The organism is Pseudochrobactrum asaccharolyticum, from assembly GCF_003314995.1.
Lineage (GTDB): Bacteria > Pseudomonadota > Alphaproteobacteria > Rhizobiales > Rhizobiaceae > Pseudochrobactrum > Pseudochrobactrum asaccharolyticum.
The window spans coordinates 114999-172669 of record NZ_QNRH01000003.1; the positions used below are offsets into that span (position 1 = coordinate 114999).

Annotated in this window: 50 protein-coding genes (2 of these 50 cut by a window edge); 29 read left to right on the forward strand and 21 right to left on the reverse strand. The window is 51.3% G+C overall.

Translation table 11 applies throughout. The features are described from left to right. Together DFR47_RS09060 and DFR47_RS09065 are read right to left on the reverse strand one after the other, a co-directional pair. On the reverse strand, positions 1-453 hold the 5' portion of the coding sequence (locus tag DFR47_RS09060; protein WP_210207287.1) for a GNAT family N-acetyltransferase. 219 nt of this gene lie to the left of the window's left edge; only the first 453 of its 672 coding nucleotides appear in the window; it begins with the start codon at positions 451-453; the stop codon falls past the left edge of the window. A gap of 2 nt (positions 454-455) precedes the next feature. Continuing rightward, a complete protein-coding gene (locus tag DFR47_RS09065; RefSeq protein ID WP_113944099.1) occupies positions 456-1187 on the reverse strand; it encodes a SapC family protein in 732 nt (243 codons plus the stop codon). Between the two features lie 287 nt (positions 1188-1474). On the opposite strand from DFR47_RS09065, the gene DFR47_RS09070 reads away from it, so the two are divergent. The 10 genes from DFR47_RS09070 to DFR47_RS09115 all read left to right on the forward strand — a co-directional run bounded on the left by DFR47_RS09070 (position 1475) and on the right by DFR47_RS09115 (position 13068). Next, positions 1475-2290 (forward strand): hypothetical protein, encoded by an 816-nt coding sequence (locus DFR47_RS09070; RefSeq protein WP_113944100.1) that lies wholly within the window; start codon positions 1475-1477, stop codon positions 2288-2290. A gap of 35 nt (positions 2291-2325) precedes the next feature. Further along, the gene (locus DFR47_RS09075) at positions 2326-4725 is read left to right on the forward strand and encodes an autotransporter family protein (protein WP_113944101.1); all 2400 of its coding nucleotides are present in this window, start codon (positions 2326-2328) and stop codon (positions 4723-4725) included. Positions 4726-4937: 212 nt separating this feature from the next. Then, positions 4938-6089: an extracellular solute-binding protein gene (locus DFR47_RS09080; RefSeq protein WP_210207288.1), complete on the forward strand. Its 1152-nt coding sequence runs from the start codon at positions 4938-4940 to the stop codon at positions 6087-6089. A 113-nt stretch (positions 6090-6202) separates the two neighbouring features. After that, complete coding sequence (locus DFR47_RS09085) at positions 6203-7282, forward strand: ABC transporter ATP-binding protein (protein ID WP_113944102.1); 1080 nt, start codon at positions 6203-6205, stop codon at positions 7280-7282. Then, the gene (locus tag DFR47_RS09090) at positions 7275-8156 is read left to right on the forward strand and encodes an ABC transporter permease (RefSeq protein WP_113944103.1); all 882 of its coding nucleotides are present in this window, start codon (positions 7275-7277) and stop codon (positions 8154-8156) included. The genes DFR47_RS09085 and DFR47_RS09090 overlap by 8 nt, the downstream gene beginning before the upstream one ends. Then, a complete protein-coding gene (locus DFR47_RS09095) occupies positions 8153-9028 on the forward strand; it encodes an ABC transporter permease (protein WP_113944104.1) in 876 nt (291 codons plus the stop codon). The genes DFR47_RS09090 and DFR47_RS09095 overlap by 4 nt, the downstream gene beginning before the upstream one ends. A gap of 224 nt (positions 9029-9252) precedes the next feature. After that, on the forward strand, positions 9253-10074 hold the full coding sequence (sseA, locus tag DFR47_RS09100) for a 3-mercaptopyruvate sulfurtransferase (RefSeq protein WP_113944105.1): 822 nt from the start codon (positions 9253-9255) through the stop codon (positions 10072-10074). A 190-nt stretch (positions 10075-10264) separates the two neighbouring features. Continuing rightward, a complete protein-coding gene (locus DFR47_RS09105) occupies positions 10265-11605 on the forward strand; it encodes a c-type cytochrome (RefSeq protein WP_113944106.1) in 1341 nt (446 codons plus the stop codon). Further along, the gene (locus DFR47_RS09110) at positions 11605-12522 is read left to right on the forward strand and encodes a c-type cytochrome (RefSeq protein WP_113944107.1); all 918 of its coding nucleotides are present in this window, start codon (positions 11605-11607) and stop codon (positions 12520-12522) included. Before DFR47_RS09105 ends, DFR47_RS09110 begins: the two co-directional genes overlap by 1 nt. Before the next feature lie 297 nt (positions 12523-12819). Then, the gene (locus tag DFR47_RS09115) at positions 12820-13068 is read left to right on the forward strand and encodes a hypothetical protein (RefSeq protein ID WP_113944108.1); all 249 of its coding nucleotides are present in this window, start codon (positions 12820-12822) and stop codon (positions 13066-13068) included. A 70-nt stretch (positions 13069-13138) separates the two neighbouring features. On the opposite strand, the gene DFR47_RS09120 is transcribed toward DFR47_RS09115, so the two are convergent. The 5 genes from DFR47_RS09120 to DFR47_RS09140 all read right to left on the reverse strand — a co-directional run bounded on the left by DFR47_RS09120 (position 13139) and on the right by DFR47_RS09140 (position 18160). Then, positions 13139-13957 carry an ABC transporter permease gene (locus tag DFR47_RS09120; protein WP_113944109.1) on the reverse strand — a complete coding sequence of 273 codons (819 nt, stop codon included), beginning with the start codon at positions 13955-13957 and terminating at the stop codon, positions 13139-13141. After that, the gene (locus DFR47_RS09125; RefSeq protein WP_113944110.1) at positions 13954-14718 is read right to left on the reverse strand and encodes an ABC transporter ATP-binding protein; all 765 of its coding nucleotides are present in this window, start codon (positions 14716-14718) and stop codon (positions 13954-13956) included. The genes DFR47_RS09120 and DFR47_RS09125 overlap by 4 nt, the downstream gene beginning before the upstream one ends. 207 nt (positions 14719-14925) lie before the next feature. After that, positions 14926-15975: an ABC transporter substrate-binding protein gene (locus DFR47_RS09130; RefSeq protein WP_113944111.1), complete on the reverse strand. Its 1050-nt coding sequence runs from the start codon at positions 15973-15975 to the stop codon at positions 14926-14928. Positions 15976-16251: 276 nt separating this feature from the next. After that, positions 16252-17172 carry a DMT family transporter gene (locus DFR47_RS09135; protein ID WP_113944112.1) on the reverse strand — a complete coding sequence of 307 codons (921 nt, stop codon included), beginning with the start codon at positions 17170-17172 and terminating at the stop codon, positions 16252-16254. 88 nt (positions 17173-17260) lie between these two features. Continuing rightward, positions 17261-18160: a LysR family transcriptional regulator gene (locus tag DFR47_RS09140; protein ID WP_113944113.1), complete on the reverse strand. Its 900-nt coding sequence runs from the start codon at positions 18158-18160 to the stop codon at positions 17261-17263. A 213-nt stretch (positions 18161-18373) separates the two neighbouring features. On the opposite strand from DFR47_RS09140, the gene asnB reads away from it, so the two are divergent. The 4 genes from asnB to nadE all read left to right on the forward strand — a co-directional run bounded on the left by asnB (position 18374) and on the right by nadE (position 23262). Continuing rightward, positions 18374-20296 (forward strand): asparagine synthase (glutamine-hydrolyzing), encoded by a 1923-nt coding sequence (gene asnB / locus DFR47_RS09145; protein WP_113944491.1) that lies wholly within the window; start codon positions 18374-18376, stop codon positions 20294-20296. A gap of 148 nt (positions 20297-20444) precedes the next feature. Continuing rightward, positions 20445-20699 carry an acyl carrier protein gene (locus tag DFR47_RS09150; RefSeq protein WP_113944114.1) on the forward strand — a complete coding sequence of 85 codons (255 nt, stop codon included), beginning with the start codon at positions 20445-20447 and terminating at the stop codon, positions 20697-20699. A 15-nt stretch (positions 20700-20714) separates the two neighbouring features. Next, positions 20715-22277, forward strand: a complete 1563-nt coding sequence (locus DFR47_RS09155) for a class I adenylate-forming enzyme family protein (RefSeq protein ID WP_113944115.1) — start codon at positions 20715-20717, stop codon at positions 22275-22277. A 1-nt stretch (position 22278) separates the two neighbouring features. Beyond that, positions 22279-23262: an NAD(+) synthase gene (gene nadE / locus DFR47_RS09160; RefSeq protein WP_245416516.1), complete on the forward strand. Its 984-nt coding sequence runs from the start codon at positions 22279-22281 to the stop codon at positions 23260-23262. A 243-nt stretch (positions 23263-23505) separates the two neighbouring features. Here nadE and DFR47_RS09165 read toward each other — a convergent pair whose 3' ends face one another. Beyond that, positions 23506-24615 carry a GNAT family N-acetyltransferase gene (locus DFR47_RS09165; RefSeq protein ID WP_113944117.1) on the reverse strand — a complete coding sequence of 370 codons (1110 nt, stop codon included), beginning with the start codon at positions 24613-24615 and terminating at the stop codon, positions 23506-23508. A 366-nt stretch (positions 24616-24981) separates the two neighbouring features. On the opposite strand from DFR47_RS09165, the gene DFR47_RS09170 reads away from it, so the two are divergent. The 4 genes from DFR47_RS09170 to DFR47_RS09185 all read left to right on the forward strand — a co-directional run bounded on the left by DFR47_RS09170 (position 24982) and on the right by DFR47_RS09185 (position 30503). Beyond that, positions 24982-27168, forward strand: a complete 2187-nt coding sequence (locus tag DFR47_RS09170) for a TonB-dependent receptor domain-containing protein (protein ID WP_170137470.1) — start codon at positions 24982-24984, stop codon at positions 27166-27168. A 245-nt stretch (positions 27169-27413) separates the two neighbouring features. Then, positions 27414-29042 (forward strand): MFS transporter, encoded by a 1629-nt coding sequence (locus DFR47_RS09175; protein WP_113944492.1) that lies wholly within the window; start codon positions 27414-27416, stop codon positions 29040-29042. A gap of 230 nt (positions 29043-29272) precedes the next feature. Then, a complete protein-coding gene (locus tag DFR47_RS09180) occupies positions 29273-29668 on the forward strand; it encodes a hypothetical protein (protein WP_113944119.1) in 396 nt (131 codons plus the stop codon). 10 nt (positions 29669-29678) lie between these two features. Further along, on the forward strand, positions 29679-30503 hold the full coding sequence (locus DFR47_RS09185; RefSeq protein ID WP_113944120.1) for an AraC family transcriptional regulator: 825 nt from the start codon (positions 29679-29681) through the stop codon (positions 30501-30503). Positions 30504-30557: 54 nt separating this feature from the next. Here DFR47_RS09185 and DFR47_RS09190 read toward each other — a convergent pair whose 3' ends face one another. From DFR47_RS09190 to DFR47_RS09205, 4 genes are all read right to left on the reverse strand, one after another. After that, entirely contained in the window at positions 30558-31490 is a 933-nt protein-coding gene (locus DFR47_RS09190) for a phosphatidate cytidylyltransferase (RefSeq protein WP_170137471.1), read from the reverse strand. Position 31491: 1 nt separating this feature from the next. Then, a complete protein-coding gene (locus DFR47_RS09195; RefSeq protein ID WP_113944121.1) occupies positions 31492-32145 on the reverse strand; it encodes a lysophospholipid acyltransferase family protein in 654 nt (217 codons plus the stop codon). 102 nt (positions 32146-32247) lie between these two features. After that, positions 32248-33540: a phosphatase PAP2/dual specificity phosphatase family protein gene (locus DFR47_RS09200; RefSeq protein ID WP_113944122.1), complete on the reverse strand. Its 1293-nt coding sequence runs from the start codon at positions 33538-33540 to the stop codon at positions 32248-32250. Continuing rightward, complete coding sequence (locus tag DFR47_RS09205; protein WP_113944123.1) at positions 33540-35315, reverse strand: bifunctional alpha/beta hydrolase/class I SAM-dependent methyltransferase; 1776 nt, start codon at positions 35313-35315, stop codon at positions 33540-33542. The genes DFR47_RS09200 and DFR47_RS09205 overlap by 1 nt, the downstream gene beginning before the upstream one ends. A 110-nt stretch (positions 35316-35425) precedes the next feature. Between DFR47_RS09205 and DFR47_RS09210 the strand changes: the two genes are divergently transcribed. Next, positions 35426-36031: a CDP-alcohol phosphatidyltransferase family protein gene (locus DFR47_RS09210; protein ID WP_113944494.1), complete on the forward strand. Its 606-nt coding sequence runs from the start codon at positions 35426-35428 to the stop codon at positions 36029-36031. A gap of 3 nt (positions 36032-36034) precedes the next feature. Here the strand turns inward: DFR47_RS09210 and DFR47_RS09215 are convergent, their stop codons facing one another. Next, a complete protein-coding gene (locus DFR47_RS09215) occupies positions 36035-37195 on the reverse strand; it encodes an aminotransferase (RefSeq protein WP_113944124.1) in 1161 nt (386 codons plus the stop codon). 197 nt (positions 37196-37392) lie between these two features. Beyond that, a complete protein-coding gene (locus DFR47_RS09220) occupies positions 37393-38316 on the reverse strand; it encodes a LysR substrate-binding domain-containing protein (protein WP_113944125.1) in 924 nt (307 codons plus the stop codon). Between the two features lie 154 nt (positions 38317-38470). On the opposite strand from DFR47_RS09220, the gene lysA reads away from it, so the two are divergent. From lysA to DFR47_RS09250, 6 genes are all read left to right on the forward strand, one after another. Next, entirely contained in the window at positions 38471-39763 is a 1293-nt protein-coding gene (gene lysA / locus DFR47_RS09225; protein ID WP_245416517.1) for a diaminopimelate decarboxylase, read from the forward strand. 117 nt (positions 39764-39880) lie between these two features. Continuing rightward, the gene (gene dapF, locus DFR47_RS09230; protein WP_113944127.1) at positions 39881-40768 is read left to right on the forward strand and encodes a diaminopimelate epimerase; all 888 of its coding nucleotides are present in this window, start codon (positions 39881-39883) and stop codon (positions 40766-40768) included. A gap of 241 nt (positions 40769-41009) precedes the next feature. Beyond that, entirely contained in the window at positions 41010-41756 is a 747-nt protein-coding gene (locus tag DFR47_RS09235; RefSeq protein WP_113944128.1) for an amino acid ABC transporter ATP-binding protein, read from the forward strand. Between the two features lie 93 nt (positions 41757-41849). After that, a complete protein-coding gene (locus tag DFR47_RS09240; protein WP_113944129.1) occupies positions 41850-42659 on the forward strand; it encodes an ABC transporter substrate-binding protein in 810 nt (269 codons plus the stop codon). Between the two features lie 141 nt (positions 42660-42800). Beyond that, positions 42801-43499, forward strand: a complete 699-nt coding sequence (locus DFR47_RS09245) for an amino acid ABC transporter permease (RefSeq protein WP_113944130.1) — start codon at positions 42801-42803, stop codon at positions 43497-43499. 1 nt (position 43500) lies between these two features. Next, a complete protein-coding gene (locus DFR47_RS09250; protein ID WP_245416518.1) occupies positions 43501-44190 on the forward strand; it encodes an amino acid ABC transporter permease in 690 nt (229 codons plus the stop codon). A gap of 143 nt (positions 44191-44333) precedes the next feature. Here the strand turns inward: DFR47_RS09250 and DFR47_RS09255 are convergent, their stop codons facing one another. Beyond that, positions 44334-44588 carry a YjhX family toxin gene (locus tag DFR47_RS09255; protein ID WP_113944496.1) on the reverse strand — a complete coding sequence of 85 codons (255 nt, stop codon included), beginning with the start codon at positions 44586-44588 and terminating at the stop codon, positions 44334-44336. A gap of 380 nt (positions 44589-44968) precedes the next feature. Here DFR47_RS09255 and DFR47_RS09260 point away from each other — a divergent pair, with 380 nt between their 5' ends. Beyond that, a complete protein-coding gene (locus DFR47_RS09260) occupies positions 44969-45727 on the forward strand; it encodes a gamma-glutamyl-gamma-aminobutyrate hydrolase family protein (RefSeq protein WP_113944131.1) in 759 nt (252 codons plus the stop codon). A gap of 158 nt (positions 45728-45885) precedes the next feature. Here DFR47_RS09260 and DFR47_RS09265 read toward each other — a convergent pair whose 3' ends face one another. The 6 genes from DFR47_RS09265 to DFR47_RS09290 all read right to left on the reverse strand — a co-directional run bounded on the left by DFR47_RS09265 (position 45886) and on the right by DFR47_RS09290 (position 52570). Continuing rightward, positions 45886-46788: a carbohydrate kinase family protein gene (locus DFR47_RS09265; protein WP_113944132.1), complete on the reverse strand. Its 903-nt coding sequence runs from the start codon at positions 46786-46788 to the stop codon at positions 45886-45888. Beyond that, entirely contained in the window at positions 46785-47831 is a 1047-nt protein-coding gene (locus tag DFR47_RS09270) for an ABC transporter ATP-binding protein (RefSeq protein WP_113944133.1), read from the reverse strand. The genes DFR47_RS09265 and DFR47_RS09270 overlap by 4 nt, the downstream gene beginning before the upstream one ends. After that, entirely contained in the window at positions 47831-49345 is a 1515-nt protein-coding gene (argH, locus tag DFR47_RS09275; protein WP_113944134.1) for an argininosuccinate lyase, read from the reverse strand. Before argH ends, DFR47_RS09270 begins: the two co-directional genes overlap by 1 nt. A gap of 10 nt (positions 49346-49355) precedes the next feature. Beyond that, positions 49356-50207 carry a carbohydrate ABC transporter permease gene (locus tag DFR47_RS09280; protein WP_113944135.1) on the reverse strand — a complete coding sequence of 284 codons (852 nt, stop codon included), beginning with the start codon at positions 50205-50207 and terminating at the stop codon, positions 49356-49358. Continuing rightward, entirely contained in the window at positions 50204-51127 is a 924-nt protein-coding gene (locus DFR47_RS09285) for a carbohydrate ABC transporter permease (protein ID WP_245416519.1), read from the reverse strand. Before DFR47_RS09285 ends, DFR47_RS09280 begins: the two co-directional genes overlap by 4 nt. A 195-nt stretch (positions 51128-51322) precedes the next feature. Continuing rightward, positions 51323-52570, reverse strand: a complete 1248-nt coding sequence (locus DFR47_RS09290; protein WP_113944136.1) for a sugar ABC transporter substrate-binding protein — start codon at positions 52568-52570, stop codon at positions 51323-51325. A gap of 295 nt (positions 52571-52865) precedes the next feature. Between DFR47_RS09290 and DFR47_RS09295 the strand changes: the two genes are divergently transcribed. From DFR47_RS09295 to DFR47_RS09305, 3 genes are all read left to right on the forward strand, one after another. Next, positions 52866-54080, forward strand: a complete 1215-nt coding sequence (locus DFR47_RS09295; RefSeq protein ID WP_113944137.1) for an ROK family protein — start codon at positions 52866-52868, stop codon at positions 54078-54080. A 29-nt stretch (positions 54081-54109) separates the two neighbouring features. Beyond that, on the forward strand, positions 54110-56521 hold the full coding sequence (locus tag DFR47_RS09300; protein WP_113944138.1) for a PIG-L family deacetylase: 2412 nt from the start codon (positions 54110-54112) through the stop codon (positions 56519-56521). A 132-nt stretch (positions 56522-56653) separates the two neighbouring features. Continuing rightward, positions 56654-57671: the 5' portion of an LLM class flavin-dependent oxidoreductase gene (locus DFR47_RS09305; protein ID WP_113944139.1), read on the forward strand. 110 nt of this gene lie beyond the right edge of the window; 1018 of the gene's 1128 nt are visible here — the first part of the coding sequence; it begins with the start codon at positions 56654-56656; its stop codon lies beyond the right edge, outside the window.

The window sequence follows — 57671 nt, forward strand, 5'->3', positions numbered from 1 at the left end:
AATGTCACGTTCGGCGTAAAAATGATCAAGAATAGCGTCTATTGTCGACCATAATGTTCGTTTTCCGCGTTCTGAGGTGTCGCCTATACCGGTTGTCAGGCTGCCGGTTTTGTGCGTGCGATTAACATCAATCGTGTAAAATCCAACCAGTCTGTCGTCAGCACTGTCAAAAATTCCGAGAATGTAATGATAGTAATTATCAAATCCGGCAATGAAACTGCTTAGTTGAGCCAGATCAAAATCTACTTTACTGAGATTAAGACCACGTAGCATATCAGCACGATTCAACCAGGATAACAGTTCTTCGCTTGCATCTGCGGCAATCAAATTGCGAACAATATAAACGCCGCTTTTAATATAAACGCTATGATATGCTGAAGTGACGGTTGTGTCTTCTTGCTGGGCAGGAAGCGACACCATAACCGGTCGTTTAGCAAGTGAAATGACGGACATTTTTATACCTGTTCCGCAAATTGTGCGGCTTTTAAATGCCGATACCAATGTAGATGTGAAAGAATGATCAGACCGGCAGCATCGAGCCAGCCTCTCTGATGCCAGTTATGCACAATATGAGCTGGCAGGCGACGATAAGCTTGCTCATCAATCATGTAAAAACGGTAGATTTTTTGTACGCCGTCTTCCACCACTTTAAATTCAAGCTGGCTTGGTGTGAGTATGGCAGCATTTTTCAGAACCATAGCCAGCTTTTTTGCCTGCATATGGCCGGTATAAAACTGCGCGGCAGCAGTGCCTATCTGCTGTAATATATCGGTAGGATTCCCGTGCGTATCAAACAGAGCCAGAGCGCCGCTATCATTGACAGACGGTATGACTTGTTTGCTGTTTTCATCAAATAGCAGTACGCCTGCTGCCTGATCAGGTAGTTTGTGTAAAGCGAACGGATAGAGCTGCCTGAGTGCCGGCTGATAAAGAGCGACAGGCGCATCGGATTGGGGGGGGGGAGGTGGCTGAATACCGGTAATCGCAACAGGAAAAATGTCATCCTCACCCATAAAAAAGATCGGATAATGGCTCGCTACCTGGATGAATTCAAATAAAGCGATCGGAGTATATAGATTTTTTAAAGAGGATAACTGGTTTTTCTTTTGGATCAAACCGTAATTTTTATGATTTTCAGCACATAGAGAGACAGGAGATTGCAGTATCGAGGAATAAGAAATCTGCATTATTCATAATTCCTATTTCAGGCAGTGCACTATTACATAAAAGATAAATCATAAATAAAAACAATGATGATCATATTCATGTCGCTAAGTGAATCGTAAACATCATTCAATAAAAATAAAGAATTTCATAGATGTTTTATGTGTTAAATTATTAAATAATAAAATTACCACCAAATTTTATCAAAAAAGATGAGTTGCAAAGATTCCAATTCTGATTCTATCCGGTATTTTTTTGATTCTGTAAGTAACTACTGAATTATGAACCGCGATGGACGCAGGGGGCAGTTATGGCAATATCGGTGACACGCCATCAGGGTGCAACACGATACACCTTGATTAGAGGTAAAGTGCGACTGCATCTGCTTACATCAGCTGCTATTGCGATAATCGTTGTCAGTTCACCATCCGTCGCCATGGCGAATGAGTGGCTGGGGTCGGTTGATAATGACTTTTTTAAAAAAGAGAACTGGGATGATCTCCGCGGACCGCTGGGAGCAGGCTCTTCCGTCAATAACGGGCATGCTGTTGGCGTTATGGATTTAACAGTACGCCCGAGATCTTCTATTGCTGAGGAGATCGGTACTGTTGCGAACGAGAATGCGAGTCTGAAACTGCAAATTTTGACCGATCCTGATGATATTATGAACGATGTCGGGCTGGATTTTGGGGAGAATTTGCGTGTCGGAGCGAATGGCGGGCAAGGATTGCTTCAAATTGCATTAGATGGCCCTGCAATAGTTGATATGAGCCCGAGGAGTGTTGAGGTTGGCACCGGCGCAGGCAGTGTTGGTACTCTTAATTTGATAGGAACCGGAAAAGATACGAGCAGTGGTCCTGGTACAGCCTTTAAAATCAGGAATGAATATCGGGATAAAACAATTGAAGAATTGCTTGCCATGCCCAGCAATGGCCAGGAATGCTTGGTGTGTTCCTCAGTTTATCATTTTAATAATGATGAAGGTATTTTTATTGGCAAAGATCAGGGAAGTGGTACGCTCAATATTGATAAAAGTGCGTTCACTATAGGCCAGCGCAGTAATTTTATTATTGGTGTGGTGCGGGCAGTCAGGGGGTCGTTAATGTTCTCGCAGGCGGGAAACTGAATGATTTCGGTTATGGACATTATAGTCAGAATAGTATGCGTATCGGCAATGCAGGCGGGCAGGGTATTCTGAATGTAGGCGCGGGAGCAGCAAGTAGCTCTGGCTCTGCACCGGTGGCAATTTTTTCGACAGGACTGGATATTGGGAATGGAGCCGGCAGCCGCGGTGAGGTCAATATTCTGGCCGGCGGCAAAGCGCACAGTTTCCTTAACAAAGGTGTTGCAAACGGTGCGCTTGACCCTGATGCCTCAGCAGAAGAATACGCTGATTACCGAACACGTATTGGTGTGGATTCCGGCATAGGTGCAGTGACAGTGTCGGGACAAAACTCTGTATGGTATCAGTCTGGTTTCCTTGATGACTCCCTGATGAAATGGACAGCGAATATCACAACGACAGCAGGGTATCTCTATGTTGGTGAGAGTGGCGAAGGGACGCTGACTATTGCAGATGGCGGGGTTGTGCGGGCTGGAACTGCACACTGGACTTATGATGAGGATAGTTATTATACTTATCGTAAACTGACCGACCACGTGGCTGACGGAACTGTTTTTGTTGGAGAAAAAGCCGGAGGTAGCGGAACCATCAATATTGGTGGGAAAGTCGGTGAAGCACCGACCGCAGCTGGCAGGCTCATGGCAAAAACGCTCGAATTCGGTGAAGGTTCAGGCCTCGTTCGGTTTAATCATACCTCTTCGGATTATGTTTTTGACGAATTTGATGCCAAGTATCGTGATGGGCCATCGCGGCCTAGCAAGCTTGAGATTAAAGGCAAGGGCATACTTGAAGCTGCTGCCGGACGCACTATTCTGCAGAATGATCAGCTCGGCTTTAATGGTGTTCTTCGGTCTGCTGGCGGCATTTTGCAGGTGAACAGCGATATTTCAGCTGCGGAAGCACAGGTTCAGCTTGACGGTGTTTTGGAAGGCATTGGCTTCGTCGGGAATACAAAAAACGCGGGTATTATTGCTCCGGGAAAAACGCCGGACGGCGCACAGGGGTATTTGAGTTCAATCGGGACATTGACGGTCAAAGGTAATTATACCGGGGATAATGGTGTGCTGTCTCTGGATACTGTGCTGGGCGGCGACAATTCCAATACAGACCGGTTGGTTGTAACCGGCGATACTTCGGGGCAAACAAAAGTTATTGTCAAGAATATCGGCGGTGAAGGCGCCCAGACAATCAACGGTATTGAAGTGATCAATGTCGGTGGCAAATCCGAAGGTGAATTTACCTTACTGGGCAATTATAATTTCAACGGCAAGCAGGCGGTTGTCGGCGGTGCTTATGCCTATCAGTTGTATCAGGGTGGTGTCGCAAATCCTGCTGATGGTAATTGGTATCTGCGCTCTGAGCCTATCCCGGAAAAACCTCTGTATCAGGCGGGTGTGCCGGTTTATGAAGTTTATCCGCAATTCCTGCTGGGCTTAAACGGGTTGCCGACATTGCAGCGGCGTGTTGGCCGTCGTTATTGGAATAATGATGGTAACCGTGTAGTGACTGAAGGTGCAGACAGTATCGGATCACCTTATGCTGAAGCGGGAGAAGCCGGTAGTGTTATCGATCATAACGGTGTTTGGGGGCGTATAGAGGGCTCTTACAGTAAAGTTAAACCGCAGACTTCTACTTCGAATGCAGATAATACATTTGATAGTTTCCGCATGCAGGCCGGTATTGACGGTATGCTGACCGAGACAGAAGCAGGGAAACTGATCAGCGGGATTACAGCGCATTATGTGCATGGCTCGGCAAGAATCCGTGCGACCTATGAAGGTAGTAATATTTCGGAGACATATGGCGGCGGCGATATTTCAACGGATGGTTATGGTTTTGGCGGAGCACTGAGCTGGTATGGCGAAAATGGCTTCTATGCTGACGGACAGGCACAAGCGACCTGGTATAACAGCGATTTGAGCTCAAAGCTGGCGGGTACCAGTCTTACGCATGGTAATAAAGGTTTTGGCTATGCCTTGTCACTCGAAGGCGGCCGGCGTTTTGCTTTGGATCAGAACTGGACGATTACACCGCAGGGTCAGTTAATTTACTCGCACGTGTCTTTTGACAGCTTTGATGATGTTTTTGGTGCGCATGTACGTCTTGATCGGGCCGCAAGCCTGCAGGGGCGCATGGGTCTTGCCGTTGAGCGACAAAATTCATGGCAAGGAGCTGATGGTATGATTGCCCGCAGTAATATTTACGGTGTTGGCAACCTCTATTACGAGTTTTTGAATGGTACGAAAGTGGAAACTGCCGATGTTATGTTTGCTAACCGTACTGAAAGACTATGGGGCGGAATAGGCCTTGGCGGCAGTTATAACTGGAGTGGCGATAAATACGCTATTTACGGTGAGAATTCAGTGAATACCAGCCTGAGCAATTTCGGAGACAGTTATGCTTATAAAGGGAATGTCGGCTTCCGGATGAAGTGGTAAAAAGGGGCAGAGATTGGTCTTTATATAATAAAGCTGTGATGTTCTGTTTCATCTGAAGCCGGCGGGAGTACGGCGAGGTCATGAAACATAAAATGTTCAAATAGTTTTAAAAAAATCACAAGAAACCGTCACTGAACTGTTATCTGCTGCTGTTAGGTGCCTGCTCAAAGAACTTGATGAAATCAGTTTCATCTTGAACAGGAGAGCACCTGATGGCCTTTGATCATAAGACATCCACCCGCCCTGCATTTCCGCTCAGCCGCCGCACATTTCTGCGTGGTGCAGCCGCCACTGCGCTTAGTATGCCGCTTGTTATGCGTGCCGGTGATGCTTTATCTTCTTCCGGTAACCTGCGCATTGCTGCCTGGGCCGGTTATGTTTCACCGGAAATGCTCGCGGCTTTTGAAAAAGCCACCGGCATCAAAGCAACTTACACTGCATATGGCACCAATGATGAAATCCTCAATCTGATGAAAGTTAATCAGGGGCAGGGTTTTGACGTTATCTGGCCAGCGCTCGACCGTGTACCAAATTATGTTGAAGCCTCACTCATCGCACCGATTGATGAGAGCAAGGTTGAATGGGATCGTTGCATCGACAGTGCTTTGAAGAGCTCTGAAAAACTCGGCGCGGTTGTTGATGGCAAGCGTTATCAGGTACCGACAGACTGGGGCACGGAAGCAATTGCTTTCAACACGGAAAAATCGCCGCTTGTTTATGCTGATGCATCTTATAGCGACCTGTGGAAGCCGGAAATGGCGGGTAAAGCCACTGTTCGTGGCCATTCGGCGCTTGTTGGCCTAGGCCTGTGGCTGGAAGCGGAAGGTAAATTGCCTCGTCCGCTGCTGGAAAGCTTTGCCAGCGAAGAAGCGATGCGCGTCAATTATGATGTGATACTTAAAGAAGCGATTGCCCGCAAAGGTAATATTGCTCAGTTCTGGGCGAACCAGAATGAAGCGCAAGGCGCTTTTCTCACCAATGGGTGCATTATCGGCCAGACATGGGATTCAACGGCTGCCGGTTTGAAAGAACAGGGCCAGCCGATCAGCTATATCTCACCGAAAGAAGGCGCACTGGCATGGATGGAAGGTGTGTCACTTCCGGTTGGTGCCGAAAATATTGATCAGGCCTATGCCTTTATGAACTGGATGCTCACACCGGAAGCCGGTGCGATGTATGCAAGCCATGCCAAGGTCAATACCACCGCTAAGGGTGCCGAAGCGCTGCTGCCGGAAGCTGACAAAGTCTTCTTTGCTGCTGCTTATCCTAAGGATGCACTGGACAAACTGTGGTGGTGGCCAATTCAGGAAAGCTGGTTTGTTGAACTGCGATCTGAATATCAGGATCAATTCCTCGGCGCATGAACCGGATAACAGATACGTTTGCCTGTATCTGTGAAAAACTCCCCGCCTTTCTGCCAAACGCCGGTTTGCACATAAAACTGCAAACCGGCGTCATTTAAAAATGAGAATTCCCTATGACAAACGCAGTCAGTCTTCAGAGTGTTGAGATGCGATTTGGCGCAACAACAGCCGTAAAATCGATGTCTCTGGATGTTCGCTCCGGCGAATTTTTCTCCATTCTGGGGCCTTCCGGCTGCGGAAAAACGACTCTGCTGCGTATGGTTTCGGGGTTTTTACAGCCGAGTTCCGGAAAAATCCTGATTAATGGTCAGGATATGACCCATGTTCCGGCCAATCGTCGCCCGACTGCGATGATTTTTCAGTCTTTGGCGCTGTTTCCGCTGATGCCGGTATGGGAGAATATTGCATTTGGTCTTGAAGTGCGCGGCGTCAGCAAAGCACAGCGCCGTCGTGAGGCAGACCGATTGCTGGAACTCATTGCCCTGCCGGGCTACGGCGATCGCATGCCCCATGAATTATCGGGCGGGCAGCGCCAGCGTGTTGCTATTGCCCGAGCCTTAGCCATTGAACCGCAGGTTTTGCTGCTGGATGAGCCGTTGTCGGCGCTTGATCTGAAACTGCGCCAGCATATGCGTGCCGAGCTTCGTGAATTACAAAAACGTACCGGCGTGACTTTCATTTATATCACCCATGATCAGTCTGAAGCCCTCGCCATGTCCGACCGCATTGCGGTGATGAATGCCGGTCGCTTGCAGCAAGTCGGCGCGCCAATTGACCTTTACACCAAGCCTGCGACTTCATTCGTTGCTGAATTTGTCGGTGAGAATAATATTGTCTCCGGTACGGTCGTTGATACTTTTGACGATTATGTTGTGCTGGAGGGCATCCACGGTCGTTTTATTGGTCGTCGTGGCGCAGTCTTACAGCGTAACCAGAAAGCGCGTCTCTATGTGCGCCCTGAAGCACTGACACTGGATGCAGAAGGTGAAGACAACAAGCTTACGGTTGTCTCAAAACGCTTTGATTTTGAAGGCTCTTTTGCCACTGCCCATACGGTTCTGCATCATGAACAATCCCCGTTGAATATGCAGGTCACCATACCGCATAAGAAACTGCATCAGGTACCTGAAATCGGTAGCAGCTTTACAACCGGCTTCTCCAAACAGGATGCGGTGGTGCTGGCACATGACTGAGATCTATCAACGCTTCGGCAAAATACTCGGTACAATTTTCATCGCCATTGTCACCTTCTGGCTGCTGTGTCTGGTGCTGATCCCCAATCTGACGATGCTGGATTTTGCACTGCGCCCGAACCTGCCGCCTTCACAACTGGGCGGTGAAAAAGACGTCTATTCCGCTGATAATTTTCTCTATTTGTGGAACCACCGCAGTCACAGCGCGATCTTTCTGAAAACAATCTGGTCGAGCGCTTTTGTGACGCTGACCACTTTTGTGCTGTGCTATCCGCTGGCCTATTGGCTGGCGCAGGTTGCCAGCATGCGCAAAACCGCGTTTGTGCTTGTGGTTCTCATGATCCCTTACATGATGAACGAAGTGCTGCGCGGGCTGGCATGGTTTATTATTCTGGCTTTTGAAGGCCCGCTGAACGCCATCCTGCTTGGCCTCGGTCTGCTTGATGAGCCGGTGCGTTGGTATGGTGACGGCGGTGTTCTGGCCGGTATGGCTTATGCCTATCTGCTGTTCATGCTGTTCCCGATGTATAATTTGATCAGCACGCTCGACCATGCCCAGATTGATGCTGCACATGATATGGGCGCCAGTGCATGGCGTATTCACCGGCGCATTGTGTTGCCCCATGCCAAAGTTGGTATTGCAACAGGCTGTGTCTTCACCTTCATGCTGTCCGCAGGCAGCTATATGGCTCCTGCGCTTCTCGGTGCTCCGGGCAGCCGTTGGTTTACCCAACTGATCTATGACTGGTTCTTTGAAAGCGGTAACTGGAACCGCGGTGCGGCCTATGCTGTCACTTTGCTCGTCTTATGTATGTTTGTGGTGCTGGGCACGCTGCGTCTGTTCCGCGTTAATCTTGCGAGTGCCGTGAAATGAGTCAAATTCAGTCTTTTGCCAATCAACCGGCAAGTCACAATCAACGCTTTTATCAGCCGACATGGTTGCAACGTCTCAGCGACAGGCTACCTCGCATTGGTTTTGCGCTCTATATGCTGCTGTTTTTTACCTATCTGATGTTGCCGCTTGGTATTCTTGCCGCAGCTACATTTAACAGCAGCAGCTTTCCCACGATTACGCCATGGCTCGGCACCACCCTGCAATGGGTTGATGCCATGTTCAAGGACACTCAAATGTGGGCTGCATTGGGCAAATCCCTGTTGATTGCCGCAGGGGTGATCGCGCTTTCCCTGCCGGTTGGCACTGCGGCGGCTCTTATTCTGACCAGTTTGCACGGGCGGTCACGTAATTTCCTTTATGCACTGATGGTCTCGCCACTGCTCACACCGGGTGTAGTAATCGGTATTGCCACATTGCTGTTCTGGCGCAAAACCGGGATCAGCGGGGGGCTTTTTCTGACCATTCTGGCGCAATCCAGCTTTATTATTTCTTTTGTGATGCTGATGATCGCGGCACGGTTGCAGCGTTTTGACCGTACAATGGAAGATGCGGCACTCAGTCTTGGTGCTTCCCGTGCCTATGTGTTCCGTCGCATTCTGCTGCCCTATCTGCGTCCCTCCTTGCTCGCAGCGTCATGTATCGCGTTTCTGCAATCCTTTGAGAATTACAACACGACTTTGTTCGTCCGCGGCACGGAAACGCCGCTGACAATTTTCATTGCAGCCAAAGTTCGTGCAGGCCTTACGCCTGCTGTTAATGCGCTGGGATTGACAATGATGGTACTAACAATTGGTGGTGCAATCGTTTGGGAAATTTCCCGTCGCAGAAAATACATGGCGCAAAATAATTGATAGCTGATCTTTTTGATGAGCGCTACGGAAGCTTGTGCGCAGCTGGTGGATGCATTTGCGGATACGCAAACGGGCTATAATGCCTGTATAAAAGACCCTGCCGGTGTCTTCCGTAACAGAATAAAGTTTTGTATCTCCGGCAGCGCTGATTTTAACTAATTTTTCTTGCCATTCGCAAGGACACTTATACTCTGTTTCAGTATGAGTGACATATGGGGAATGAAATGACGCCGGAAGAAATTTTTGTATCGCCGCAATGGGTGAAAGACCGCCAGAAAACAACTGGTTTGAAGATCGTTGATGGCTCGTGGTATATGCCAGCGACGAAGCGTAATTGCGCTGAGGAATTCGAACAGGTTCATATTCCGGGGGCAGTGTTTTTCGATCAGGACAAAATTGTCGACCCGAGTTCTTCATTTCCGCATACTGTCCCGTCACCGGAAGTCTTTGCTGAGGCTGTCGGTAAACTCGGCATCAGTGCCAATGATGAGATTGTGATTTACGAAACCGGTGATCTCTTCGCGGCTCCCCGCGTCTGGTGGCTTTTTCATATCATGGGCGCTAAAAAACTGCATATTTTACGCGGCGGTATTGCTGCATGGCAGGCGGAGCGTTTTGAAACGGAAAGTGGCAAAGCTGCACCGGCAGCGGTTGAGTTCAAACCTGATTATGCCGTTGACAAAGTGGTCTTTATCGAGGAAATGGTGCTGATCGCCAAACATGCGAAAGCACATATCGTTGATGCACGTTCTGCAGAGCGCTTTACCGGTGCCGTGCCTGAGCCGCGTGTCAATGTGCGTTCCGGTTCAATTCCTGGCTCGAAGAATATGCCTTTCGGCTCGTTGGTTGAGAATGGTGGCTTTAAGTCACTCGATACCATGAAGCTGCTGTTTGACGCACAGGGTGTGAAAAAAGATAAGCCGGTGGTGACAACCTGCGGTTCCGGTGTGACTGCAGCCGTCTTGTTTCTTGCTTTGAATATGCTGGGTTATGAAAATGTCCGTCTGTATGACGGCTCATGGACAGAGTGGGGCACAGTCACCTGATAGGTGACTGTAAAATACCAGTTTTTGAGTATAATTTTCTTTGAATTTGCGCTCATAAAAACTAACATTCTTCTATTTCTGGCGTTTTAGAACATAAATATCGTGAATGGCGATAAACATTGATCTGAATCAATGAGAAAGACTCCTGAGAATCTCACATTGAAATAAAGAGACGACTCAGGAGTTCAACATGAAGCTTGTTAAGACGCTTGCCCTTTGCGGTCTGGGCTTGTTTGGCGCAAGCTATGCAATTGCGGTTACATCGCATCATTGGTATGCGCCAAAGCAGGAAGCTACAGTCAATATTCAGGATCCGGTACTGATTAAGCAGGGTGAATATCTTGCCCGTGCCGGTGACTGTATTGCGTGTCATACTGCACCGGGCGGCAAGGAATTTGCCGGCGGTCTGGGTATGCAGACACCGCTTGGCACTATTTATTCAACAAATATCACGCCGGATAAGAAAACCGGTATTGGTAATTATAGCTACGGCGATTTCGAGCGTGCTGTCCGTCGTGGCGTACGCCCCGACGGTGTGGCGCTCTATCCGGCTATGCCTTACGTTTCCTATGTTGTCGTGAAAGACGATGATATTAAAGCGCTCTATGCCTATTTCATGTCGCGCGTGGAAAATGTCGAGCAGGAAAATCAGGCTTCCACTTTGCCATGGCCGATGAATATGCGCTGGCCGCTAGCCTATTGGCAGCTGGCTTTTGCGCAGCCGCGGGAATTTACATCGGCAACCGGCATGGATGCGATGGTTGATCGCGGTGCTTATCTGGTTGAAGGTCTGGCGCATTGCGGCGCCTGCCATACACCGCGCGGTATCGGTTATCAGGAAACAGCACTCAGTGATGACAAGAAGGGCAATTATCTGTCCGGTTCTGTTCTTGAAGGCTGGTATGCGAAGAACCTGCGTGATGAAGGCACCGGTCTTTCCACATGGGCTGAAGCAGAAATTACCGACTTCCTGAAAACCGGACGTAACGACCGTACAGCTGCCTTTGGTGGTATGTCCGATGTTGTTGCTCACAGTACTCAATATCTGACTGATGACGATCTGACATCGATTGCCCGTTATCTGAAGAGCCTGCCTGCGCGTGCCAGTCATCCGCAGCAATGGACACCGAAAGAAGATGTAACAACTGCGGCACTGCGTGCCGGTGACTTCTCCGCTCCGGGTGCTGTTGGTTACGTCGATAATTGTGCAGCCTGTCACCGTCTGGACGGTCGCGGTGCAGCCCGTATCTTCCCTGCATTGGCCGGAAACTCGATCGTCTTTGCCGAAGATCCGAGTTCGCTGATCCAGCTGACACTGGATGGCGCTGCAATGGCAGATACGCCGCATGATCCGATGGTCTTCAAGATGCCGGGCTTTGCTCAGCTCACCAACAAAGAAATCGCGGATATTCTGAACTTTATCCGTAATGGCTGGGGCAATCACGGCTCGCATATCAAAGACAGCGATATTGCGCGGATGCGGCATCTGATTGAGCACAAACCTGTGCATTATGTTCCGGAGGCAAAATAATGAGTAAGCAATTCTGGATCGGAACAGCTGCGGCTCTGGTGGTAACAATTGCGGCTGCGGGCGCAGGCTGGACCTTCATCGTCAAGCCGTCCCGTGTGGATGCTCCCCCGCTGCCGACCTATGATGTGGTGGATGCAGATGGCAAAGTCGTCGGAAAATACACCATTCCGAGCGATGATCTGATCGCCAAAGAGCCGGACGCTGAAGCCATTATGTATGGCAAACGTCTGCTCAATGAAACGGCGCGTCTGATGCCGGATAATGTCGGCGCAGGTCTGAACTGTAACTCCTGCCATCTGGCACAGGGCAAGCTGGATAAGGGCGCACCTTATATTAACTCCTATAATTTCTATCCGCGGGTTATGCCGCGGGCAGGTAAGGAAGTTAATCTGGTCATGCGTATCAATGGTTGTTTCCAGCGTTCGATGAACGGGAAACCGGTTGATCCGAAGTCCAAAGAAATGAATGCCATGATCGCCTATATGAAGTGGCTTGGTCAGGGCTTGCCGAAAGAGCACATGGTGAAAGTTGCCGGTGCGGGGCCAATTGATGAAACACTGGTGCCTGATCCGGTTAAGGGTAAAGGCATCTATGCAACCCAATGTGCGGTCTGCCACGGCAATGACGGTGAAGGTAAGAAAGACCAGTTCGGCGATTATATTTTCCCGCCGCTCTGGGGTGATGACAGCTTTAATATTGGAGCGGGCATGGCACGTACCTATAAAGCAGCGGCATTCGTCAAATATAATATGCCTGTCAGTGTGAACCTGAATACACCGGTTGGGCAGGGCGATATGCTGACAGATCAGGAAGCAGTGGACGTGTCTGAATATTTCACTCATATGCCGCGTCCGGACTTTGCCGGTAAGGTCAATGACTGGCCGAATGGCAAAAAGCCGAAAGACGCCCGTTATTAAGATCGGGTGAAGTTTGAATGAAAAAGCCGGTAGCAAAATTTGCTACCGGCTTTTTGCAGTTGAAGATGCGGCCTATCACTGTCACAAGGTTCTTTTTAGACTTTTGTGTTTGTCTGAAGCATGTTGCAGCTAAATGGAGCATTTAGGCTATTTCACAGTCAAGTTGGATCAACTTGGACAGTCTGGGATAATGCGACAAACTAAGGAATCTAGAGCGACACTGCGATCCAACATGGACGTAAATCGCTCTGGCGTCCGCGAACAGGGCTGCACAAAGAAAATAAGGGCTGAAATTTCGTGAAAAAGTTACTGCGGATAGTATTGATTGTTGTGATTGCTGTTGTCGCCATCATGGGGCAGCGTTGGTACAGCTATGTGACCAATACGACTGATCCGTTTGATGAGGTTGGTATCAGCTTGCAGTCTTATATGCCTGCACCATTGCGTCATTGGGGCTGTATGCAGCTGAAACAGAATTTCGGGCAAAAGACCTTGCCGCCTTATGGTTGCCAGTCAGCGGACAGCGGTACCAAATGGGTTGATTAAAGGTCGTTTTCCAATCGTATAAAAAAGCGCGGATAACTGAAGTTATCCGCGCTTTTTTATGAGTATGAAGTCAGCGCCAGCTGAGGAAATAATGCTCAATCCGGCCGATGAGCCAGCTGGTAATCAGCCCCATCACGGAAAGAATGGTGACCCCGGCAAACAGGCGCTCGAGATCGTAAAGCGAACCGGCTTCCAGAATATAAGCACCGACACCATATTCTGCGCCAAGCATTTCAGCGGCAACCAGCAGAATAATGGCAATCGCAATAGAGACGCGTAAACCCGACAGAATGCCAGGCAGCGCACCCGGCAAGACGATCTTGCGAATAATCGACCACCATTTCAGATTGAAACTCTGTCCCATGCGGATCAGGCTGCGATCCACATTATCAACCGCGCCATAGGTCGCGACCACTGTTGGTGTGAAAGTGCCGAAAGCGATCAGCGCATATTTCGACATTTCATCAATACCGAACCAGATCACAAATAATGGTAGCAGGGCAATTTTCGGGATCGGAAAAATGGCAGCAACCAGTGGCACGAGACCGGCACGCACATAGGAAAACAACCCGATCATGGTGCCGAGCAAGACGCCGACAGCAATTCCCATAGATGCACCGATAAACAGGCGTTGCAGGGATGGCAGCAAATGCTTCCAGAGCAGGCCGGTATCATAGAGCTGATAGAAGGTGTTGAAGACTGCGGAAGGGCGCGGCAAAGTGAGATTGGAAATGAACCCTGTGCGGGTGCCGATCTCGGCAAGGACGATCAGGACGACAAACAGGATCGGCGCAATGAAGCGTACTTTAACCGGTGCAAAACCACCGCCGCGAAACGGAACCGGACGGGTGACGACTGCCTGTTGCTGGTTGTCTGATGGTTTTGTCATTTCAGCAGCTCCTGATCCGCAGCCATTGCTTCATCGCGCATGAGAGCCCATAGTTCTTGCTGTTTGGCATCCAGTACCGGATCAGCGAGGTGACGCTGGTCAAGCGGTGTGTCGATTGTCACAACCTGATTGATGCGTCCCGGACGGCGTGACAGCACCACAATCTTATGGCCGAGGCGGACGGCTTCAGCCAGATTATGCGTTACATAAACGGCGGTGAAAGGCTGGCGTGTCCAGAGCGATACCAGATCATCCATCAGCAATTCACGGGTCTGGCTGTCGAGCGCGGAGAGCGGCTCATCCATCAACATCACATCAGGGCGCACAGCCAGTGCGCGGGCAATAGCCACACGCTGTTTCATGCCGCCGGAAAGCTGTTTGGGATAGGCATTGGCGAAGTCAGACAGGCGGGTGCGTGCCAGCACATCAGAGATGATGGTATCCATTTCTGATGAGGATAATTTATGATCTTCCAGCACCAGCCGGATATTACCGGCAACGGTACGCCAAGGCAGCAAGGCAAAATGCTGAAAAACATAGGTCAGCGGATTGAGCGATGAAGGCGAAGGCTCTCCGACCTGTAAAACTTGACCTGAGGTTGGTTGCTCAAGGCCGCCGATAAATCGGAGCAATGTGGATTTGCCGCAACCGGAGGGGCCGATCAGACAGACAATCTGCCCCTGATTGATCTCTAGCGTGATATCACGCAAAACTTCGACCTTGCCATAATGGTGGCCGACATTTTTTAACAGCAAATCCATGCAGTTTATACTTCTTCTTGTCAGGGCGGCAGGGTTAAAGTGTATCCCGAAAAGTGAAAACGGTTTTCGGATAAGATACACGGTATAACAAAAAGACAGAGCATTTCGTCTGAATTAAAAAACTGGAAATGCTCTATCGCTACGGGCCCTGATCATTCGCGGGAAACAGCCGGCAGGATAAACCGTACCGGCTGAAAAGACTTCAGATCAGATGGTTTTGACGTAGCTGGTGTCAAACAGCATTTCAGACGTAATGGTATCTTTCACCATTTTCTCGTCTTTAAACCAGTTCAGCTGTTCGGTCACAGAACCGAGCGATAGTGCAAGACCTTTGTTGATACGCATCGCGCCATTGACCAGATTGGCTTTAGCCTGTTCAAACGGCAAATCCATTTCCACATATTTGTGGACGAATTTTGCAATCGCATCGACTTCTTCAGCAGAGGCGGTTTTGTCAACCAGTGCCGCATTATAGTCATCAATGGCTTTGGAATAAGCGCGGATGAAGGCTTCTGTTTTCACACGTTCTTCGGCAGCATTCTTGGTCGAAGTGAAAACAGTTGTCACCTGATAGTCAGGAGCAACATCAGATACCAGACCGATCTGCTTGGCCGCGCCTTCTGCAATCATTTTCTTGGCAATGCTCGGCTGGATAGCCCAAGCATCAATCTGGCCGGAGGTCAGAGCGCCGACAACAGCACCGACCTTCTGCAGTGGACGCAGAGTGATTTCAGACAGTGGAATATTATTCGCCTTGGCAATTTTATAAGCCATGAAATGGAAGGACGAACCGGCGGTGGTGATGCCGAAGCTCTTACCTGCCAGATGTTTCGGCTCGGTGAGACCTGCTTCATAGGCTTTATTCGAGGCAAGAATGATCTGGCCTGCGAGGCCTTTTTCTTCCTGCAAAGAGCCGCCGATTACTTTAACAGCATTCTTTTCAGCCAGATTGATCAGGCCGCCGCTCATGGCTGTGACACCATAGTCGACATCGCCACCGGCAATAGCAACGGCCATCGGCTGTGCAGCTTCAAAATATTTGAATTCCATGTCGAGGTTTTCAGCTTTGAAATAGCCACGTTCCATCGCGATGAAGCTCGGTGCCTGACTGGCAAGGCGGATAATGCCGAGAACAGCTTTAATTTGCGCGTCTTGCGCTCTGGCGCTTAAGGAAAACGGAGCGCCGAATACAGACATAGCACCGGCTGCACTGAGCCCTGCAAGAGTTTGGCGGCGGGAGAGCTGAAATTTAGACATCTGTTTTTCCTTACCAAAAGCAGGGAAGGCAGATGTTGCTGCGCAACTTATGCCTCTTTGCCCGCTGTCCCTATCTTGTCACTTTGTTGCGAAAAGGCAGAGATTTTTTTGCAATGATTTCGTGCGTTCTTGTAAAGCAAACTTCGCCGGATTTGAAGCTAAAAGGCACCTCATGCCGGTCTGTCCCGCGCAATTGTGATGGGAAAACGAAAATAAAAAGCATTTTCGGAAAAGCGGGGGGGAGTTTTGAGTAAGGTCAATGGTTGAAACAAATCATCAGCGTGGTTTTCGGATCAGTGTGAGGCATAATACCCCGCTGATAATCAGGAGTGTTGCAATAAGTTCTGTGAGTGACGGCATTTCTTGCAGAAAGATGATGCCTAAAATCATGGTGACAACGGGGATCAGCGATGACAATGCAGATCCTGCCGCAGCGCCAAGCCCTGCGACCGCACGATTAAAGGCAACCAGTCCGATGATTGTAGTGAATATGCCCTGATAAATGGCCTGTGTCAGAATGTCATTCAACGGGGCGGTGGTGATGTTTTTGTCGAAAAAGACGAGATAAAGCGGCATATAGAAAATTGCAGAAATAACCGCTGCAATAGCGGTGGCGTGAAGGGCAGAAATGCCGCTGCGCCGCACGGCAATCACAAAAGCTGCCCAGAGAATTGCAGCGGTTAAAAATGCCAGATGCCCGTAAGATTGTCCGCTTTCAAAAGATTGACTTGCAACCGCAAATGCACCGGTAAGGATCAGCGCAATACCGAACCATCCACGTTTTGGCAGCATTTCCTTGAGCAGAAATATACCGAACAAGGCTACCAATACGGTCATCAGTCCGGGAGTGAGAGCGGCAGCCTGTGAGGCTGGCGCAAAACGCAGGCCGATTGCTGTGAGCAGGGCATAGGGAGCACCGGCACCGCAGACCAGTAGAATAAAGCCGCTGCGCCCCAGCCGGTCGAGACCTAAGCCTGTTTTGAACAGCACCGGTAATAACAGCAAACCGCCGGTACTGAACCGTAAAGCGATAATGTCATAGGCGGTGAGGTTGGATTTAACCCCGAAGCGGGTGAGGACGAAAGAGCCGGACCAGATGCACAGGCCGAGCAACCCCCATAAAAGCGCCGTAAAACGTGAGGGCGCGGCTTGCTGTGACAAGGAAAGATGATCGGAACGTGTTGTACCCGCTGACATTGTGGTCTCCTGTTATGAAGACCTGCCTGTGGCATGATTAAAGATTAGAGCGGTCATTAAAACCGATCAGATTGCACATAAGTTCGGCTTATGACTGGTTGCTCTTGGCCATAATTATTGTTGCCAGCGCTTCATAAATTGCCGGATGCGGATTGTTCTTCTGGGCAATCAGCTGCAATGTTCGGAATAAAGCAGGTTCCAGTGAGCGCAACCGCAGATCACGATAATCTGCCTGCGGAAAGGTTTCGCGTGCGAGAATGGTGATGCCCAGTCCCTGCCGCACCATATTCAGCGCAGTCGGCACATCCTGTGTGATGATAGTCTGCGGTTCAGCCAGATTGGCTTCCTGAAACAGCGGCAGCATAATATGTTCGGAGCCTGCGGCCATGATGATGGTTTGCTGTGCAGCATCGCTTAATGTCAGTTTGTTCTGGCGCATAAGCGGTGCATCGCGGCGGATAACAGCGAGCAATTCTTGCTGTTGCAATGGCTGGTGTATGAGATCATCCGCCAAATGCTGCGCCAGAGCGGTGATGCCGCTATCGGTAATCCCTTGTTTGACCCAATCGCGCACTTCCAGATGAGTGCCCTGATAGAGCGAAATTTCCAGCCCGGGAAACAGACGCTGCAATTGCTTGCTCCATTGCGGCAGTAACGTTTCGGCAATGCTTGGAATAGCAGCGATGCTGAAGCGGTGCGGGTGACGGCGCTGGTGTTGCTCTGCTGTTTCTGCCGATTTCACAATCCGTTGTGCCGCATCAATCGCATTGCGGGCATCGGGCAGAATGCTTTGCGCAAAGGCTGTCGGGCTGACACCTGCTGCGGTTCGGGTAAAAAGCGGCAGTCCGAGCACCTTTTCGAGCGAGGCGAGCGACTGGCTGGCGGCAGATTGTGTGAGATGCAGCTGACGCGCCGCTTTGCCGATTGAACCGCAACCGGCAATGGCAAGCAGCAGCTCCAGCTGGGATAAAGTTAGTTTTCGCTGCATGACAGCCTGTCTGTGTTTATGCGGGAATGCGAGGTAATATCCGTTAACTCTGTACGGATATATTTGTATTTACGGCAAGGTTTTTTGAAATCCTGTTTGGCTATAAGCCGGTCTCTGCGGTACAAGATTATGTCAGGCGGGGTTTTTCTGGCAAGCACGGATTGTGATTTCTTTGGCTTGTTCTCGTCTTCTGTAGCTGGTGAGGGCGTTGCTGTGTGCGGTTTAGCGGGTTATGTCGGGCGGATAACAGATCAGGCGCCGGATGTTTTATTGCGGCAGATGACTGATATGATTGCCCATCGCGGACCTGATGAAGAGGGTGCGGTGGTCCTACAAGGTGCAGGACTCGGCCATAAACGCCTCTCCATTGTCGGGATCAGCGATGGTCAGCAGCCGATGCACAGCCATGACCGCCAGCATAGTCTTGTTTTCAACGGCCAGATTTTCAATCATGCAGAATTGCGCCGTGATCTCGAAGCGCAAGGCGCACGGTTTCGAACCCATAGTGATACAGAGGTCATCCTGCAGCTCTATGCGCGTTATGGCACGGACTGTCTGCGCCATATGAACGGCGATTTTGCTTTTGCTTTATGGGATGCACAGCAGCAGCGGATGTTTATTGCGCGTGATCGCCTTGGTGTACGCCCGCTATTCTATACGCATGTTGACGATGTGTTGTATTTCGCCTCGGAAATCAAAGCATTGTTGCGTGTGCCTGCTGTGCAGGCGGAGCTTGACCCACTGGCGCTTGATCAGATTTTCACGCTTTGGGCGCCGGTTGCACCGCGCACGGCATTCCGCAATATTTCTGAACTTGAACCCGCACATATGATGATCTGTGATGCCAATGGCATCAGGATCAGCCGTTATTGGGAGCTGGACTATCCGGATCGCCATGATGCCATGATCACCAATGCTGATGCAGCTGCAGAAGAACTGGAAGCCCTGTTGCAGGATGCAACAGGCTTGCGGCTGCAAGCCGATGTGCCGGTTGGCACCTATCTTTCCGGCGGGCTGGATTCATCGCTGATCGCGGCCTTTGCGCAACCGCTGGCAAAAGGTGCATTGCACAGTTTTTCTGTTGGTTTTGCCGATGCGGATTATGATGAAAGCCGCTATCAGCAAATGGTGGCGCAGGCACTGCACACGCAACATCATTCGATCTCTATTGCGGATGATGATATTGCCACGATTTTTCCCGATGTGATTGCAGCAGCAGAAGCGCCGCTGGTACGCACCGCACCGGCACCGCTTTACCGGCTGGCACAACTGGTGCGCGATAGCGGGATGAAAGCTGTGCTCACCGGAGAGGGCGCGGATGAGGTCTTTGCGGGCTATGATATTTTCCGCGAAGCCAAAGTCCGACGTTTTTGTGCGCGGCAACCGCAGTCACAGATCAGGCCGCAATTGTTCCGCAGGCTCTATCCCTATTTGCCGGGGTTGCAGGCGCAAACGCCGGAGACGCTGGCGGCATTTTTTGGCGTTCACGGCAATGATCTGGCCGATCCGCTCTATTCGCACCGGCCGCGCATGAAAGCGACGGGAGCGGCGAAACTATTTTTCTCAGCCGATCTGAAGCGTGAAATCGGCGATTATGATGTGGGCGAAGAACTGGCTGCAAAATTGCCGGAACGCTTTGGCCATTGGCATGAATTGCATCAGGCGCAATATCTGGAATGTCGGTTTTTGCTGCCATCCTATATTCTCTCCAGTCAGGGAGACCGGATGGCCATGGCGCATGGTGTGGAAACACGGTTTCCGTTTCTGGATTATCGCCTGTCGGAATTTGCCGCTAAACTCCACCCTTCATTGAAACTGCATGGTCTTACCGAGAAATATTTACTGCGTCGTGTGGCGAAAACGCGGATTCCGGCTGAGGTGTTGCAGCGTCAGAAACAGCCTTATCGTGCGCCGGATAGCCAGTCTTTTACCGGCAAAGGTGAGAAGGATTATGTCCGTGAACTGATGGGCGAGAGTCGCATTCAGGAAAGCGGATATTTTAACGCGAAAGCTGTGTCTAAATTATATGAAAAGAATAAAGGGCAGGGATTGAGTGGTTTCCGCGACAATACGGCCTATATAGGTATTCTTTCAACGCAGTTGTGGCTGCAAAAATTTACTAATTTCTTCAAATAATGCAGATAATGTTAAATCTATAGGTCTCTTTGTTAAATAAATAAGCTAAGAGAGAAAGCAGAGAATTTTATTTTACAGACTTACTTTAGAGAACCCTCGGGCTGTTGCTTGATGCGGCATCTGCGGGTGATTGAAACAGGATATGACTATGAGTGATACAATCAAAATTCGTCTGCGTGATTTCATTGTTGAGAACTTCCTTTTTGGCGACACGGATTATGTGCTGGAAGATGATGCCTCGCTGATTGATAATGATATTATGGATTCCACCGGTGTGCTGGAACTGATTGCTTTTATTGATGAGGCCTTCGGTGTGAAAATGGCGGATGCCGACATTGTTCCGGCCAATCTCGATAGCGTGGCAAAGATCGTCAGTTTTGTGACTGCCCGCCAGGCTGCCTGATAAAAGGCATTCACGATGCGTATTGAGAACTACCTTAGAGCGCATGCACAAAACACCGGTGAAAAAACCGCGCTGGTCACAGGACAAGTGCGTCTGACTTATGCGGAGTTTGATGCAAAGACCGAAGCTCTGGCGCAATATCTGCTGGCACAGAACGTGCAGCGCGGCGACCGTGTTGTTATCTTCATGGATAATTGCTGGCAGGCGGCGATTTCGGTTTTTGCCATTCTCAAGGCTGGTGCGGTTTTCACATTGGTAAACCCATCAACCAAAGCGGATAAGCTTGGTTATATTCTCAATGATTGTACGCCATCGCTTTTGTTGACACAGGCGAAATTATTGCCGGTGATTGATGAGGCTGAGGCTTTTTCAAAGATTCCTTCGGTCATTGCAGTGCAGGGGCCGAGCCGCTCAAAGCGCGCCTGCCTGTCGTTTGAGGAGGCCGTTACGCCTCAGCCTGATAGCACACGGCTTGTAAACGGCGGTATCGATATTGATCTGGCGATGCTGATCTATACATCCGGTTCAACCGGCCGCCCGAAGGGCGTGATGATGACACACCGCAATATTGATGCGGCTGCGACCTCGCTGACAGGTCTTTTGAAGAACACAGCGGATGATATTATTCTTTCGGTATTGCCGCTGTCATTCAATTACGGGCTTTATCAGTTGCTGATGGCCATCAAGCTTGGCGCAACGCTGATTTTGGAGAAGTCCTTCGCCTTTCCGCAGGCGGTCTTTGATCTGATGCGGGCGGAGAAGGTAACAGGTTTTCCGATTGTGCCGACAATGTCGGCAATCATGATGCAAATGAAAGATCTGACGGCTGGTTTTTTGCCGGATCTGCGCTTCATTACCAATACGGCGGCGCAACTGCCGGTGCCGCATATTGCGTTTTTGCAGCGGGTTACTCCTGATGCGGAAATTTACTCCATGTACGGGCTGACTGAGTGCAAGCGCTGCACATGGCTGCCGCCGCAGATGATCAGCCAAAAGCCTGAATCTGTTGGTCTCGCACTGCCGAATAGTGAAGTTTATCTGGTGGATGAACAAGGCCAACCGGTGGCTGTTGGTGAAGCGGGTGAAATGGTTGTGCGCGGCCCTAATGTGATGCAGGGCTATTGGAATAATCCGGAGGCCAGTGCAGAAGTGCTGCGTACAGGACGCAACCCTTGGGAAAAGGTACTGCATACCGGCGATCTGCTGCGGATGGATGTGGACGGATATTATTATTTTGTTGGCCGCAAAGATGATATTATCAAATCGCGCGGCGAAAAAGTGCCGCCCAAAGAGGTCGAGACAGTGCTTTACAGCCATCCCGCGATCCGTGAGGCCGTTGTGGCAGGTGTGCCGGATGTGATGCTGGGGCAGGCGATTACAGCACTTGTGACCACGAATGATACGGCATTGAATGATAAGGATATTATCCGCTTCTGCCGTCAAAATCTGGAAGATTATATGGTGCCGGTCTTTGTGCTGATTGCAGATGAACTGCCGCGCACGGATACAGGTAAAGTCAGTCGTCGTCTTGCGGCGGAAATATTGGCCAAACAATACAGGCAGTTTCAGGATGAGTAAGATGCAAGAATTTTCTGCACAGACACTGGTAATTGATGCGGAAGCGGAAGTGGCAAAAATTACGGTTGCCTTGCGCAGTCAGTTGCGCGGCCTGCGCCGTCGCGGTCTGGTCGTCGGCATTTCCGGCGGCATTGACTCCAGTGTCAGCACAGCATTGGCGGTGCGGGCTGTAGGCGCGGATAAGGTGTTCGGAATTTTTATGCCGGAGAATGACTCCGATCCGCTGAGCCTTGCGCTCGGGCAGAAACTGGCAGCGACTTACGGCGTGCAGACAGTGATTGAGGATATCGGGCCTGCATTGGCTGCGATGGGTTGTTATCGTCGTCGTGATGACTTTATCCGCTCGGTGGTGCCTTCTTATGGCGAGGGCTGGGCCTCCAAGCTGGTGATCAACAATGCGGCGGAAAATGGCGGCTATAATATTTCGTCACTGGTTGTGCAGTCGCCGGATGGTCAGCAGGAGAAAATCCGTCTGACACCGGAGGCTTATCTGGGCATTGTGGCCGCGACCAATATGAAGCAGCGTACCCGCAAGCAGTTTGAATATTATCATGCTGACCGCCTGAATTTTGCGGTTGTGGGCACACCAAACCGGTTGGAATATGATCAGGGCTTTTTCGTAAAGAATGGCGACGGTGCGGCAGATGTGAAGCCGATTGCGCATCTTTACAAGACGCAGGTTTATCAACTGGCGGAATATCTCGGTGTACCGGAAGATATTCGCAAGCGTCCGCCGACGACGGATACTTTCTCACTGGCACAGACGCAGGAAGAGTTCTATTTCTCGCTACCATATTATCTGATGGATTTGTGTCTCTATGCACTGAACCATGGCATCAGCGTTGCGGACACTGCAAAGGCTGCCAATTTGAGTGAGGCACAGGTACAGCATGTCTGGGCGGATATTACTGCCAAGCGTAAAACCACCAAGGCACTGCATGAGCCGCCGCTGCTGGTTGAACCGGTGGCAGATTTTCTGAAATAATAAAAGAACCGCCTTATACTAAAACTCCATGAGTATGGCTCATGGAGTTTTAGTTAAGCCTGAGTGGCGATTGAACTTTTTCAATGCGTGATGCGTCAGCATCTAGAGCCGCCTTGGTATTACAGCGGTTCCAGTTAAGACTGAATCGTTGGAACCGCTGTAACTATTTGTTTTTACGCATTATCCGACGCAAAACCGCTTCGCACTTTTGCTGGAAATGCTCTAAAGGTGGTTTCTTGTTATTTAAAGCGGATGCCCGCTGAGGCAACTCCAATGCTCTCCGGCAATGCCGTTGAGTTGGGCGCGGCCTGTTTCAAAGTGTTCCAGCATGGCAGGATCTTTTGCCCAGACCATGGTGGAGGCGAGATGCGTAAAGGCAATGCGTTTGCCGAGCATGGCTTCCATCATCAGCGGTTGGGTACGTCCACGAATGGCTGCGGCGCCGTTTTGGGCTGCGTGATGGATCAGTGCATCAATGGTCTGGCTTGCAGCCTTGGGGTGGCTGAGAAGCTCCAGCACTCTTGCAGTGCCGCCGCTCTGTAAATGGTAGAGAAACAGACCGATAGTCTTGCCGGTTTTAGTTGCTGCTTTCACCATAAAGGGCTGGCCATAATCCGGCTTCTGCAACGCATCCTGTAACCGTGCAGCGAATTGAGCTTCCTGCCATTGCGGACGGCTGGCAAAATCTGCGCTGAACTGATGATAAAGCGCTGTGAATTCTGCCGTATCAATTTGCTGGCATTGCAGTGCCTGTCCGGCAGTCCAGTTGTGCGGTGTGCCTGACCATCGCAAACTATTATGCGACATGGCATTGCGCTTGCGCTGGTCGATCAAGCCGGCAACAGGACGAAAGAGCTTCAGCAGCCCCAGTTTTGAACCGGCGGTCTCAACGGCAAATTTAAGCGGGCTGATAATCCGCAGCCAGTCGAGGCTATAATCGGTGAGCTGAACAGCATTGAGTTTCTTCCACATTGCGGCTGTGGTTTCACTCGCTGTTTCGGTGAGGATCAGATCGTAATGATCATCAAGAAGGCTGCGCATCAGCTTGGCACCGCCCAGCGGATCCTGTTCATGATTGTCGACCATCAGCGAGCCGACCATTGCGGCTTTGAGAAGCTGCCCATCTTGCAAATAGTCAAAATAATTGACCCCGATGAAGCCGCAAATGACGCCCTGATCATTCAGCAGAATCTTTGAGGCAGGCTCTGTCTCACCGGCAAAGCCGATATAGAGACGCTGCAGATATTTGCTCAAAGCTGCAGAAGGCTGGTTGCTACTGTTTTGAAAAATCTTTTGGAATAGTCGGGTGACATCCGGCATATCCGCCTGCTGTAAAAATCTGATTTCACTCATGGCAAATATTGTCCCGCTTTTTTAAAATATCCCCGACTGCGCCCCACATAAGTGGCCACTCAATAAGACCTTTCAGATGTACAAAGACTTGGCTGAAGCGGATTCTTACCGGATGAAATAGCTGTAACTTCGTTTCCGGCTTTTGACCAGCCTCAGTGCCAGACGGAATGATTTTGACGGGAATTTATCAGTCCGGCCAGAGAACAAATGCGCGATAAAATTGCGGGCAATATAAACTTGACTCTTTTTATCATGTTTATTATTTCCGGTCATAAGAGTGAAAATCATCCTCTTATCGCTGTCTTTCAAAAATTGTCATGAATGTCATGGCAGGATGGATGCTGTCCGCCTGCCAAAGGGGGTACTATGTCTGTTGTCAGGCGCTGTCTGCATGCATCTCTTGCGGGTACGATTTTAAGTGTTTCCGGTTTCTCTTTGGTGTCTCCCGCTCAGGCCGAGGAACAAAAAACAGTCAAAGACAAGACGGCCGCACAAACCGAACTGACTGCCACACAATTGCAGACCATTACGATCAGTGGTGGTCAGAATGGTGCTTTTGTACAAGGTGATGGTGTTTACCGCACACCTGCGCCGGTCAGTTCTGTGAGCAGTGATGCATTGCAGGAGCGGTTTGGCGGCGATGCGCAGGCTGCATTGCGCTCGACACCGGGTGTCTTTACGCGCCAGCAAAGCAGCCAGCCCGGTATTGAGGTGAATATTCGCGGTATGAGTGGTTTCGGTCGTGTGAATGCGATGATCGATGGTGTGCCGCAGACATTCCGCAATGTGGCAGGGCATGCGTCTTCCGGCGGGACATTGTTGTATGTCCAGCCGGAATTGCTGGGCGGTATTGACGTACGCAAAGGCGCCGTCGGTGGCGCTGCCGGTATGGGTACGCTAAGCGGTGCCGCAAATTTCCGCACGCTTGACTTTGATGATATTGTTTTGCCCGGTCATGATGTTGGCGTGCTCACGCGCTGGAAAGCCGGAACTAATGGTTTTGGTGGCTCCGGTATGCTGGCAGGAGCGGCGCGCGCAAATCTGAACAGTGATCCGTCCAGTAATGTCAGTATGCTTGGTGCTTTTGCCCGTACGTCTTATGGCACATTTAAAAACGGCGACGGTGTTTATGTGGATGGTGGACGCGATGCCACCAATCGTCCGGGCGGCGGATTGCTCAAACTGGAATTTGCGCCATCCTCAGAGCATAATCTTAAGCTTGGTGCCCGCTGGTATGAAAACCGCTTTGTCTATGCGAATTACGAGCAGGATCTGAAAAACGCATCCTATACTGCTAATTATGCCTACACACCGGATGATAATGACTGGATCGATCTGAAGGTGAATGCCTATTACAACCGCACCAATATGGACTATGCGGCAACCGGCGGCAGTTATCGTGGCCGTAAGACAGATGATCGCGGTTATGGTTTTGATATTTCCAACACCAGTAAAGCCGTGCTGGCGGAAGATGTGCAACTCAGCCTGTTCTATGGCGGTTCTCTGAGCAGCGACGAATATCTGATCAATAATTATCGCGGTGCCAATCCTCCCGGAACATTGAAGAAAACCAGTGGTTTCACCGATGCGACCCTGTCGTGGAACATGTTCACATTCACAGGTGGTCTGCGTTACGATCATTGGAATGTTGAGGGTTTCCAGCCAGCCTATGCGGCGGGTACGGGCGATTGCCCTGCAGGCGGGCCTGTTTGTGGTAACAAGGATATAGAGCGCAGCAGCGGTAAATGGCTGCCGAAGGTTTCTGTAACAGCGCAGCCTTATCAGGGCGTGGAGCTTTATGCGACCTATGCCCATACATTCCGTCCGCCGACTGTGCAGGAAATGTTCTTCTCGCTGATCCCGATCGGTGCGGGGCTGGGTAGCGGTATTGCCAATAATCTCAATCTTGAGCCGGAATATAGCAAAGGCTGGGATATCGGTGTGAACCTGACCGAAAACGGCTTGTTGCGCAGCGGTGATAAGTTCCGTCTGAAAACCGGCTTCTTCCATAATAGTATCGAAAACTTTGTCGTTAATGACTTTGTGGATGTGCCGAACCGTGGCCCGACAGCGATGTGGATTAACCGTCCGGGTAAGACCAAGATGTATGGCTGGGAAGTGGAGGGCAGCTACGATCTCGGCTTCTTCTACACCAATGTTTCTTACACCCATGCCAAGACTGATCAGCCGATCGGGGAAGGTGCCGGTGCAGGGAACGGCGATGCCTTTATGATACCGGATCAGTATGGCACGCTTGATGCCGGTTTCCGTCTGTTTGACGAGACGCTCACTTTAGGCGCGCAGGCACGTTATTTCGGCAAAAGCAGCTATGCCGGTTTTGGTACAGATTTTGGGCAGAAATTCGCCCTGCCAAGCTATGTTCTCTACGATCTTTACGGTTCCTACAAACTGAAAGAAAATGCGGAATTGTTCTTCTCGGTTGAGAATGTGGCGAATAAAAATTATCGCGTCGCCGTTTCAGGCCCGCTGGGTGAGAACGAATATTCAGGCAAAGGCCGCAGTTTCATTTTTGGTGCAAGCGCCAAGTTTTGAGAATTGCTGGTCAGTGTCGGACACATCAGCCTGCCGGATTAGTCCGGCAGGTTTTTTATTGTCATAAAGAAAATCACAGTTGCGTCAAAATAGCCAGTACGTCTTTTTTCAATGTTGCCTATGTTAGACGCAGAGGGGATATTTGCGGCTTGCACATTGATTTTACAGGCTGTTTAAATTTTTCAGTTTAATATTATACCGAACCATGCATGATGGAGCTTCTGCTTCGGATAGGAAATTCTGCGGTGTCGCAAAGTGTATCGCCTTTAGCCCCGTTTAAACATAAAGCTTTTCGTTCTTTATGGACTGCAACGCTTGCATCCAATTTAGGCGGACTGATCCAGACGGTGGGCGCGGGCTGGATGATGACCACCATCGCGCAATCCTCCAATATGGTGGCGCTGGTGCAGGCTTCCACTACTTTGCCGGTGATGTTTTTCTCGCTGTTTGCCGGTGCTTTGGCCGATAATTTTGACCGCCGCCGTATCATGCTGATCGCGCAGTTTATGATGTTGCTGGTGTCGCTGATGCTGGCGATTTTCGGCTATATGGGCTGGCTCACGCCATGGTTGCTGCTGAGCTTCACCTTTCTGATCGGTTGCGGTGGTGCTTTGCACAATCCGTCATGGCAGGCCTCAATGGGCGATATTGTACCGCGCTCTGATTTGCCGGGGGCTGTGGCGCTCAACAGCATGAGCTTTAATGCTATGCGCAGTATCGGCCCGGCTATTGGTGGTTTTATCGTTGCTGTTGCCGGTGCTGCTTTTGCGTTTATTATCAATGCTGTCAGCTATATTCCGCTGATTATTGCATTGCTGCGCTGGAAGCCGCAGGTTGCAAAATCCACGCTGCCACGTGAGACCTTTGGTCGTGCCGTTTCTGCCGGTCTGCGCTATGTTTCGATGTCGCCGAACCTGATCAAAGTAATGTTTCGCGGCTTCCTGTTCGGCCTGTCAGCCATTGTTGTGCTGGCTCTGCTGCCGCTGGTCGCCCGCGATCTGGTGCAAGGTACAGCATTGACCTATGGTATTATGCTCGGTGCTTTTGGTCTTGGTGCGATCGCCGGTGCTTTCACCTCCGGTGAGCTGCGCGAAAAATTTGCCAATGAAACAATTGTCCGCGGTGCATTTATCGCCTTTGGTATCAGTGTTTATCTGCTGTCCTACAGCCACTCGGTTATTTTAAGCTGTCTTTTGCTGTTGCCTGCCGGTGCTTCATGGGTGCTGGCTTTGTCGCTGTTCAACGTCACCGTGCAATTGTCTACGCCGCGTTGGGTGGTGGGACGTGCCTTGGCGCTGTACCAGACCGCCACATTCGGCGGCATGGCAGCCGGTAGCTGGCTCTGGGGTTCGGTGGCTGATGGCTATGGCCCTGAAACAGCACTGAGTGTTGCCGCTTTCACGCTGGTTGGTGGGGCGCTGATCGGTCTGGTCTTTAAGCTGCCGGAATTTGACAAACTCAATCTTGACCCGCTCAACTCATTTGCCGAGCCGGAACTGCGTCTGGACATTCGTCCGCGTAGTGGTCCGATTATGGTGATGGTCGATTATCATATCGAGCAGCATAATGTTCATGCATTTCTGGAGGCGATGGTTGCGCGTCGTCGTATCCGTATTCGTGATGGTGCCCAACAATGGGCCTTGCTGCGCGATCTGGAAAATCCGGATATCTGGACGGAAACCTATCATGTGCCGACATGGGTGGAATATGTCCGCCATAATCAGCGCCGGACCTATGCGGATGCGGCTGTTTCAGAGAAATTGCTGTCGCTGCATAAGGGGCCGGAAAAGCCGCGTGTCCATCGCATGATTGAGCGCCAGACTGTGCCTTTACACGATGATATGCCGTTGAAACCGCATATTGAAATCACCTGATTTTTCTCTTCAGAGAAAAACTTTCAACGCCGGTTTGATTATTACAGACCGGCGTTTTGTATTTCAGGTGCATTTATGTGGCCTGAATGAAATATTTTATGGCCTCATGACAGAATGACGCCAGTATGATAAAACTATACAAAGTAACTCATGTTTTTGAATGCCAGACTATTCTTAGTTTCGAATAGAAGCGGAAATACATGCTGGCATCACGATCGATGAGGCAGAATATGCAGATTGATATTCAGGATTTTCCGTTGGTAAAGATGGATTATTCCGGTGAAGGTAAGCAGACCATTGAAGAGACATTGCAGATTTTTGAGCAATGCCTGCAACGCAAACAAGCCTTTGTGTTTCTCGCAGGCGGTGCGGATTTCGACAAGGATCCGGGCGAAAGTGTTGCCGATCGTCGTGCTGTCTCTTTGTGGATGAAGCAGCACAAAGTTGATTTACGCGATTACGTGAAGGCGATGTATTATGTGGAGCAGAGTTCGGTCAAACGGCTCGCTGCAAAAGCTTTCTCCGTCATTTATGGTAAGTTCTGGGGTCACCCGATGATCGTCACGGATAACCGCGATGATGCCGTGCGTCAGGCCTATGAACTTTTAGGATTATCATCAGAGTAACGGTGATTTCATGTTTTTTACAACGAGTTTTCCTGATTATGCATTGCCGGATCAGATTAACCGTCCGGTGGTTGTTATGGGCTTGTCGATGGTGGTGGACGGCTGGGAGTTCCCGCGCCACTCGCATCGTAAAGCACAGCTTTTATTCAGTGCCAGCGGCGTGGTGACGGTTGAAACGGATAGCGGTGTCTGGGTTGTGCCGCCGCAATGTGCGGTCTGGATACCGGGCGGCCTGCCGCATAAAGCCAGAAGTACCGGCGAAGTGCGTGGTTTCGGCCTGTTTGTCGAACCGGATATTATGGATGGCTTGCCGGATATATGTTGCAGTGTGTCTGTGTCGCCTTTGTTGCAAAGCTTGCTGGAAAAGGCGGCAGGTTTCGACGAATATTATGATGAAGACGGCGCTGAAGGCAGGCTCATTCGTGTGCTGCTGGACGAGTTGGTGGCTGCACCATTGGAGCAGTTGCATCTGCCGATACCGGCGGACAATCGCTTACGCAAGCTGACTGATATGTTGCTGGATGATCCTGCAAGCCACGCAACACTGGAGGTTTGGGCGCATCGTATCGGTATGAGCGAGCGTTCTCTGAGCCGGTTGTTCAGCCATGAAACCGGCATGAGTGTCGGGCGATGGCGCAGACAGTTGCATGTGATTACCGGTGTGCAATTGCTCACACAGGGGCGGTCTATTCAATCGGTCGCATTTGATCTGGGCTATGAAAGCGCAGGCGCATTTGTGACAATGTTCCGTAAAGCTGTCGGCACACCGCCGGGGCGTTTTTTGGCTGAGCGCCGTGCTTCCTGGAATCTGTTTCGCGGAGCGGTTTTGCAATAAAGTGAGGGCATTTCCAATAGCGTTAAATATTGGAAATGCCCTGATTTTTGGTATTTATGTCCAGAAATAACGGATCAGATGGAAGAACACAGGGGCAGCAAAAACCAGACTGTCAGCACGATCCATCATGCCGCCATGGCCTTCAATCATATGGCCCCAGTCTTTAACGCCGCGGTCACGTTTGATTGCGGAAGCAACCAGTCCACCGAAAAAGCCCATAATACAGGCAATAGCTGCTAGGCCACCTGCCTGTAGTGGCGAGAAGGGAGTGAGCCATGACAGCGCTGCCCCCAGTAAAGACGCGCTTGCTACGCCACCGATCAGACCTTCCCATGTTTTGGATGGTGATACTTTTGGCGAGATGCGGTGTTTGCCGAATAATTTACCGAAAATGAATTGCAGCACATCGCAGCCCTGCACTACAGCGATCAGAAAGGCGATCAGCAGCATTTGCCGGCCTTCAAAGCCTTCAATATGCAATGTTGCCAGTGCAGGCACATGACTGATGCAATAGACCGAGAGCATGATGCCCCATTGCTGCTCGGAAATACGCTCGAGAAACCGGCTGGTATTGCCCCAAAGTGCTGTCAGCACCGACATGGCGAGAAACACATAAACGGGAATGAAAATGGAATAGAGCCCGTACCATTCCACCCAGACCAGATAATATTGCACCGGAATGACAATGAGAAAGGCACCGAGCAGCAGCCAGTGGTCGCTGCGATGCGTATGGGTCAGGGTCACATATTCCCGAAGCGCTGCAAACGAAACCAGTCCGAACAGAATAACCACACCGGCTTTGCCAAACAGAAAAGCAATGGTGATCGCGGCGATCATGATCCACCATGCACGGATACGCGCATTGATATTGCTGAGCGTGGATGGCAGCGGCTTCGCGCTGCGCCAGCTGATCAGGGCGGCAGCAAGGCTTGCCACAGACAATAATGCGATAAGCCCGATCAGGAGAAGATTGGTTTCTTCGCTCACTTCATTCTCCCTGAGATTGCGGACTGAGGGTCAGCAAGGCGGATTGAGCGCGGTGTAAAAATACCTTGCGCTCCTCACTCGGTTGCAATTGCAGCGGGGTGCCGAAAATCACACGGCATAATAATGGCACCGGTAGAAATGTGCCTTTTGGCAAGACACGGGACATATTCTCGATCCAGCAGGGCACCAGTTCCACATCCGGTCGCGCTTTGGCAAGGTGATAAAGACCGGCGCGAAAACGCAGCAGCGGCTCTTCTGTCATATTGCGGGTGCCTTCAGGGAAGAAGATCAGCGACTGGCCGCTGTCGATTGCGCGCAACATCACCAGCAACGGGTCTTCATTGCGCTCAATCCAATTGCGTTCCACCAGCACTGTTCCAAGCAGGCGTGTCGCAATGAAACGGCGCAGGCGATTGCTGTTCCAGTAATCTGCTCCGGCAACGGCGCGGGTTCGCGCCCGCTCGCCCATTGGCAGCGATGAGGACAGCAAAATGAAATCGCCGTGGCTGGTGTGATTGGCAAAATAAATACGCTGTTTGCGCGAGGGGACAGTGCCGCTCCAAATTGGCCGGACACCGGTAATGGCGCGGGAAAAGAAAGCCAGAACCATGCCGGAGAAAATTTGTAATATTGAATGTGAGTCCGGATCGGCCATGAGTGAAGTGTCGTTTTATTTTTGCTACCTAATAATTAGGCAAGTAACAGAATAAAACCTGTTTCGGCAATCCTTCGTTATATGACGGGCAATCCGGTAGATTTATTGATGATCGGGATAAAGGCGCACCGGCCTGCCGGTTTGACGGATCAGTTCTTCCGCTTTTTGACGATCCGCGACCTCACCGCTTTCAACAAGCCAGCGGGCAATGAGATTGGCACTACGCTGATAGCCCAATGCACAACAGATCAATGTCGGGCGTGGTGCATCATGAATGGCTGTTGTGGCAGCGTGTAAAGTGGCCAAATCCGGCTTGGCGAGATCCATCAGAGGGAATGCCTGCCAGTGCGATCTGCTATTGCGCGGAGCAATACATTCCGCTGTCATATCAATGATACGGGCATAGTTCTGTGTTTCTGAGCATTTCGGGAAACGCCCGAGATAGAGACCTTCAGTGATTTTAACCGCAGGCGGTTCGCGCCATGTCCATGCGATACGATTGAGCCTGAAAAATAAACGCAGCGGTAAGAACAGCCAGAAAGACGCGAGGCTGACAGAGCCGTCAGGGCGCTTCTGAAAGAATTTTGCGCCACCACCGCTATAGGCCAATCCCAAGAGTAACAATGCCAAGGCTGGCCAGAGCACCAGCAAGGCAACCGGATGTTGTGCTGTAAAGGTGAGGGAAAAAAGCAGCAGACCTGCTCCGCCGTAAATAGCGGCAAGCTGCAAGGCTTTGCGGTCGCGTGTGAGGCGATAATCCTGCCACGGAGTAACCCCTTCACGGGGAAACAGCCACAAAGCGAACAATCCGAGCAAAGCACCGGCTGGAATGTCGATAAAATGATGCTGCCATGTGGTGAGAACGGACAGAGCAATCAGCAAACACCAGCCATGCCAGATCATACGCCAAAATACGGGTAATCTGCCGCGCAGATGATCCCAGATGATAATTGCTAAGGCGATATGCAGCGAAGGTGCCTGATTGAACGGTTGGTCGAAATTGCCGAGCATGGTAAACAGCCCGCCGGAAAGGCCGGTTGTTACAGGCTTTTGCCATGTGATGGTCAGCGGAAAAGCGATGAAACAGACAAAGGCAATGCATTGTGCTGTGAGATAGCGGCCGATCAGCCGGTCTTGTGCTTGTTTGCTGGTAGCGGCCAAAACCGCGACAGCATAAAACAGATTGAGCGACCAATAGGGGATGATCGTCCAAGCCCAGAACGGGATTTGCTTTTCCCAATCAAAGACAATCTCCGGCACTGCAACGCGCCGCGATGCCAGCCAGTTCGCCAGCCCGTAAGTAGCATAAAACAGCGGGGCAAGAAGCAGCAGCCATAATATGCCCCGCCGGATCAATGCCGGATCTGTTTTATGCACTTCGGATTTAAGCTGCATTATTGCTCAATACGTTGCGCCAGTGACACGGTGAAAATGCCCCATTGGTCGATACGCTGTTCAATCTTGCGGAACCCTGCGGCCTCGACCAGCTGATCCATCTCATTTTGTGTACGGCGGCGCATCACCCATGCCTGACCGCCACGATGAGAGGTGAGTGCGCGGGCGATCATTTCCAGTTGCGGATGCCAAGGCTGATTGGTGTAAATCAGATAGCCACCACTTTGTACTGCTTGTGCCAGTCCTTGCAGCGATTTCGTGATCTGATCATTGTCGGCAAATAATTCATACAGGCCGGAGACAATAGCCAGATTAGGGGCTGTTTCTTCGTCTTTGCCGAGTGCCGCCAGTGCCTGTCCGTCGAAAGCATCACCTTCATGGAATTCGGCTTTACCTGAGAGATTGCGTTCCGCGATCAGCTGACGACCGGCCAGCACATTGATCGGGGAATAATCCTGTAAGCGCACTGAGGCAATTTCATCATCCTTAGTGGTGAGTGCATCCAGCACATAGCGACCGTGACCGGCGGCGATATCAAGAATACGCGCTGGCTTGCCGTCATCCTGCAAACGGGTAACAGCCTGCCGGATCAGCTCTTCCAGATGAATTTTGCGCTGGCGGATGCCGCGCCAGCCAATGGCGTTGAGGAAGGTTTTGTCGGTATAGCGGCCACCAGGGCCTAAGCCCTTCACCTCATTGCGATAAACGTAATCGAGCGTGGAACCGGAATCAAAACCGGTACGGACACCGGTTTTCAGCCCTTCCGAGAACAATGCGCCGATGCGGATAGATGCACGGGTCATGCCCCAATAGAAGCCGCGCGGACTGGTAATCGGCAATGGGGTAGCCAGCTGATCGGCCTCATCACGGGTATAGCCCTGAATATGGGCATTGAGCAGCGCGCTTTGTTGCGGTGCTTTGGCGAATTGCTGCTCAATGAAAGGCCGGATTTTGGTAAAAGCCAATGCGCGATCACGCTCGCCCAATGTGTCGTGATAGAAGCCTTTAAGCACATGACGCTCTTTAACAGGGCCTGCGAGATTTTCATAGAAACGATGCTGCGGTGCATCACGTACTACCCAGTCACGACCGGAAATCAGCACCTGTGTTGGCGTAGTAATCGCACGGGCATCGCGGACAATGCGGTTTGCATTCTCGTAAAGCTCCAGCAGAATATTGGAGGCAATCGGGCGGGTGATCAGCGGGTCATTTTCAAAGGATTCAATCCGCTCTTTGTCATGGGTCAGAAAACGGGCTTTGACATAGGAATTGACGAAGAATGTGCCTTTGAGCTTCTGCCAGAGCCAGATGCCTTCTTTGGCCAGCGGTACATAGAGTTTAACGTCAAAAGCCGGTGCAGCGAGTACCATGGCACGGATCGGCGGTGCATAATCATGCACCCATGTGGCACCGATAACCGCGCCGACACTCTGCGCAATCAGCGCCATGTCTTGTAATGCAAAGCCGTCAGTCTCGGTAATATGACGGGTAAAGCAATCAAGGTCGCGCACCGTGGTTGCAAAGGATGGCGAATAACCGCGCTGTCCTTGGGTGAGGCCGTGCCCACGCGCGTCCCATGCGTAGAAGCTGTAATTATCCAGCCCCAGCTCATCCACAATATGTGCAACACGACCGCTATGTTCATGCCCGCGATGCAGCAGAATGATTGCGCCTTCCGGTTTTTCACTTAAAGCAGGCCAGTGGCGAAAAAAGATTTCCTGCCGGTCATGGCTGATAAAATGCCGCTCAGTGCAATTGCGTTTTACCGAAGTCATAGGCCTGTCTTTCTTAAGGTGGCGTAGGAACAAATGATGTTTCGCTATTTATTGTAAGTCATTTAGACTAAACGATGTTTAAGAAAAATGATTTTGCAGTGAGATATAGCGTGTCTGTTTATCAGCTTAAGAGCCGCTTTCAGAATTTATTGCGCCCGCTAACCGGCCGATTGGCGCGCTGTGGTGTGACCGCTAATCAGGTGACGGTTACAGCAATGCTGATCTCTGTCGCTGTCGGCGCATGGCTGATGATCACGGATAATAAGACATGGTTCTGGCTCATTCCCGTATGGCTGTTTATCCGCATGGCAATGAATGCCATCGACGGGATGCTGGCGCGGGAATTCAATCAGAAAAGCACGCTGGGCGCATATCTCAACGAGATTGGCGATCTGGTTTCTGATACGGCACTTATCCTGCCGTTTCTCTGGATTGCACCGTTTCAGTCACAATGGATTGTGGTGATTATTGCGCTGGCCTTGCTCACGGAAATTGCCGGATTGCTGGCTCTGAGTGTCGGCGCGTCAAGGCGTTATGACGGGCCGATGGGCAAGAGCGATCGCGCATTATTGTTCGGCATCCTCGGTGGCTGGTTGGCCGTTGACGGCTTCCTGCCACAGTGGATGGTCTGGCTGCAACCACTGCTGATCGCGCTGTTATTATTGACGATTTTCAATCGCATCCGCAGAGGTTTCGTAGAAGTTGCAAAGGGCTGACTTTCAGCCCTGTTTTTCGCGCCAGTCACGCAGCCGGTTAATGGCACTCTCCAGCGTGTCGAGTTTTTTGGCGAAGCAAAAACGCACATGGCTGGTGATATTGCGCTCTGAATAGAAAGACGAAACCGGCACCGGTGTGACACCAGCCTCGCGGGTGAGGCGCTGACTGAAGGCGAGATCATCGCCGTTCTTGTCGAGAGTGCTGATATCAGCGATTGCGAAATATGTGGCGGGTGCAGTGGCTATGCTAAAACCGGCCTCACGCAGACCCGCATCAAGATAATCGCGACGTTTGGCCAGTTCCTCTCGCAAGCCGGTGAAATAGCTGTCCGGCAGATTGAGGCCAACCGCTACTGCGGCTTGCAATGCCGGCGGCGTGGTGAAGGTCATATATTGATGGACGCGGGAGATCACTTTCAGCAATTGCGCATCGGCAGTGATATAGCCAACCTTCCAGCCGGTGAGTGAAAAGCTTTTGCCTGCCGAGCCGATCCGCACCACACGATCGCGAATTTCCGGCAATGAAAACAGCGAGATATGTTTGTTGTCATCAAAGGTCAGATGTTCATAGACCTCATCAGCGATGATCGTGAGATTATGTTTCACCGCCACTTCCGCAATGAAACTCAGTTCCTCACGGGTAAAGACCTTACCGATCGGGTTCATCGGGTTGTTGACGACAATCAGGCGCGTGCGCGGAGTGATTGCATCGCTCAGTGCCTGCAAGGGTAATTCCCAATGGGGTGGTGACAGGCGCACCGGCACAACCACTCCACCGGCACGGCGGATTACCGGACTGTAGGAATCGTAAGCCGGTTCCAGCACAATCACTTCATCTCCGGAGTTAATCAGTGCGAAGAAACTGTCGGCCAGCGCCTCCGTTGCGCCGGAAGTGACAAGCACTTCTGTTTCCCAATCGGCTTCAATATTGAAGAACCGGCGGGCATTATCGGCCACGGCCTGACGCAGGGCAGGAAGACCGAGCATCGGCGGATATTGGTGCGAACCACTATGCAAGGCATCAGTTGCAGCCGCAATCAGTTCCTGTGGTTCCAGTCCCTCCGGAAAGCCCTGACCGAGATTAATGGCACCGGTTTCTGCGGCCAGTCGCGACATGATTTCAAACACAGATATGCCGGATGATGCGAAAACCGGATTGACCATGATAATCCCCTTAGAGCATCGGACCGATAAGTATTTTCGGTTTTCGGACGATTCCGATGCTAATCAAAGTTAGTTTTCCGCACTATAGAGCTCTGTTTTTAAACAAGAAAGCGGCCAGCAGCAGGAAAAACACAACTGTCCGGCTTTGTTTTCTCTAAGATGCGCTTTTCTGAGAATATTTTTTCAATGCTGAATCGTCAGGCGCAGAGATTACGGTTTTTGAGCTTTACCACATGCTCGTCCACGGCGCTGACGATGGATTGTACGAATTCTGCGCCCAATGCACCGCGGCGCAAATCTTCCGGTTGCCAGACATTCACATAATAGGGGATGGAATGACGGATTGGCCGGATCAGCAGGTTTTCGCTCTCAAACGCCAATGCACTCAGCGGGTTGATCACGGATATGCCGATGCCTGCGGCTACCAGCGAGCTGATGGAGGAGGCAGTCGTTGCCTCAATCGTCAGCTTGCGGTTGATGCCGGCATTGTTAAACCACTGATCAACCTGACGGCGGTAGTAATCTTCATCGGCATAATAAATGAAATTATGACCGGAGAATTGCTCAATATCGAGCCTGTCATAATCTGCCAGCGGATGCCCCGCAGGCATGATGCATAACAGATCACCGGTATAGATTTCCCGTGTGGCTGAAGCACTGAGATTGATATTGCCCTCAACCATACCGACATCAAAAAACTTGCTGAGCAGGTCGCGAGTCAGCGCACTTTCTTCCAGCGAGTGGATTTTAACGGAAGCCTGCGGATGTTCATTGAGAAATAGTTTGGTTGCCTGCGGAATAATCGCATGGGCATAGGCCGGCAGACAGGCAACGGACACACGTTGTAAATTATCGCCGCGAATAGCGCGCGCGGTGCGGGCAATTTCTTCAATACTCACAAATGAGCGCTGCACAATCACATTGAGTGCTGCTGCCTGCTGGGTCGGCTTCAGGCGGCGGTTGTCACGATGGAACAGTGTGAAACCGAGCGTCGCTTCCAGATCTTTCAGCTCACGGCTGATGGTCGGCTGGGAGGAGCCGAGATGATCCGCAGTTTCGGTGACATTCAGGGTCTGCATCAGCGATTGAAAAATTTCCAGCTGGCGATGGGTCAGACGCATGATTTTCCCCTTTCAGAATGACGGCCTTACGATACGCATTAAGCATATCAAAAATGAATATTAAAGGTATTATTATGAATTTGACCACAGGTGGGCGTCTGATAGTTTGAAATCAGTAATGATAGAGCGGTCTGCCAGCAGGATTCCGCTTTGAATGTTTGAGGGTAGAATGACCACTGAGTTCTCACGTCCGCATGTTGCACATTTCGGTTATAAAAACGGCACTTTAAGCGTTGAAAATGTTGCTGTTTCCGCAATTGCTGAAAAATATGGCACACCGTTTTATGTCTATTCGGCCACAGCGGTGCGTGAGCGTGTTGCAAAGCTGCGTGCGGCGCTTGAAGGTCTCAATGTTCAGATCTGCTATGCGGTGAAAGCGAATAATAACCTGTCACTGTTGTCTCTTCTGGTTGAAGAAGGCTGCGGCATGGATATCGTGTCGGGTGGTGAAATGCACCGTGCGCTGGCCGCCGGTTCGCCTGCAGACAAAATCGTATTCTCCGGCGTCGGCAAAACCGATGAGGAAATTGCTGCCGCTTTGACGGCCGGTGTGCATCAGCTAAACATTGAATCCATTGAAGAACTGGATGCGATTTCCCGCGTTGCGCTTAAGCTGAAAAAAGTGGCGACTGTTGTGCTGCGCATCAATCCTGATGTGGATGCGCTGACTCATCCGAAAATCACCACCGGCACCAGCAAGAACAAATTCGGTATTGCCTATGCTGATGCGCTGAACACTTATGCAGCCGCTTCTGCGCGCAAAGAAATCAATGTTGTTGGTATTGCCGTTCATATCGGCTCGCAGATTACCGATGTTACGCCGTTCCGTCAGACTTTTGAACGTCTGGCACAGCTGACGAAAGCAATCCGCGCCAAAGGCCTGACGATTTCCCGACTTGATCTCGGTGGTGGTCTTGGTGTGTCCTATGATGGCTCCGCCGGTATGGATGTCGATGCCTATGCTCAGACATTGCGTGAAACGCTTGGCGATATTGATTGCGAGCTGACCATGGAACCGGGTCGCTTCATTATTGCGGAAGCCGGTGCGCTGGTAACCAAAGTGCTCTATGGCAAAAATCAGGGCAATGCGAAATTCTCAATCGTTGATGCAGCAATGAATGATCTGATGCGTCCGGCACTTTATGATGCTGTGCATCCGGTCTGGCCGGTGCGTGAACCGGCAGCAGATGCAGAGACCCTGCCGGTTAATCTGGTTGGCCCTGTTTGCGAAAGCTCAGATACATTTGGTGAGTTTGACCGTTTGCCAGCACTGGAGCGTGGTGATCTGGTGATGCTCGGTGTGGCTGGTGCCTATGGTGCAACAATGTCGTCCACCTATAATGCGCGTCCGCTTGTTCAGGAAGTGCTGGTTCAGGGTGATACATTCAAGCTGGTACGCCGTCAGTGGACGGTGGAAGATGCATTGATGCTTGAGCGTGATCTTTGATCACGCCAGAACGCAAATGATGAGCGTGATCTTTAAGATACGCTCTTAAACCAAGGGAACGGTTGGGAGGCCGTTTCCTGAGGTTATCGTTAAGATAACCCGAAGGGAGGGGGAAATATGGGGCCATATTCCGCAGCGGTGCAGGGAGATGCCGCAGGAATTTTTTTCATCAAAACCCACGGGCTGGGTAATGATTTTGTGCTGATTGACGGACGGAAGCAAGTTTTCCGGCCGCAAGCGGCATATATTGCGCAAATTTGCGACCGGCACCTCGGTGTCGGCGGCGATCAGCTTCTGGTGCTGGAAGCACCGCAAACTGCCGGTGCCGATGTGCGGATGCGCATTTATAATGTGGATGGCGCTGAGGCGCAGACCTGTTTTAATGCCACGCGCTGCGCTGCATTTCTGTGGATGCAGGAAGCCGGCAAAACTTCTGTTACCTTAGAAACACTTGGCGGGCTGATTGAAGCCCGTATGGCCGATGCTGAAAATGGCGTGCCGCGTGTCAGCCTGTATCTGGCGCCTGCGATCACGGACTGGCAGGCTATTCCCTTGGCAGGGCCGTTAAAAAACCATGCAGGCAGCCTCAATCACGGGCCGTTGTCGGAGCCTTTTGCCGTCAATATGGGCAATCCGCATCTGGTCTATTTTGTGCCGGATTATGATGCGGTGGATGTCCCGCGTGAAGCCGCTGTGGTGCAGAACAGCAGCTATCTTCCGGAGCAGGCGAATATCGGGGTAGCTGAGTTGTTGCCTTCTGAAGGGGACGAGGCACAGCTGAAACTGGTGGTTTATGAGCGGCCAGGTATCCTCACTGAGGCTTGTGGCAGCGGTGCCTGTGCCGCGGCTGTTGCGGCTGTGCGCAGTGGGCGGACAAATCAGAAAAATTTCCGTGTGTTCATGCCGGGCGGGGCTTTACAGGTCAAGTTATGTGCTGATGATAGGATCATCCTGACGGGGGATGTCGCTGTCGCATTTTATGGATTTCTGCCAGACGGAAGATAGAGCAATTTTATAAGTTTTATAGCATTTCCAGCAAAAGTGGGAACCGGTTTTGCGTTGGATAATGCGTAAAAACAAATAGTTACAGCGGTTCCAACGATTCAGCCTTAACTGGAGCCGCTGTAAGGTCTGATTATTACGCAGTTTCGGACGGATCGAAGCGGGATTAGAAATCAATTCGGTGAATTGATTTCCCCGCGAAGGCGGTATCCACTTTTCCTGAAACTGCTTGAGAGGGGGAATAATGGCTTTTATATCGGTTGACCATGTCAGCAAGACCTATCCTGCGACCAGCAATGGCAAGGCGCATCGTGCGCTCGGTGACGTGTCTTTCTCGGTAGAGAAAGGCGAAGTTTTGGTAATTATCGGTCCGTCTGGTTCCGGAAAAAGCACTTTGCTGCGTACGCTCAATGCACTGGAAGTGATTGATAGCGGAACCATCAGTGTCAATAATCTGCTGATCTCTGACCCGAAAACCGATCTCAATCATGCCCGTTCGGAAATCGGCATGGTGTTCCAGCATTTCAATCTGTTTCAGCATAAGACCGCATTAGAAAATGTGGTTTTACCACAAACGGTTGTACTGAAACGCTCGAAAGCAGAAGCGGTGAAAGTCGCACAGGATATGCTGGCACGTGTGGGTATTGCCGAACGTGCAGGCCATTATCCGAGCCAGCTTTCCGGCGGGCAGCAGCAGCGCGTGGCGATTGCCCGTGCTTTAGCGATGAACCCGAAAGTCATGTTGTTTGATGAAGCAACATCGGCGCTTGATCCGGAAATGGTTGGCGGCATTCTCGATCTGATGAAAGAACTGGCAAAATCCGGCATGACCATGGTTGTAGTAACCCATGAGATGGGCTTCGCCCGTGAAGTGGCTGATCGTGTGATCTTCATGGATGAAGGGCAGATTGTCGAAACCGGCACGCCGGATGTGCTGTTTTCCAAGCCCGAGCATCAACGCACGCGGCATTTTCTCGAACAGGTTCTGTAAAAAGGGATACAGGCAGGGGGATGCCTGTTGGAATATAACGGAAATAAATGCCCGATAAACAAGGGTAATCCATATAATAACGAGGAGAACATCATGAAATTTCTGAAGAAAATTGCATTATCCATCGGAATGCTTGCAGGTGTTGCAGCATTGTCCGCCGCTACTGCGAATACTGCCAGCGCCGGTGCGATGGAAGATATTCTGAAGCGCGGTGAGCTGCGTGTTGCTGTGCAGACGCAAGGTGCACCGGTTAGCTTTATCAATAAAGACGGCAAACAGACCGGTCTGGCTGTGGAACTTGCCCGTATGATGGGTGAAGATCTCGGCGTTAAAGTTGTGTTTCAGGATTATGACTGGAAGGGCCTTATTCCGGCATTGCTGGCAGGCAAAGTGGATATGATTGCCGCCGATATGACACCGACCCCGCAGCGCGCGGCACAGCTGCTGTTCTCGCGCCCGATGTTCTACGAAGAAACGGTTGCGGTGGTGAAGAATGATTCACCACTGGCCAAATGGGAAGACCTCAATCAGGAAGGGCTGAATATCGGCTCCACACAGGCCAGCTCCTATAGTGAAGCCATCAAGAAGTTCATGCCGAAAGCAACCCTGAAAGAGTTTACCGGTGGTACCGCTGCAGTTGCGCAGGCACTGTCGGCCGGTCGTATTGATGCAACGGTTTCCGACCTCGGTAATGTGACCAACTTCGTCAATGAATTCGGTAATCTGAAAATTCTTGACGGTATCATTGTCAAAAACCCGCTTGCTTTTGCCGTGCGTCCGGATGAAGTGCATCTGAAACTCTGGCTCGACAATTATGTGGAGCTGATCACCTCTGACAAGCGTCTCGATCAGATGGTCAATTACTGGTGGAACACCACTGACTGGGAAAAAGACCACAAATAACAATGCGTTATTCTCTGCCTGCTCAACAGGCAGGCAGAGGATTTTTGTCTGAGGCACGATTGCTGTTTTCAGAATGGCTTGAAACTATTTTGCGGCATCGCACTGAAACAAATGCGGCTGCAAAATATTCGGGATCGCATAATGTCATCATTTATTCTCGACTATTTTAATTACCGCATTGTTGCACAATATCTGGATCGTTTTGCCGAAGGTTTGGGTAATACGCTCATTGCAACAGGCGTGAGTTTTGTGCTGTCTTTTGTGCTCGGCACGATCATGGCGATTATTATGTTCACGCAGTGGAAAGTGCTGCGGAGCCTGATACAGGGCTATGTGACATTCATCCGCTCCACACCGCTGCTGGTGCAGATCTATCTGGTTTATTTCGGTCTGCCGGTCTTGCTGCCTTTTACCGCCAAATGGCCGGAGATGTGGCTTGGCATTGCGGCACTGGTGATTAACTGTACGCCTTATATGTCCGAGATTATCCGCACGGGTATCGGCTCTGTGCCGCGCGGGCAGGTAGAGGCAGCCAAAGCTGTCGGCATGAGCTACGGGCAGCGTCTTATCCATATCGTGCTGCCGCAGGCTTTTGCCAATGTTATCCCGCCGGTTCTCGGGCAAACGGCAGTGCTGATTAAAGATACTTCATTGTTATCCCTGATCACTGTCTTCGAATTTACCAGTGCCGGTTTGTTGCTCAACAGCGAGCGGGTGCGGCCGAATGAGAGCTTTCTGACAATCGCTGCCGGATATCTCGCCATCTATTGTGTGATGCTGTTCCTTTCGCATCAGGTGAAAAAGAAACTGGCAGGTCCTGCCTGGGCGGCGAAAGGCTGATATGATGATTGAATATTATTGGAAGCTGACAGTCTCGGTGATGCCGTTCCTCTGGCAGGGATTTAAAGAGACTTTTACGGTCTCGCTGGTGGCTATTCTGGCAGGTTCTCTGATCGGCACGGTTATCGGCATTATTCGTAGCTACCGTATTCCGGTGCTGACGCAAATTTTCGGCGCTTATGTGCATGTTTTACGTGGCACGCCGTTTCTGGTGCAGCTCTATGTGTTTTACTTCGTGCTGCCCAATACCGGTATTGAATGGCTGAGCTGGGATTCCAGCACAGCCGCTTTCGTGGCGCTGTCGCTCTATACTTCCTGTTATGTGTCGGAGATTGTCAGCAGTGCGATTGATGCAGTACCGCGCGGGCAATGGGAAGCAGCAACAGCGGTGGGCATGAACCAGTTGCAGAAATTGTGGCATGTGATTTTACCGCAGGCCCTGAAGCTGACCATTGCACCGATGAGCAGTGTCTATGTGATCATCATCAAAAGTACCGCTATTCTCTCGGTGATCGGCATTGCAGAACTGACCCGTCAGGGAGAGGTGTCGATGCTGCGTTTCCCTCGTGATGTGTTGTTTATCTACGGGCTGATTGCACTGGTCTATTTCATCTATTGTTATCCGATCCTCAAATTTTCCAAATGGGCGGAGAACAAGATCAGCGGCTCACAGCGTCTGTCGTTAGACTAAAAATAAAAAACGCAGCATCAGAAGATGCTGCGTTTTTAAAGCATTTCACAGTCAAGTTGCATCAACTTGACGGCAGGGATAATGCGACCAACAAAGAGCTAGAGCAAGCACCATGATCTAATCTGGATGTAAACCGCTCTAGCTTATGCATTGCGGGCAATTTGCAAGCTCGCAATACCGTGTTTGGAGATGCGGTAAGCGCTGCCGTTGAATGAGGCAATCAGCTTTTTGGCGCGCAGTCTTTTGAAGGTCTGCAAATCCGTACCATCAAGAAACCAGCCCTCACGGGAGATGAAATCGACATCAATAATTTTGCCCTTGTCATCTTTTTCCGGTTCGATCCGACCACCTTTTGCCAGCATATCGAGGATACGGCGCTCAAAACGGGAGATATTCATGGCTGTCTCCGTGATTTGAAACGGCAAAACAGCGCACACAAGCCACGTCTGCGTGGCAGCATGCTTTGGAAAGTCATGGGAATTGTCCTGAAAAGGAGAGAAATTTTGGCGCAAGCCGTTGGAGCCTGTTTTGTTACAGGCGGCTCTGCTTCTGCAGAGGATCAACGATGAACAATGCTGCGCATAAAACTCCTTTGAAGAACTACCGAAAATATAGATGCGAAATATGGTAAAAACAAGGGCACAAATATGCAGTAACAAACGACAATTGTTGATCGCAAAATTGCATCATCCCAGATGATAATAGCGCTTGTTTTTCACCCGCAGAGCCTGTTCATTCAGAACTCTGATTTCTTGTTTCATAATAAAAGCACGGCACAATGACACAGCATAAACTCTTCCGTCCGATCATCGGTGTGACACTCGACAGTGAGGAAGGCGGCGGCTTTTCGGATTCCCCATGGTATGCAATCCGTCAGAATTATCTGTCCTGCCTTGAAGAGGTGGGCGCTGTGCCGATTGCGCTGCCGCATCTGGCCGAACTGGCAGAACATTATCTGAATATGATTGACGGGCTGGTTGTAACCGGTGGTGCTTTTGACGTGCCGCCTGCCATGTTCGGTGAGGAAGCCCGTACTGACACCATTCGTCTGAAACCGGCACGGACAAAATTCGAGGCTGCTGTTTTGCGCGGTGCGCTTGAACGTGACATGCCGGTGCTGGGCATTTGCGGCGGACATCAGCTTCTGGCTGTGATCGCCGGTGGTACTCTTGTGCAGCATATTCCGGATGAGGTTGCGGGAGCGCTTGAACATTCCGTTTCCAAGGATACGGAAAATGCCGGTGGCAAGGAACGTGCAGGGCATAGTATTGCAATTGAACAAGACAGCCTGCTGGCCAAGCTGATTGGGACAACCGGTCAGCATGTGAACAGCTCGCATCACCAGTCAGTACGCACGGTTAAAGCGCCGATGCGTGTGACAGCAACGGCTGAAGACGGTGTGATCGAAGCAATTGAGCATACCGGCAAGAGCTTTGCCATTGGGGTGCAATGGCATCCGGAGTATAAGCAAATGGAAGGCGATGTGCATTTGCTCGCGGCTTTTTGTGCTGCCGCCGAAGCCTATCATAATCGCTGATTATAATTCGGCCTGTTAAAACAAAACGCCCCGTATAAAATACGGGGCGTTTTGTTTAGAGCATAATTCCTTAAACTTAGAGCAGTTTAAGGTAAAATTATGCTCTGATTTTAAAGTATTAGAGCGACCTTTGGGCATCCAAGAGAACGCCCGGCGCTCTAATTGCTATTTTTCAGGAGTATTGATGTGCCGCCTGCCGCTTGCACGGCAAGACTGCCGGACTGAATACCGGCATTGAGTGCTGTTTGTGCATCTGCGCCTGAAAGCCATGCATTGATGAAGCCGGCATTGAACGCATCTCCTGCGCCTGTGGTATCAATAACCGGCACATTCTCAGCTTTGGCGTGAAGATTATGCTCTTTTGAACGCAGCCATGCGCCTTCCGCGCCGCCTTTAAGGACGGTTACCGGAAAGGTCTCCGCGAGCTTATTCAGCGCATCTTGCGGGTTTGCAAATCCGGTTATGGCTAATGCTTCTTCATTATTCGGCAGGAAAATATCGACACCTGCGCAAGCCTTGAGTAGTGCGGGATCATAGATCAGGGTTTCATCCCAGCTCGGATCAAGCGAGACTGTGAGACCTTTGGCTTTCGCGCGGCTGACAAGATCAGGGATCTCATGCAATGTCGCATATTCTGCAATATGTAAGTGTCCGGCCTGTGCCCAGTCGAGGGCAGCATCAAGCGTGGCAGGAAGTGCAGTGCCTGCACGGCGTGACAAGAAGGCACGGTCGTTGCCGATAATACTGGCGACTGTTACCTGCGGCCCTGCATCGGCTGAGCGCTCCAAAAACTGCAAATCAATGCCGGTTGCCTCCAGCTCCGGTGCCAGACCTGCGGATAGTGCATCCAGTCCGAGCCGTGCCACAAGTGCGGTTGCACGGCCGGTATGCGCCAGATGCGCAGCAGTGATATAGGCACCGCCACCGGCGGCCATTTTCATGTCATCAGCAAAGACTTCACGTCCCGGTTCCGGCAAGGCTGCCAGACCGGTAAAAATCAGATCGCAATAAATCCGTCCGATGCTGAGAACAGCCGGATGCTGATTGTCTTTCAAATTCATAGACGTCCCAGACTTTTCTCTGTCGCCTTGTCAAACAGATAGAGGCTGCCTGCTGCCGCACGTGCAGTAAGAGTGCTGCCAGTGGCCGGAATGAATTTCCCCGATGCGGTGGCTATGACCGATGTTCCTTGTACATCAAAATGCACCAGTGTTTCAGGTCCCAGCGGTTCAGCGGCGGTGACTGTGCCGGTTAGTTCAATACCGGTCGTCATTTTGCTTTCATCGCCGGTGACAACCATCAGATCATGCGGGCGGATGCCGACCAGAATGTCGCCATCCGGTTTGAATTCGATGCTGTTACCGTTTTTGCGGCCTGCAATGAGGTTCATTGACGGGCTGCCGATAAAGCGGGCAGTGAAGACATCAATTGGATTTTCGTAGAGCTCGGTTGGTGTGCCGGTCTGCAAAATATTACCATCTCGCATCACCACAATCCGGTCTGCCATAGTCATGGCTTCTACCTGATCGTGGGTCACATAGACGGTTGTGGTCTTTAGGCGCTGATGCAGACGTTTGATCTCAATACGCATCTGGGCGCGCAATTGCGCGTCAAGATTGGACAGTGGCTCATCAAAGAGGAACGCCGACGGATTGCGTACCATTGCGCGGCCGATAGCAACACGCTGACGCTGACCGCCGGAGAGTGCGGCAGGACGACGATCCAGATATGGCTCAAGGCCGAGAATTTTTGCAGTTTCTTCAATGCGGGCATTTTTATCCGCATTGGAGACTTTGGAGGTATAGAGGCCGAAACCGATATTCTGACGCACAGTCATATGCGGATAGATCGCATAATTCTGGAACACCATCGCAATATTACGCTGTTTCGGGTCACGTTCATTGACGAGTTCGCCACCGATTTTCAGCTCGCCGCCAGAAATATCTTCCAGACCGGCAATCATGCGCAGGGTCGTGGATTTACCGCAGCCGGACGGTCCGACGAAAACGACAAATTCGCCATCGGCAATTTGCAGATCAATGCCGCGCACGGCTTCCACTTTGCCATAGCGCTTAACCAGCTTGTTCAGTTCAATCGTTGCCATCAGCGTTTCTCCACCAAGGCCTGAAATTTATCATTGAGCTCGCGTGCGGCTTTGGCCTCGTCTGCGGCTTGTGTGTCTGCAAGGCTTGCAAAGGCATTGGCCTGATCGCGATATGCTGTCAGTGCCTGTGTCATCGGCTCAGGGGCAGGGCCGCCGAAACGATCCCGCACGGTGATGAAATGCTCCGGCGATACCAGCTCTTCAAACTTTGTGCGGTCAAAAGACGGGTCTCGGCCTGCTGCATGTTTAAAGGCTTCCAGAAACGGCTCATAACCGTCTTGTGCGAGGCCACCACCTTTGGCAACAACGGCTTTTGCCACAGTTGCCGCAATCTCATGCGCCTGACGGAAGGACAGATCTTCAATCCGTACCAGTGAATCAGCCAGCTCGGTAATAGTGATGCAGGAGCGGCGGATATTATCGGCAACACGTGCCGGATCAATACGGATGGCCTGCACAAAGGCTGCCAGCAGATCGAGAACACGACCGGCAGACGCAAAGGCCTCATAGCCCATCTGTTGGGTTTCACCCTCACTGTCATTCATATCGGTGAAAGGCGTATTATGGATCACATCCAGCACCGTGCGGGCGCGTCCCATGGTCTGGCTTGCCAGATGGCGCATATGCTCAATCGGCACCGGATTGCGCTTCTGCGGCATAATCGAGGAGATCTGTACAAAAGCATTCGGCACATAGATCTGGCCAACCTCGAAGCTCGTCCAGAACTGGAAATCCTGAATGAGACGGCCGAGATGGATAAACATCAGCTCAATCGCGGAATAGGTTGAGGTGATGTAATCCGAAGCGGCAATACAGCTGTAAGAATTGCGTAAAGGCGCGGCAAAGCCCAACAGGTCGGCCACGCGTGCGCGGTCGATGGGAAAACCTGAGGTGGTGATGGCTGCCGCGCCCATAGGTGACAGGTTGACGATTTCACGCGCTGTTGCAAAACGCTGCATATCACGGATCAGCACTTCAATCGCTGCGGACAGATAATGGCCGAAGGTTGACGGTTGTGCAGGCTGACCATGCGTATAGGCAACGATTAGTGTTGTCTGTTCACGGTTTGCAGTTTCAATCATCGCATCGAGCAGATGACGGGACTTGGCCAGCAGCACATCAATATGTTCTTTAAGGCCGAGTTTGAACAGCGTGTGGTCGATATCATTGCGTGAACGTGCGGTATGCAGGCGACCGGCAATATCCGCACCGAGGCGGGACTTCAGTTCTTTCTCGATCAGGAAGAAGAAGTCCTCAACTTCACCGGTATAGATGAGGGATACTGGATCAATATCACGGTCGATCTGTTCCAGCGCACCGGCGATTGCCGATGCCTGTTTTTCGTCGAGAATGCCGGTTTCCGTCAGCATGACCAGATGGGCGCGATCAATACGGCGGAAGCTTTCGACATGATGGGTTTTAGCGCCGTCAAAAAGCGGTTTCAGCACAGTCTCTTTGTAGACCGGATCAGGGAAAACGCTTTTATCGGCAAGGCGCGGATCGTTTACAGACATAATAGTATCCTTATCCCTTCAGACCGGCCAGCATGACGCCGCGCACGATATAGCGCTGTAGCAGCAGGAACACGAGCAGGGTTGGCAGGGTGGCGATAGCGGCGCCGGTCATAATCATTTCCCACTGGATCGATTGCTCAACCGCGAAACTCGAAAGCCCGACAGGCAATGTGTAGAGTTCCTTGCTGGTGGTGACGATCAGCGGCCAGAAGAAGGCTGTCCAATTGCCTAGGAAGGTGAAGATTGCCAGAGCCGACAGTGCCGGTGTGACCAGCGGCATAGCCACTTTCCACCAGATCTGGAATTCGTTCAGACCATCCACACGGGCAGCTTCGAGGAAGTCATTTGGCACACCTTCAAAGAACTGTTTCATCAGAAAGGTGCCGAATGCTGTCATCATACCCGGGAACATGATGCCCCAATAGCTGTCGAGCCAGCCGAGTTTGCTCGACATCAGATACCATGGGATCACCAGCATTTCAGTCGGGATCATCAGTGTTGAGAGGATCGCAAGAAAGATGAAGTGGCGACCACGGAACTGGAACTTTGCCAGCGTATAGCCAACCAGACTGTCGAAAAACACATTGGATAATGTGACGACAACCGCGACGAACATCGAGTTGAAGAACCAGCGCAGGAAGCGGCCGTCTGCCAGAATGGTGACATAGTTCTGCACGGTCGGTTCAGCCGGTATCAGACGCAGATCATAAACTTGGGCCGCGGTTTTGAACGAGGTTGAGAACATATAGGCCAGCGGCGTGACCATGATGATGCCGCCGATAAACAGCAGCGTCCATGTGAGAACGCGGCCTGGCCGGATATTCGCAAACGGGAGTGCCGGTGTTTTGGTTTCAGCGGTCATTTCTTTTCCCTCAAAACCCACAGCTGCAACAGTGAGACAACCAGCAGAATGGAGAACAGCACGACTGTCTGTGCAGCGGCATAGCCCATGGCATAAGACGAGAAGGCGGTTTGATAGATCATCATTACCAATGGCTTGGTGGAGCCAAGCGGGCCGCCCGGATCATAGGTGGTCATGTTATAGACCTGATCGAAAATACGCAGGAAGCCGATGGACGAGAAGACGACCAGAAACACGGTTGTCGGTTTCAGTAATGGTATGGTGATTTTGCGCAAAATTGCCCAGTCACCCAAGCCGTCAATGCGGGCGGCTTCATAATAGGTGTTAGGGATAGCGCGCAGACCAGCCATGAAAATAATGATCTGGAAGCCAAGACCAGCCCAGATGGAGGTCGCCATAATGGAATAGAGCGCCTGATCGACAGACCGTAAGAATGTCTGCTGTGGCAGGCCGAGGCTGCTGAGCATATTATTGATCACGCCGATTGGTGCCGGCTGATAGAACCAGCGCCACACCCAGCCCATTGCCGCCGCAGTGGTAAGAAAGGGTAGGAAATACAGACCACGGATCAGCCCGTGCATGAAACGAACACGATCCAGATAATAGGCGATGACAAAAGCAATAAACAGGCTCACGGGCGTGCCGATAAGCAGGTAAGTGAACGTGTTTTTGAACACTTTCCAGAATTGCGGATCAGCGAACAGTTTTTCATAATTCGCGAGGCCGATAAATTTTGGCGGTTTCATCAGATCCCAGTTAGTCAGCGATAACCAGAATGCTTCAACGGTAGGATAAAACCGGATGACCGTATAAAACAGGATAGGGATACTCAGAAAGCTCCATACCCAGATCAGCCGCCTTGTGCGCATAGGCAGGCGGTTCCAGAAAGTATCACCGGAGCGGGCAGCCGTCACAGTCATGGTTCGAAATACCTTATGGTACGGGAGCATATCCGGCGAAACGGCATTGCAGCTCTGTCCGGAAATATGCCTCAACAAATATCAAAGGCCATAGCCGGTTCCGGCTTTATGCGGTGGCATCCGCAGTTTCATGGCTTGGCGATGAAACGAAATCCGCTGTGCCGATATGATGATGGCACAGCGGATAATCAGATTTTACTGAGCGTCGTCGATAATAGTCTGCTCAGCCTTGGCAGCTTGTGCAAGGGACTCTTTCACAGGCTGTTTTTCAAGAATGACACGGTTCACCATATCCATTGCTGTCTGGCGCTGGGCAGCTTCATCCACAAACATGGTGGTGTGAGCATAATCCAGACCTTTCAGGAACGGGCCGTAGATCGGGTCTGCCAGATTAGCTTCGGTTTGGGCAACCGCACGACGGGCAGGCAGCTCGCCAACTTCCTTGAGCCAGATTTCCATCGCTTCCGGCGAGGAAATATAGTTCAGGAACTTCTTGGCGGCTTCAAGCTTTTCGCCCTTAGCGTTAGCACCGATACCATTAGCAAAATAGCTGGCATAGTTGGAACGCACGCCGTCGGCATTGGCCGGCAGTTCGGTTACACCCCATTCAAAGTCTTTAATGGTGCGGAATGCGCCAAGACGGAATGTGCCATCCACAGTCATAGCGGCCATACCTGCGCGGAATGCAGCCTGACCTTCATCCATGAATTTCGGCTCGCCGACTTTCTTTTCGGTTTGCAGATCGGTGTAGAATTTCAGCGCCTTTTCACCGGCTTCGGAATCATAGGCGACTTTGCGGTCATTATCAGTGTAAGGCACGCCGCCATATTGACGGATCAGAACTTCACGCCACCAATGGTGATCCTGACCAGCCATATCCATGGTGATACCGGCAGTGGTCAGATTGCCGTTTGCATCGCGTTTTGCGGTTTTTTCCGCAGCGGCAACCAGTTCATCCAGTGTTTTTGGCGGGTTTTTCGGGTCAAGACCGGCTTCTTCAAAGAGCTTCTTGTTGTAGAACAGTGCCAGCGAGCGCACAGCGGTTGGCAGGCCATAATAATCATCGCCGCGCTTCATCGCGCTGGTGATCGGGAAGAAATCGCTCTCGATCTTATCATGCGGGAATGTATCGGTTGGCAGCGGCTGCAAAATGCCACCGGCAACGAATTTATCGAGCCAGCCGTAGAAAAGCTGCATCACATCAGGGCTGTTGCCGGCCATTTTGGCCGCAATTACGCGGGTCTGATAGTCATCATAAGGGAATGTGGTATGCTTGACCTTGATGTCCGGATTGGCTTTTTCGAAATTCTCGATCAGCTTATCCATCGCTTTGACGCGGGACTCAAAAACATATTGCCAATATTCAATTTCAACAGCCTGTGCAGCGTTAAACGCCATGGTGCTGAAACCTGCGATCAGTCCCGCAAATAACAATTTACGCATGTAAACCTCCCCTTATGGCCTCCGGCTTTTGCCGGTCTCAGGCTAAAAACAGTTATGATCCATACCTTTATCCAAAACCGGTGCACGTTTTTGGGGCATGCCGTTCTGCGAGACTTTCAAAAAATATCGTTCGTTTGAATGTCCTTGCAGTGCCGGCTGCGTTTTCCTCCGCAGATCTGTTGTTTACGGTCACTATTTTACGGGGTTTTGTCAATAAGATAATTTACTTGAGTTAATATATTGCGGTTATGAAAGCTCTCGCTTATCATTTTTGAGACGGGCAGGACGGAGCAGCATGGGCGAACAGCCGACATATTCACAATCAGGGACACAACTGATCACTTTGGGCAAAAACCCTGAGCGAATCCGCGATCATAACCGTCGCGTGGTGTTGGATATTGTGCGCCAGCACGGCTCGCTGGGGCGTATGCATATTGCGCGTCTGACCCATCTGACCGCTCAGGCGATTGCCAATATTGTCGATGAGCTGGTTTGTGAAAATCTGTTGATGGAGACCGGACGACTCAAATCCGGCCGTGGGCAGCCGCCGAAACAGTTCGCGGTGAACCCCGATGGTGCTGTGACTGTTGGGGTGGAAATGGCATCTGATCATATGGTGACAACGGTGCTTGATCTGACAGGGCAGCCCCGTTCGCGCTATATCAAGCCGGTGCAGGATACCAGTCCTGCCGCGCTGTCAAACTTGCTGCGCATCGAGGTGGATGCCGTCAAAGCGGAATTCTCTGCGCCGCTGTTGGGCGTCGGTGTGGTGATGCCGGGGCCGTTTGATATTGAGGGCATGACCTCCGTTGGCCCGACAACGCTGCTCGGCTGGTCCGGTGTGGATGCGGCGGCGCTGTTGAGTGAAGCCTGTGGTGAGCCGGTCACCGTTGAGAATGACGCCAATGCCGCAGCCGTCGGCGAGCGTCTGTTCGGTGCAGGCCATGCGATTTCGTCATTCGCGATGATTTATTTTGGTGCCGGTGTTGGCCTGGGGCTGATACAGGACGGCGTGCCGTTTCGCGGTGCTTTCGGCAATGCCGGTGAAATCGGGCATATTGTCGTGGCGCCGAATGGCAGGACTTGTCCTTGCGGGCAGGCCGGTTGTCTGGAGCGCTATGCTTCTTTGCATGTTTTGCGTGAAAAACTGGCTGTAGCTGGTGTTACAACAACGGATTTCGACGATCTGCAGACGTTGTATGACAATCATCATCCGGTGCTGATCAGCTGGATGGACGAGGCCGCGCTTTATCTCGCACCGATGATTGCCATGATTGAAAATATTCTCGATCCGGAAACCGTTATTCTGAGCGGTATGCTGCCCGACGCACTTATTGACGGATTGATTGCCCGTATGGGGCAATTGCCGATTTCTGTCGCCAGCCGCCGCAGCCGTGCTTTACCGCGTGTGGTTCGCGGCGCGACCGGCCAATACACAGCGGCGCTGGGTGCGGCCGCTCTGCCTTTGTTTGAGGCAATGACACCAAAACTGGATACACTGACTGATTAATCACCTGTGCAGACAGGGGAGGAGGAACCGTGCTGAGTGACCGTCAAAGAATAGAAAAGCAAAAATCAGCACCGGCTCTGATCCGTCTGCATCATGCATTAAGCCGGTTACGCTCGGTTGTGACTGTGATGAATACCGGCGCGCATCCTGATGATGAGCAAAGCGGATTACTGGCCTTCTTCCGGTTTGGTGCCGGTATGCGGGTGATTGTCGGTTGTTCTACCCGTGGCGAGGGCGGACAGAATGCTTTGGGACCGGAGCGCGGCGGTGCGCTGGGACTGATGCGCTCGCGGGAAATGGAAGAGGCTGCACGGGAACTGGACTGCGATATTGTCTGGCTTGGTCATGGGCCTGATGATGCAGTGCATGATTTCGGTTTCTCTAAAGACGGCGACCGTACTTTTGATCGCTGGGGTGAGGATCGCATTGTCGAACGTCTCGTGCGGGCTTATCGCAGCGAGCGGCCTGATATTGTTATTCCGACTTTTCTGGATGTACCGGGGCAGCACGGTCATCACCGTGCGATGACGCGAGCGGCGGAACGAGCGTTTACGCTGGCCGCAAATAATCAGGCTTTTCCGGAGCATTTTGCGCAAGGATTGAAGCCATGGCAGGTTGCAAAATATTATCTTCCTGCATGGTCGGGGGGTGGTGATACCTATGATGATGAGGTGCCGCCGCCGGAAACAACGCTGACTGTGCGGGCTGAGGGGCGTGAACCGGCAACGGGTGCGGATTATGACCGGATCGGTGAATGGTCGCGCTATTATCATGCATCTCAGGGGATGGGGTATTGGAAAGAGCAGCCAAAAACCGAATGGCCGCTGCATTTGTTACTGGCTGAGCAGACTGGCAAAGAGAGTTCTATTTTTGAGAACCTGCCTGTCAATTTAAGTGATCTGGCTACGGAAGCAGATTTGCCTGCCGTTATGGCACAGGCTTTGCAGGATGCACAAAAAGCCATTGATATGGCTATTGCTGCTTTCCCTGCACGGGAAGCAATCATTGCTCATCTGGTGACAGCGGCGCAAAAGATTGAGGATATTCGTGCTCATGCATCGGCTGCTTTTCTGGAAGAACATGCGCATCGTTTACAGCGCAAAAAAGCAGAAATTGATCATGTTCTGATCGAAGCCGCCGCGATCTTTGACGGGGCTGAGCTGATACCGCCTGTTTTATCGCCGACCAGTGAAGCCTTGCTGAAGGTTGGTTTATCACAACAGAGTGCACATTATCAGACAAAGGCTGAGCCGGTTTTGCCAGAGCATTGTACGGCCTATCTGGCGGCGCCGTCCGCTTCTGGACGATCTTTTGATGTCAAGGCAGGTGCAGATGCGGCTTTCAGCCCGCTCTATCGGCCTTTTTGGTCTGCGCTCGGCGGTAATGGTGATTTTTATGTGCGTGTAACGGCACAATTCTCCGGCTATCAGGCTCAGGCGCATTTTGATCTGGCTGAACAATTTGCGCTGGTTCCTGCCCAGTCTGTGCGGATTGAGCCGGAAGCCCTGATTGTGCCGCTTGATCAGGCGGATCAAATGCAGTGGCCGGTGCATGTGACTGTGAGCGGGGATCAGCAGCCTGTGCGGTTTATCAGCGATGGCGGTTGGTCAGTCGCGCAGAAAGAAGGGGATGCAACACTTTGCGCGCCGGAAAAACCGGCAGCAGGGTTGTTCCAGTTGAAAACACAAATTGCCGGTCGTGATGCTGTGCGGCTGACCCCGATTACCTATCCGCATATCGGACAGGTGATCTATCGCGAGCCGGAAATACTCAATATTCTGGCACTGGATCTGAAGCTGCCGCAGGGTGCCAAGATCGGTTATATCGGGGGTGGTGCTGATCGCGCCGGCCTGTGGCTGAGCCGTATGGGGCTTGATGTAACAGAGCTGGAGCCGAAACATCTGGCCGGTGACTTGCAGCACTTCACCGCCATTGTTGTCGGGATATTTGCCTTCGGCATAAGGCCGGATCTGGCTGAGGCAACTGCGCGCTTACATGCCTATGTTGAAAACGGCGGGCATCTGGTGACGCTGTATCACCGCCCAACGGATGGCTGGAAACCTGCTGCTACTCCGCCACGGCATATAAAGATTGGCTCGCCGTCTTTGCGCTGGCGGGTGACCGACCCCGCAGCGCCAGTAACTGTGCTGGAACCGGAACATAAATTGCTCAACTGGCCGAACCGGATCACAGCTCAGGATTGGGAAGGCTGGAATAAAGAGCGCGGCTTGTATTTTGCCTCGCAGTGGGATGAAGCCTATCAACCGCTCTTGTCTATGCATGATGCCAATGAACAGCCTTTAACCGGCGCTTTGCTTTCTGCCCGTATCGGAAAAGGGCGGCACACGCATACCAGTCTTGTGCTGCATCACCAGATGGACAAGCTGGTTGCAGGAGCATTCTGCCTGATGGCTAATCTGGTGAGCGGGGAAGCTGAATAAAGTATTGGTCTGATATTTAGGACAGTCTAGTGCAGATCCGGTGACTACAATAAAACCATTGCATGATTATGTTTCTGTCAACGAACTGTTGTTGAGAATCTCACAGCAGACAATTAACGGACAGGTGTACTCATGCAATTTGGAATTTTTACCGTCGGTGACGTAACAACTGATCCGACAACCGGCAAAACCCCGAGCGAACATCAGCGGCTGAAGTCGATGATGAAATATGCACTGAAAGCGGAAGAAGTCGGTCTCGACGTTTTTGCTACCGGCGAACATCATAATCCGCCATTCGTGCCGTCTTCCCCGACGACCATGCTTGGCTGGATTGCTGCCAAAACCAGCAAGATTCAGCTGACGACCTCGACAACCCTGATCACTACAAATGATCCGGTGAAGATTGCTGAGGATTTCTCTATCCTGCAGCATCTGGCTGATGGTCGCGTTGATCTGATGATGGGGCGCGGCAATACAGGGCCGGTTTATCCGTGGTTCGGCAAGGATATCCGTGAGGGTATTCCGCTGGCAATTGAGAATTATCATCTGCTGCGCCGCTTGTGGCGTGAAAAGACTGTGGATTGGCAGGGTCAGTTCCGTACGCCTCTGCGCGGTTTTACACTGGCACCGGCACCGCTGGACGATACGCCGCCATTTGTATGGCACGGTTCGATCCGCAGTACGGAAATTGCTGAACAGGCTGCGTTCTACGGGGATGGTTTCTTTGCAAACCACATCTTCTGGAACAAAGAGCACACACAGCAGATGATCGATCTGTATCGTTCGCGTTTTGAACATTACGGTCACGGCAGTGCGGATCAGGCAATTGTCGGTCTCGGTGGTCAGATTTTCATGCGTAAAAACAGTCAGGATGCCATTCGTGATTTCCGGCCTTACTTCAATAATGCGCCGGTTTATGGTCACGGGCCTTCGCTGGAGGACTTTATGGAAATGACCCCGCTGACTGTCGGTTCGCCGGAACAGGTGATTGAGAAAACACTGAGTTTTGCTGATTATGCCGGTCATTATCAGCGCCAGTTGTTCCTTGTCGATCATGCCGGGCTGCCGGAAGAGATGGTGCTTGAACAGATCGAGTTGCTCGGCACGGAAGTGGTGCCGGTGCTGCGCAAAGAATTTGAAGCGCGTCGCC

What these genes read in the sequence shown, in the direction of transcription:
- DFR47_RS09075 (WP_113944101.1), top strand. Translation starts at nt 2,326, where the DNA reads ATGCGTATCGGCAATGCAGGCGGGCAGGGTATTCTGAATGTAGGCGCG.
- DFR47_RS09185 (WP_113944120.1), top strand. Translation starts at nt 29,679, where the DNA reads ATGTTTTTTACAACGAGTTTTCCTGATTATGCATTGCCGGATCAGATT.
- DFR47_RS09245 (WP_113944130.1), top strand. Translation starts at nt 42,801, where the DNA reads ATGTCATCATTTATTCTCGACTATTTTAATTACCGCATTGTTGCACAA.
- DFR47_RS09215 (WP_113944124.1), bottom strand. Translation starts at nt 37,195, where the DNA reads ATGGTCAATCCGGTTTTCGCATCATCCGGCATATCTGTGTTTGAAATC.
- DFR47_RS09165 (WP_113944117.1), bottom strand. Translation starts at nt 24,615, where the DNA reads ATGAGTGAAATCAGATTTTTACAGCAGGCGGATATGCCGGATGTCACC.
- argH (WP_113944134.1), bottom strand. Translation starts at nt 49,345, where the DNA reads ATGTCTGTAAACGATCCGCGCCTTGCCGATAAAAGCGTTTTCCCTGAT.
- DFR47_RS09295 (WP_113944137.1), top strand. Translation starts at nt 52,866, where the DNA reads ATGGGCGAACAGCCGACATATTCACAATCAGGGACACAACTGATCACT.
- DFR47_RS09280 (WP_113944135.1), bottom strand. Translation starts at nt 50,207, where the DNA reads ATGACCGCTGAAACCAAAACACCGGCACTCCCGTTTGCGAATATCCGG.
- dapF (WP_113944127.1), top strand. Translation starts at nt 39,881, where the DNA reads ATGGGGCCATATTCCGCAGCGGTGCAGGGAGATGCCGCAGGAATTTTT.
- DFR47_RS09290 (WP_113944136.1), bottom strand. Translation starts at nt 52,570, where the DNA reads ATGCGTAAATTGTTATTTGCGGGACTGATCGCAGGTTTCAGCACCATG.
- DFR47_RS09260 (WP_113944131.1), top strand. Translation starts at nt 44,969, where the DNA reads ATGACACAGCATAAACTCTTCCGTCCGATCATCGGTGTGACACTCGAC.
- DFR47_RS09155 (WP_113944115.1), top strand. Translation starts at nt 20,715, where the DNA reads ATGCGTATTGAGAACTACCTTAGAGCGCATGCACAAAACACCGGTGAA.
- DFR47_RS09105 (WP_113944106.1), top strand. Translation starts at nt 10,265, where the DNA reads ATGAAGCTTGTTAAGACGCTTGCCCTTTGCGGTCTGGGCTTGTTTGGC.
- DFR47_RS09195 (WP_113944121.1), bottom strand. Translation starts at nt 32,145, where the DNA reads ATGGCCGATCCGGACTCACATTCAATATTACAAATTTTCTCCGGCATG.
- DFR47_RS09220 (WP_113944125.1), bottom strand. Translation starts at nt 38,316, where the DNA reads ATGCGTCTGACCCATCGCCAGCTGGAAATTTTTCAATCGCTGATGCAG.
- DFR47_RS09095 (WP_113944104.1), top strand. Translation starts at nt 8,153, where the DNA reads ATGAGTCAAATTCAGTCTTTTGCCAATCAACCGGCAAGTCACAATCAA.
- DFR47_RS09205 (WP_113944123.1), bottom strand. Translation starts at nt 35,315, where the DNA reads ATGACTTCGGTAAAACGCAATTGCACTGAGCGGCATTTTATCAGCCAT.
- DFR47_RS09110 (WP_113944107.1), top strand. Translation starts at nt 11,605, where the DNA reads ATGAGTAAGCAATTCTGGATCGGAACAGCTGCGGCTCTGGTGGTAACA.
- DFR47_RS09070 (WP_113944100.1), top strand. Translation starts at nt 1,475, where the DNA reads ATGGCAATATCGGTGACACGCCATCAGGGTGCAACACGATACACCTTG.
- nadE (WP_245416516.1), top strand. Translation starts at nt 22,279, where the DNA reads ATGCAAGAATTTTCTGCACAGACACTGGTAATTGATGCGGAAGCGGAA.
- DFR47_RS09120 (WP_113944109.1), bottom strand. Translation starts at nt 13,957, where the DNA reads ATGACAAAACCATCAGACAACCAGCAACAGGCAGTCGTCACCCGTCCG.
- DFR47_RS09235 (WP_113944128.1), top strand. Translation starts at nt 41,010, where the DNA reads ATGGCTTTTATATCGGTTGACCATGTCAGCAAGACCTATCCTGCGACC.
- DFR47_RS09150 (WP_113944114.1), top strand. Translation starts at nt 20,445, where the DNA reads ATGAGTGATACAATCAAAATTCGTCTGCGTGATTTCATTGTTGAGAAC.
- DFR47_RS09135 (WP_113944112.1), bottom strand. Translation starts at nt 17,172, where the DNA reads ATGTCAGCGGGTACAACACGTTCCGATCATCTTTCCTTGTCACAGCAA.
- DFR47_RS09170 (WP_170137470.1), top strand. Translation starts at nt 24,982, where the DNA reads ATGTCTGTTGTCAGGCGCTGTCTGCATGCATCTCTTGCGGGTACGATT.
- DFR47_RS09140 (WP_113944113.1), bottom strand. Translation starts at nt 18,160, where the DNA reads ATGCAGCGAAAACTAACTTTATCCCAGCTGGAGCTGCTGCTTGCCATT.
- DFR47_RS09085 (WP_113944102.1), top strand. Translation starts at nt 6,203, where the DNA reads ATGACAAACGCAGTCAGTCTTCAGAGTGTTGAGATGCGATTTGGCGCA.
- DFR47_RS09065 (WP_113944099.1), bottom strand. Translation starts at nt 1,187, where the DNA reads ATGCAGATTTCTTATTCCTCGATACTGCAATCTCCTGTCTCTCTATGT.
- DFR47_RS09125 (WP_113944110.1), bottom strand. Translation starts at nt 14,718, where the DNA reads ATGGATTTGCTGTTAAAAAATGTCGGCCACCATTATGGCAAGGTCGAA.
- DFR47_RS09240 (WP_113944129.1), top strand. Translation starts at nt 41,850, where the DNA reads ATGAAATTTCTGAAGAAAATTGCATTATCCATCGGAATGCTTGCAGGT.
- DFR47_RS09180 (WP_113944119.1), top strand. Translation starts at nt 29,273, where the DNA reads ATGCAGATTGATATTCAGGATTTTCCGTTGGTAAAGATGGATTATTCC.
- DFR47_RS09270 (WP_113944133.1), bottom strand. Translation starts at nt 47,831, where the DNA reads ATGGCAACGATTGAACTGAACAAGCTGGTTAAGCGCTATGGCAAAGTG.
- DFR47_RS09250 (WP_245416518.1), top strand. Translation starts at nt 43,501, where the DNA reads ATGATGATTGAATATTATTGGAAGCTGACAGTCTCGGTGATGCCGTTC.
- DFR47_RS09255 (WP_113944496.1), bottom strand. Translation starts at nt 44,588, where the DNA reads ATGAATATCTCCCGTTTTGAGCGCCGTATCCTCGATATGCTGGCAAAA.
- lysA (WP_245416517.1), top strand. Translation starts at nt 38,471, where the DNA reads ATGTTTGAGGGTAGAATGACCACTGAGTTCTCACGTCCGCATGTTGCA.
- DFR47_RS09090 (WP_113944103.1), top strand. Translation starts at nt 7,275, where the DNA reads ATGACTGAGATCTATCAACGCTTCGGCAAAATACTCGGTACAATTTTC.
- DFR47_RS09265 (WP_113944132.1), bottom strand. Translation starts at nt 46,788, where the DNA reads ATGAATTTGAAAGACAATCAGCATCCGGCTGTTCTCAGCATCGGACGG.
- DFR47_RS09130 (WP_113944111.1), bottom strand. Translation starts at nt 15,975, where the DNA reads ATGTCTAAATTTCAGCTCTCCCGCCGCCAAACTCTTGCAGGGCTCAGT.
- DFR47_RS09285 (WP_245416519.1), bottom strand. Translation starts at nt 51,127, where the DNA reads ATGACTGTGACGGCTGCCCGCTCCGGTGATACTTTCTGGAACCGCCTG.
- DFR47_RS09080 (WP_210207288.1), top strand. Translation starts at nt 4,938, where the DNA reads ATGGCCTTTGATCATAAGACATCCACCCGCCCTGCATTTCCGCTCAGC.
- DFR47_RS09200 (WP_113944122.1), bottom strand. Translation starts at nt 33,540, where the DNA reads ATGCAGCTTAAATCCGAAGTGCATAAAACAGATCCGGCATTGATCCGG.
- sseA (WP_113944105.1), top strand. Translation starts at nt 9,253, where the DNA reads ATGACGCCGGAAGAAATTTTTGTATCGCCGCAATGGGTGAAAGACCGC.